The sequence below is a fragment of the uncultured Butyricimonas sp. genome (genome assembly GCF_959596855.1).
Classification (GTDB): domain Bacteria; phylum Bacteroidota; class Bacteroidia; order Bacteroidales; family Marinifilaceae; genus Butyricimonas; species Butyricimonas muris.
In genome coordinates this window covers 1-57,671 of the sequence record NZ_CAUFYA010000020.1, presented here as the reverse complement: position 1 = coordinate 57,671, position 57,671 = coordinate 1, and the positions used below count along the sequence as shown (strand labels likewise).

The following is a 57,671-nucleotide window of genomic DNA, read 5'->3' as shown; positions in this document are numbered from 1 at the left end:
TATTAGCATTATTGTTGATTAGTGAGGTACCCATGTTTTCTTTGAAATTGACTAATTTTTCATGGAAAGAGAATAGTCTTTTGTATTGTTTCGTGAGTACTATTATGATTGGTTTTGCCGTGTGGGGAGTGAAAGCGTTGACTTGGATGATACCTGTTTATGTACTCATATCATGCCATGGTTATAGGAAGAATTATAATTGGATGATATTTTGGGGGATAGTCCTGCTATTACTTTGGGCTATGCGTCAAGAGGCATTGTTTATAATTATTCCGGCTTACCTGATCGTTATTATTGTGCGCTTGACTTCCCGGTCAAATCAATAACGGGATCGTAATCCACGAAATCACAGTCGGGAGAAATCTTTGCCGTTTCCTCCGTTTGAATCAATTTACTTTTCATGGATGCGGGTTGCATATTACTCAAGTTGGTGGCTGTGTCCCCTTGGAATATATCCTGTTGCGAGAGTACCACGATTCCCGCAATCATGGCTGCCGATAGTCCGAATTTGAACAGACGGGTAACTAGGTTTCCGGATTCGGTATTTATGTATTCTCCGTTTGTCTTCTTAACTTTTTTGCCGTTTGCCACGAGGGGCATTGCTTCCATTCCCATGACGTCGGGCAGGAAGTTGTGGTTGGCAGATTCGAAGAGAATATTGAAACGGCGGTCTACACTGAGCGTCCCTATTTTGCCGAAGTTTACTTTTTGCTTTTGGTTCAATCGTACTTTTACCTCTTCGCGGAATAGAGCGAGGCGGCGTTGTGCTTTCTCGTAATCGATCTGTTCCTTGCGGGCGATCCAATTGATCAAAAGTCCGTCATTCTGTTTCAAGTGTTTGTTGAACACGACCTTTTTGGCAGGGGGGATGATCATCCCTGTCTTGTCGTTGATCGTTGCTCCGGTATAGTTGCAGATAAAGCCTCCTAGCCCGGGAACTATCACGCAATCATGCAGATATAACAATTCTTCTATGTGTTCAACGTATTTATTCATACGGCAAAGGTAAGAAAAAACGCAAGGTTGTCAAACTCATTTTAGGCATTTCGGATTATTATTATTTACTTTGTTCTGTCTATTACAGACACACAGATTGTTATAAATTGAGAAAAAATTATTGGTGTATGAAAATTTTTGTGACAGGAGGTACGGGGTATATCGGGTCCCACACGGTGGTGGAACTTCAACAGAGTGGTTATGACGTGATTATAGCCGATAATCTAGTGAATTCAAGTATTGACGTGTTGGACGGGATCGAGAAGATCACGGGTATTCGTCCCGAATTTGAGGAGATTGATCTTACCGATAGGGTGGCAACGAGAGATTTTTTTATTCGCCATTCGGATATCAAGGCGGTGATTCATTTTGCCGCGTTGAAAGCGGTGGGCGAATCCGTGCATAAGCCGTTGGAGTATTATTTCAATAACTTGAATTCATTGATGAACGTGCTCGATGCAATGCGTGAGTTTCAAGTGCCGAATCTGGTATTCTCTTCTTCTTGCACGGTATACGGGCAAGCGGATGTACTTCCCGTGACGGAAAAGACTCCTCGCCACGAGGCCGAATCGCCTTACGGGAACACCAAGGTGATGAGTGAAGATATTATCCGTGACTTGATGAAGGTGGAAACGAAGATGAACGCGTTGGCTTTGCGTTATTTCAACCCGATAGGGGCGCACCCGACTGCCTTAATCGGGGAGTTGCCCAATGGCGTGCCGAATAATCTGATTCCTTACCTGACACAGACCGCTATCGGTATCCGGGAGCAATTGAGTGTGTTCGGTGATGATTATAATACACCCGACGGGTCACCTTTACGTGATTATATTGACGTGGTGGATTTGGCAAAAGCTCATGTGGTGGCTATTCGCCGTTTGCTCGAGGGTAAGAATAAGGCGAATTACGAGTTTTTCAATATCGGGACGGGAAAAGGGCTTTCCGTGTTGGAGATCATCCATGCTTTTGAGCGAGCAACCGGGGTAAAGGTGAATTACAAAATCGTGGGACGTCGTGCCGGTGATATCGAGAAGGTGTGGGCTGATACGACTTTAGCGAATAAAGAGTTGGGATGGAAGGCCGCGACACCGATCGAGGACACGATGAGGAATGCGTGGAAATGGCAGCAATCGTTAAAGCAATAAAAAAGGGGTTTTTAAAACCCCTTTTTTATTGCTTTATTCTACAGTTACCGATTTTGCAAGGTTGCGCGGCATATCCACGTTACAGCCTCTCATCACTGCAATGTGATAGGAGATGAGTTGTAATGGAATCACGTTCAGCAGCGGGGAAAGGAATTCCAGTGTTTCGGGAATTTCGATCACGTGTTCCGCTAGTTTTGTGACTTGCGTGTCGTTATCGTTTACCAGAGCGATCACGTGTCCTTTGCGGGACTGTACCTCCTTGATGTTGGAAACGATTTTATCGTAGTAATTGTCGTTCGTGGCAATGGCGAACACGGGCATATTCTCGTCAATCAAGGCGATGGGACCGTGTTTCATCTCCGCTGCCGGGTATCCTTCGGCATGGATATAGGAAATTTCTTTCAACTTCAGCGCTCCTTCGAGAGCCACGGGGAATTGACAACCTCTTCCCAGATAAATGGCATTCGTGGAGTCCTTGTAGATAGCGGAAATTTCTTTGATTATGTTGTCCTTTTCCAGTATAGCTTTGACTTTATCCGGTAGGTTATAGAGTTCGTTGATATATTTTTTATATATATCGTCTGCCAGTGTCCCCTTACGGTGACCTATTTGCAAAGCCATCATGGCAAGTACCGATATTTGGGCGGTGAACGCTTTCGTGGAGGCGACACCGATTTCCGGTCCCGCGTGGGTGTATACCCCGGCATCCGTTTCGCGTGCGATGCTTGAACCGACTACGTTGCAAATGCCTATAACCGTGGCCCCGTGTGTTTTGGCATACTTGATAGCTGCCAATGTGTCGGCTGTTTCTCCACTTTGGGAGATGGCTATCACGATATCGTTTTCATTCACTATCGGGTTGCGATAACGGAATTCCGAAGCGTATTCCACTTCTACCGGGATACGGGTAAATTCTTCCAGCATGTACTCGCCGACTAGTCCGGCATGCCATGACGTTCCGCAACCGATAATGATAATCCGGTGCGCGTTTACCATCTTCGGGATGATTTCAGAGATACCACCAAGGTAAATCTCGGAGGCATCCACGTTCACCCGTCCCCGGATAGTGTCATAGATAGAATTTACTTGTTCGAAAATCTCCTTCAACATGAAGTGCGGGAAACCGCCTTTTTCTATTTTCTCGATGTCGATATCCACGTGTTGGATGCTTAAAGAAACCGGGGTATTCTTGATCGTTTTCAAGATCATCTCGTCTCTTTTCAGGATAGCGACATCATCGTCGTTCAGGTAAATCACGTTTTTCGTGTATTCCACGATAGGCGTGGCGTCAGATGCCACGAAATACTCGCCTTGTCCCACTCCGATTACCAGAGGACTGCCTTTGCGTGCTACCACGAGTTGATCCGCCTCCGCTTTACACAAAACAACGAGCCCGTAGGCACCGATTACTTTGGTCAGAGCCAGACGAACCGCGTTTTCTGCATTTATCTGACCTTTCAAGTATATGTACTCGATGAGGTTTGCCAATACTTCCGTGTCGGTTTCGCTTTTGAACGCGTATCCTCTTGCCTGTAATTTTTCTTTCAACAGGAAATGATTCTCGATAATACCGTTGTGCACGATAGAGAAAAGACCGTTCATGGAAGTATGCGGGTGAGCGTTTGCGTCATTCGGCTCCCCGTGGGTAGCCCAGCGCGTATGTCCCATCCCGATCGTGGCACTCGTGTCTTCGAGCTCCATGTGTTGTTCGAGGTCGAGCACTCTTCCCTTGCATTTGTAAACTCTGATGTCATCGTTGTGAATCAACGCGATCCCGGCAGAATCGTATCCCCGGTATTCCAGGCGTTTCAGACCATTGATTAAGATCGGACAGGCTTCTTTGGGTCCGATATATCCCACAATACCACACATAATGTTTGTCGTGTTTTATATATTTGTTAATAATAAAACAAGCGGCTAACAACCATTGCCGCTTGTTTCTATGTTTATTCGATTATTTTGTCAAAAAAGTCGGAATATGCATCAATATAGCATTGCTCCCCGGGGTACTCCAAGGTCGGTTTCTTCAATTCGCTGGCGAAAGCACGCAGTTCGTCATCCACGTCCTTGTGATTAAAGATGATGCCATCCGCGTATTGGAATGCCAATTTGTTGATATTCGTGTGTGTCGGATCTTTTATAAGGGCTACGTCTTTGCGCGCAACACCTTCCGTTATAGCTTTCTCCTCGAATTTGCTATCCAATTTCCCCTCGAATCTATCGTTGTAAGTGGAGAACACCACTTTTGTTTTGGAGAATACCGGGTCATCATGGTACTCTTTTTTGAGGTAAAGCGGAATCAACGCGGTAAACCATCCCTGACAATAGATCAAGTCCGGCGCCCATCTTAGTTTGCGTACCGTTTCGAAAACACCCCGTGCGAAAAATATCGAACGTTCGTCGTTATCGGGAAAAAATGTTCCGTCTTCATCGGCGATCGTGTGTTTGCGTTGAAAATAATCTTCGTTGTCAATGAAATACACCTGCATTCTAGCAGATTGTATGGATGCAACCTTGATAATCAAAGGATGGTCAGTGTCATTGATAATCAAATTCATCCCGGATAACCGGATGACCTCGTGCAATTGATTGCGTCTTTCATTGATACAGCCGTAACGCGGCATGAACGTTCTGATTTCTTTACCTTTTTCTTGAATCCCCTGAGGTAAATATCTTCCGATATTAGCCATTTCGGAATCAGGAAGATAAGGTACAATCTCTTGAGATATAAATAAAACTCTTTTTTTAGCCATAACTACTACTTTTCCCAAAAACCTTACAAAGATAGGCAATTCCGATTAGAATTCAAAACTTCGAGGTAATAAACCTCTCTCAAAATAAACCACTTGAAATTCTAAAATGACTCCTTTCAAGGATTTTCATGCAAAATATTTTGCTTTTATCTTAGATTTATATAACATTGCGGAACTCTTTTTAGCCTGTAAATTAGGGGAAGACTTGACTATGGCTTGGCATAATGAATTTGGAAAGTTGGGAGAAGATAAGGTGTATCTTTATCTGTTAGATCTGGGATATACTGTTTTGGAACGTAATTGGCGAATCGGACGTCGGGAATTGGATTTCGTGTGTTTGGACGGAGAGATGCTTGTCGTGGTCGAGGTGAAAACCCGGACGAGCGAAGAGGTGGATATTTTCGAGTTGTTGGATTACAAGAAAAAGCAAAGTCTGCAAGCTGCCGGGGCTGCTTATCTCACGAAAAAGAATATACATCGGGAAATACGTTTCGACCTCGTGGTTGTCACGGGTTCCAATATGCGTATCAAGTACGTGCGTGAAGCTATTGATTTGTTTTAGAAAGAACCGGGTGGCTTCTGTCGTGTGTGTGGTGTGGTAGGAATATGAATGCCACCCGGCATAAGAAAAGTGTCAATAGGGATACTAGAGGTATATCAAAAATTGTGCTAGAAATCGAGAATCATTGGATAAATCTTGATAATTTAGGGAATTAATTCAAAATTTACAAAACCGAAAGGAAAAGCTGACACCTAGGGTTTGTAAGGGTGACAGCGTCCATGAGGTTGCGGAAATGTTTTTTTCACCGACCTCTTCTCTTGTAAAGCTGTCCGGAAATGATTACTTTTGGAGAGTTAAATCTAAAAAAAAGAGAGTATGGCAACAGTAAAAGCAAAATATTTAGGAGGTTTACGCGTGGAATGCACGCATTTACAGAGTGGTACGACGATCATCACGGATGCGCCGACGGATAATAACGGTAAGGGGGAGGCTTTTTCTCCGACCGATTTGTGTTCTACTTCTTTGGCGGCCTGTGCCATGACAATCATGGGAATTTATGCCCAAAATAACGGAATCGACCTGACAGGAACTGACATCGAGATCACCAAGAAGATGGCTGCAGAGCCTCGCCGTATAGCGGAGATTGATGTGATCTTTAATTTCCCGGCGAACGGGTATACCGAGAAAGAGAAAAAGATTCTGGAACGTGTGGCGCATACTTGTCCCGTGCATTTGAGTTTGCATCCCGATGTGAAACAAAACATCGTGTTTAATTGGCAGTAATGGTAACCGGGGCTACCGGGTTATTGGGTAGCCATTTGTTGTGTCATCTGGCTCGTTCGGGCGAGAAAATCATAGCATTAAAAAGAAAAGAGAGTCGTGTCGAGGAGACAATGGCTCTCTTTTCTCGTTATTTCTCATCCCCGGAAGAAGCTGTTTCTCGTGTAACATGGGTAGAGGGTGACGTGTTGGATGGGGAATCCATCTCCCCGTACGGGGAGAAAGTCCACACGGTGTACCACTGCGCGGCGATGGTTTCTTTTAACGGGAGCGACCGGGATACTCTGTTGCAGACGAATATCCGGGGAACAGAGAATATATGTTCCCTTTGCCTACAACATCGCGTGCGGCTCTGTTTCGTGAGTTCTATTGCCGCCTTGGGGGATGCTCCTGACGAGAGTGTCATTATTGACGAGGATACACCCGAAATCCCCGGCTCTGTTCATTCGCTTTATTCGGGTAGTAAGGGAGCGTCCGAGAAGATCGTGTGGGATTACGTGCGGAAAGGGATGGAGGCTGTCATTGTCAACCCGGCGATTATTCTGGGTACCGGACTTCGGGGACGTAGTAGTGCCAAGTTGTTCGAGCAAGCCCGGAAAGGAATGCCTTTTTACACCGATGGGGTGAACGGTTACGTGGATGTGAGGGATGTTTGCGAGGTAATGATTCGTTTGGTAAATATTTCTTCCATCCGGGGAGAACGGTTCGTGCTTTGCGGTGGAAATTATTCTTACAAGGAGTTGTTTGCCGTGATAGCCCGTGCCGCGGGGAAACGACCGCCATATATACGGATGGCGCCTTGGATGACTTCTTTAGCTTGGCGTTTGCTCGCTTTCTTTTCCTTGTTTACAGGAAAGAAACCGGCTTTTACACGTGAAACCGCCCGTTCCTCTCGAAATAAATCCCGTTATTCCAGTGCCAAATTGTTGAAAACGTTACCTGATTTTCGTTTTCATACCTTGGAGGAAACGGCTCGATTCTTTATTCATTTGTGAATATTATTTTTCTCTTGGATACTCCTTTATAGTGAGCGATTTAACTGTTTGATGTTATATTTCCTGTTCTATTTTGTTAATGTTTGACAGAAATAATGTATTTTTGGAGTCAGAGAGTGAGGCAGATGAGAGTTGATTTAACCTTTTAAAATGACGTTCGTGGATATAGTGAATGTAAAGCAACCGAAAGTCTTTGAAAGTGTATTCCATAGGTATTACGCTTCACTTTGTTATTTTGCCAATAAATTTGTGCATGATGAGGAGGCGGCACGGGATATCGTGCAAGAGGTTTTCCTTCGTTTTTGGGAATCCCAAGGCAAGTTTGCGAACGAAACGGCTCTGAAGTCTTATCTGTATCTTTGCGTTCAGAATGCTGCTATCAATTATTTGGATAAGTTACATACCCGTGAGAAAGCCAACCGGAGTATGGAATGGAAAATTCTTGACGAAGAGGATGTTTTCTGTTTTCAAGTAGAAACCGATGTATTCGAGGAGGTTTTTGCAGCGATAGAAGAATTGCCGATTGAATGCCGCCGTATCTTTAAAATGAGTTACGTGGAAATGCTTGATATCAAGACTATTTGTGAGCAACTGGACGTGGCAGAATCGACCGTGAAGACACAGCGGCAGCGTGCCAAAAAATATCTTCGGGAGCGTTTACAGCATCTTTATCCCGTGGTGATTTTCATGTTTTTCTGATCAATTGATGACTGCTGTTTTAGAGTATTCCTATGGTGAACCCAAGGTAATCCTACCATAATCCTACCCCTCCTTCGAAGCAATGCGGAATCTTCGCCGTTGCTCGACTAGCTGGAGATGGTGATGCACTGGCGGATATACGAAACAGCTTCGAAGGAGAGGTAGGATTACCTTGGGATTACCTTGGGTTCACGGTAGGATGTTCCCGTTGTGTAATTTACGCTGCGCAAATTACGCAACGAGAAATTGGATAGATAAATTTAAAAAAATAATTCGTTTTTCTTGTCATCCTTTTTGGACTTTGGCTGTTTTAATAGTAAAGATTAAACGATCGTTTTTTTATATCCTTTTTTTATGTCCATTTTCATTTTTCCTTTTTATTAAACTGATGCATCTTTCTCTCGTCAATGTTTTAAATATTAGATGTTTAAAAGAAAACGATCTCTCCCTCTTTCATAACACAAATCCAAACATCATTAAACGATCGTTAAAAGATATAATCGAAAAGAGGTGGTTCGTTTGATTTTAGCTTATTTTCGGAAGGAGGCGAGTGCTAAAGAAGCGAAAAAGTTGGAGGAATGGGTAAACGAGAGCGAGAAGAATAGAGCCTTGTTTGAACGATTGCAAAATTCTGATTATGTGCAGAATGAAATACGCGGATACCAAAGGTTTAATTCCGTGGAGGATTGGAAAAAACTTAGTCCGCGATTGACTGAATCTCGCGAAAGTGCGTATCGTTTGATATGGAAGTATGCGGCTTCCGTGATTATTTTATTCAGTTTGGGGGTAACTGCATGGTATTTAATGAAGGAGCGGGAGGAACCGGTACAATATGTACAGGAAATAGAATACGGACGTTCGAAAGCAATTTTATTCTTGGAATCGGGGAAAGCGATAGAGTTGGAATCGGGGCGGGATACCCTATATGAAAAGGTGGAGGGGGAGAACTTCGTGAATGACGGAAGAAAGTTGGTCTACACGGAAGTTCCGGCGGAGAAGACTAGCGAATGGCACACGTTACAGGTTCCGAGAGGTGGCGAGTTCGTGTTGAATTTAGCTGACGGGACGGTTGTTACTTTGAATGCCGATTCTAAGATTCGTTATCCGGCACAGTTCTCGGGAAAAGATCGTCAGGTATTGTTGGAAGGAGAGGCCTTTTTCGACGTGGCTGAAGATAGTTTGCGACCGTTTATCGTGAAGACAAACGGGATGGATGTCCGGGTGTTGGGGACGTGTTTTAACATGAAAGCGTACCCGGACGAGAATCAGCAGACGACACTGGTGAGAGGGGCTGTGGAGGTATCATTGAATCAGCAACAAGTGGTGCTGAGTCCGGGTGAACAAGTGACTTGTGTCGAGCATGAATTGAAGGTCGAGCAAGTGGATATTCATCCTTATATAGCTTGGAAAAATGAGCGATTCGTGTTCGAGAACGAACCTTTGGAAGACGTGTTGAAGAAATTGGAACGTTGGTATAATATAGATGTCTTTATCCAGAATGCCGCCTTGCGGGAGATGCGTTTCACGGGTAATCTGCCCAAGTACGAGAAGATAGACAAGGTATTGGAATTGCTGGCATTGACGACACGGGTGAAATTTGAATTGAATAAGCGGGTTTTGATAGTTCAATTGGAATGATGCATAAAAATAGGGTTCTGCTCTAACAGAACCCCACTCTTGAGATAACTGCCATTGGGGAATGGCAAATTATTAACTATTAATCAGTACAAATCTATGGAAAAAATTCGAGATTTTGACATAGGATGGGAGTCTAATGTCATTTGTAAAATGTTAAGAATTATGAGAGTCTTTATTTGCATTTTTGTTCTGGGTTTATCCACGGTTTCGGCGAATACTTTTTCGCAAGTGCGATTGAGTATAGACGTAAAGGATGCTACTCTTAAAGAAATTTTTAAAGAGATCACGAAGATCACGGGTTATGAGTTCGTGTATAGCAACAATGAGGTGGAGCAGGTGGGGAAGGTGACAATGAATGCGAAGGATAAAGATTTGCAGGAAGTCTTGGCGGAATGTTTGAAAGGAACGCAACTCTGGTATATGATCGAGGATCAGATTGTGGTGATTTCTCCGAAATTGGCAGCTGCGGTTGAGACGAAAGACAATAACAAATCCACAGTAGGTTCAGGACGAGTCGTGGATGAGAATAAACATCCATTACCGGGGGTAACGGTATTAATAAAAGGGACTGCAGTGGGTGTTGTCACCGGTGTGGATGGCGTTTTTTTTATCACGATTCCGGATACCACGGCAAATGTAGAGCTGGTATTTTCTTTTATTGGGATGAAAACCAAGACTCTTAATTTTAAAGATCGTCCGAGAAAAGGGGAGTGGGTAATCGTATTGGAAGAAGATATAATGCAGATGGATGAGGTTGTCGTGACCGGGTATACTACCTTATCTCGTAGAGAATCTGCCAGTGCGGTAACCACGATCAAGGCTAAAGATATCTTGGTTTCTGGTGTTGGTTCTATTGATAGAATGTTGCAGGGACGTATCCCGGGCATGATGGTTATGAATACTTCCGGAGAGCCAAGTGCAACACCTAAAATTCGCATTCGCGGAAATGCTACAATCAATGGTAATAAAGCTCCGGTATGGGTTGTTGATGGAGTGATTTTGGAACAGGATGTTCCTTTTACCGCATCCGATATCAACAGTGAAGATGCAGAATACTTGATAGGTAATGCTATAGCCGGTATAAATCCGCAGGATATAGAAACGATTACGGTTTTGAAAGATGCTTCTGCTACAGCGATATATGGGGTGAAGGCTGCCAATGGAGTGATTGTTGTTACAACTAAAAAAGGAGGGAAAGGGGCTCCTGTAATTACTTATAACGGAGATGTTTCTGTTGTGACCCGTCCTTCGTATAGTAATTATAAACGGATGAATTCCCAAGAACGTATGGAATTGTCTAAAGAAATTGTTGAGGCTGGTTATGATTATCCTAGAGTACCTTCGGGAGATTCGTACGAGGGGGCTTTGGAGGAATTGTATAGTAAAAAACTAACACAGGAACAGTTTGACAATAAGATTCGAATTATGCAAAAACGGAATACGGATTGGTTTAAAGAACTTTTCCGTGCGGCGGTAACTCATACGCATAATGTTAATGTTTCCGGCGGGGGAGAAAAAGCTAGTTACTATTTTTCTGCCGGTTATAATAACGAGCAGGGAGGAGCTAAAGGTTCTGTAAAAGAAAGATTTAATACCTTGGCTAAAGTATGGGTTGATGTGAACGAATTTATAAATTTTCAAGCTAAAATAGATTTTAGCACGACGAATAATGAAGGTTATCATACATCAATAAACCCGTTTACTTATGCTTATCAACGTTCAAGGACATTACTTGCTTATAATGAAGATGGTTCTTATCATATGTATGATAAGGGGAAAGGTCTTTATTATAATATACTGAAGGAAATGGATAAAACAGGTAATGAAGCGAGAATGGATGATTTTAACGCTATGTTGGCATTAAATGTGAAATTATTCAAGGGATTGAGTTATGGGGGTGTGTTTTCAATGCATAATAGTAACACGAAACAAAGAAATTGGGCGGAAGAAGAGTCGTACTATATAACCAACATACGCGGATATGAATACAAACAGTATGAGTCGGCGTCGGAACAGTATCAAAAGTCTCAATTGCCTTATGGAGGAATATTGGAACAGAATGATACCCGCAAAGTAGGTTATACTATAAGAAATACTTTAACTTATGCAGAAACATTCGGGAGACACGAGGTAAATGTGATGGGCGGTGTGGAAGCACGGGCAAATAAGTACAAGGGGCATGCGGTAACAGGTTATGGATGGACACCGCAATTTGGAGAAAAGTTTATGCCCGAATATACAGAGAATTTTGTAAAGAATTATGTGACCACGGGTTTAATGAATCCAAGGAATACAAATAATGTTACTCAAATGGCTTCGTTTTTTGGGACAGCTAGTTATGTTTTTGCCAATCGTTATGTGTTGAATGGTAATATCCGTTCGGATGGAGCTAATAAGTTCGGTAGTAATCCTAAATATCGTTGGTTGCCAACTTGGTCTATTGCGGGAAAATGGATAATAACCGGTGAGAATTTCATGAGAAATATCCATTGGATAAATAACCTTTCCTTAAGAGGTTCTTATGGTGTACAGGGGAACATTCATGAGGATGCGACTCCTAATCTGATCGTCAAAGTAGAGAATAGGGATGGAGCGAGTGGTTTGGAACAATATAGTATTCAACGATTTCCTAACCCGGACTTACGTTGGGAAAAAACAAAGACATGGAATGTCGCTTTGGATTTTATGTTGTTGGACGGACGTGTAAAGGGTGGTTTTGACATTTATCGGAAATATACTTCGGATTTAATTATGTCAAAGTCTGTTGCAACTTCCAATGGAAGGTATATGTTATACTTGAACGCGGGAAAAATGCGAAACGCGGGATTTGAAGGGTTTGTGAATCTGGAATTGATTAAGTCGAAAGATATTGATTGGAGATTCGGGGTTAATTTCGGACGTAATGTAAATGAAATTACATTAGCTAATGGAGATATCTATAATAATATAGATGAAATAAAGATGTTGTTAGCCGGAGAGATTGCTGTAGAGGGGGCTCCTGTCGGCTCAATGTATTCCTTCCGTTTTGCCGGTCTCTCACCTGAAAATGGTTACGCGTTATTTTACGCGAAAGATGGAAGAAAAGTACATTATGGAGAACCGGATATGATGGAATTGGTAAATAGCGGTTCTATATTCCCTAAATTGTCCGGAGGTTTTGATACGCAATTTACCTATAAGCGGATGTTCTCACTTTCTTTGGCTTTTTCGTACAACATTGGCAATGTGCAGAGATTGCCACAAGTTTACGAGGACGAGAGAGCGGTTTTTGATCCGTTAAGCAATGTGTCAAGTAAACTAAAGCATCGTTGGAAAAAGTCGGGTGATGAGAAGTATACTTCTATACCAGCACTTTATAATGATGCTAATTCTTCAGATTTGATTACTAATCCGGATTTGAATGCCAGTAGAGAGGGAGCGCTTTCTTATTGGTATCCGACGACGATGTATGATCAAAGTGATGAACGTGTGGCTAAAGGAGATTTTCTTAAGTTGAAAATGGTTGCCTTAAGTTATATGATGCCTGAAAAGTATTTGAGAAAGTTACGTTTGTCCGGCTTGACTTTACGATTGCAAGTTACAAATCTTTTTACTATTGCGGATAAGAAGTGGGAGGGACTGGACCCGGAAAGTCCTGGTGCTAATATACCACTTTTACCTACATATAGTCTTGGAATAAATGTTTCATTTTAACGACCAGAAGTTATGAATAGGATACTTGTATACTGTATATTTTGCATGATTGCATTTTCATATATATCATGTGATGATTACTTGAAAGATGATTCCGGTGATTTACTTATTCCGAAGACTGTTTTGGAATATGTACCGGTATTGTATAAAGAAGGATATCCTCGTACTTTTAATACGGATGTGGCATGGGTTAAATTAATGACGGATGATGTCGAGATGGGATACCTTGAAAAAGATCCGAATAGTTCATGGAATTCAGATGGTTTCGATGTATTGTCCGGGGGCGAGGGACGACAAGCTTATATTTGGCATTATAATATAGAAGAGAAGATTACAGATAATAATTGGGCCCGAAGGTATGAGGATATATTGGGATGTAATGTAATTATCGACGCTTTGCCTGAGATGGAATATAATCCTGAAAGTGAATTGGGTAAATATAATTCTTTAGCTTCTCAAGCGTATGCTTTGCGTGCGTATCATTATTTTTGCCTGGTGAATACTTACGCGTTGCCATGGTCAAAGGATAATCTTGACGAATTAGGCGTGATTATTCGTACCCAACCGCAAATTGATATTGCTCCCCGTGAACGTTCCACTATAAGAGAGGTTTATGAGTTAATTAATGAGGACATCAAAATTGCTCAGGAGTATGCCGCACAGGCTGAAGTATCAATCAATAAACATATGCTTTCTCCGGCAGCAATTCAATTGCTCGCAACTCGAATCGCTTTGTTCCAGGAAGATTGGGAAACTGTAATAAAGATCGGAACTGTTTTTTTGCGGGAAAATTCAACAATCCTTGATTTGAATGGTGTGGATGAAAGCATAATGGGGACAGATGTTGTCGCTGATTTTAAAATTATGGATATTGATGGCAATAAAGAGATCGTGTTTACTTTTGGATCAACAAGTAGCAATTATGATTTCCTTTCTTCCCCGACAACAATGTGGAATTTGGGTTTTCGTGTATCGCATAATGATGACGGCTCTTTACTCAAGGCGTATGAACAAGGTGATGAGGAAGATTTACGTTTACTAGCTTATTTTCAGCAAGATATATTTACTCCGAGTTGGTGGCCTGGAATTATTCCGGATGAATGGAAATATAAATATCATTATCCGATTAAATACAAGAGTAGTTTAAAAGCTTCCGGATGTCGGGAGAATTGGCGGACAGTGGAAGTCGTGTTAAATGTAGCAGAAGCGTATGCCCGTCAAGCCAATGATATTAGTAGTGATGCCATTCAATTAATAAATGAATTACGGGCTAAAAGAATAAAGACCTCCACGTATGTAGAGAAAAGTGTTACAGATTTTGCCAATAAAGAAGAGTTAGTGAAATTTATTTGGGCAGAACGGCGGAGAGAATTATGTTTTGAAGAAACCATGAGATTCTGGGATTTGCGCCGTCAAGGGATGCCTCAGCAAATACATCGGTTTTATGAATCAAAAACATCTTTTGAAACATTCGTGTTACCACAAGGTAGTAAAAACTATGTGTTAGCAATTCCTAACTCCGAGCTGAACGCCAATCGATTGGTAACCTCTAATGTAAGAGAAGATATTAAAGCGCAATGATAATAATTTGAATAAAATATGAAGTTATGAAATATAAATATTTATTATTCTGGTTATTTACTGCAATAGTACTGACTTTTGTAGTGAGCTGTTCGGAGGATGATATTGTACCTAAAGATTTAAGTAATCTCCAGTATGAACTTCCTCGTGGAGAACCCGGTTCTTTGGAGGAAATGATTTACGGTGTGTATGAACGTTACGGGACGTATATTTTATATGATTTTGATGAGTCTGTTATTCGGACACGTTGGACGTTAAAATGGAGTGGATGGTATGCTCCGGTGAAACCGGGAAATGAGGAGCGAGTGAAAAAGATGGTTACTTTTTTGCAAGAGAACCTTTTTAACGGTTATACGGATGATTTCGTTAGGCGTAATCTAGTTTACTATATATTTCTCGTGGACTCCGTGCAACCGCCATTATCATCGAAATACCCGGATATGGCAGTGGATGATCATAGATTTATTATAGCAAACATAGGAGTACAGTTGGATGATTATAATGATGCTCGTTGGACAAGTTTGAGAACAGATTTGATAAGTAATTTCACGCTTGGTTTTTACGAAGCAGCATCAATTAAGCCTACGCAATTTATTGCGTCTCGTACTCCGGGAATGTCTTTGGGGATTCCGTCGAAAAATATGGATCCGCTTGGCGAGTATGACGATTATACATATATGTTTTATTTAGAGGGGTTTGTGAAATGGAAAAATCTCGCTCATGGCAATTCTAATTCGTTGACACCGGATGAAGCACAGGATTTTGCAGATTATATTACATTCTTGACAAATAATACGAAAACAGAGTTGACAAACGTGTTTAATCGATTCGAGAGAATGAAAGAGCGAGCTTTGATATTAGTTCCTTATCTTAATAATATATTGGAATTGAATGTAGTGGCAACACAAAATAAAAATTGTCCGGAAGATCCGATTCCTGAGAACTTTTTTTCTCAGTTTTAAATTGTTTGTCGGGTAGTTCGCTATTCTACCCGACAATCCTTAAATATGAAGTTCAAAAATGTTATTGTATGAAAAATCTATTTATCGTTTGTGTGTTTGTTGTGTTCGGTAGTGGCGTTTTCGGGCAAGGAATAAAGTTTATTGAAGGAGAGAAGTGGGATAATGTGTTGAGAATGGCGCAAGAACAGAACAAGTATATTTTTATGGATTGCTATACGTCATGGTGTGGTCCGTGTAAAGCGTTGGCGAAAGATGTTTTCACGAAGAATGAAGTCGGGAATTTTTTTAACTCGACATTTGTGAATGTGAAATATGATATGGAAAAAGGTGAGGGAAAGGAATTGTATACCCGGTACAAGAAATTTATTATCGGTTTTCCGACACTTTTGTTGATAGATAAGAATGGAAATGTGGTACATCAGATGGCGGGATATCAAGAACCGGAGGTGTTGATTGCCGGGATGAAAGCGGGAATCGAAGGAAAAAGTTTGTTCGTAATGCAAGAGAAATATAATGCAGGAAGTCGGGATTTGGGGTTTCTGAATGAATACGTGAGCGTATTGCAGGGGGCTTTCTTGAAAGATGAGATTCAAAAAGTGGCGGAGGATTATATGAAATCAGTACCTGTGGAGGATTTATTGAAAAAGGAAGTGTGGGATTTTGTCGGGGAGTACGTGAAAGATCCTTATTCGCCACAGTTTAATTTCGTGGTATTTAACTTTGATAAGTATGTTTATCGATTGAAGGTGGATGGTTATCGTTTGGAAAGGCAATTGACGTGGGCGTTGGAGAAGGCGGTGAAGGATATTGTGGAGTTGAAGACTGATGAACAAGGGCATTTGTTGCCATTGACTGATGAACCGGAGAAAGTGAATATGTTGTTGACTCTGCTGAATCGGGGTAATTTCAAACGGGCGGAAGAGATGCGTGCAAAGTTGAAAATTCATACGTTGAAGTTGGAAGAAAAATGGAATGATGTGGTAACTTACCTTTTGGTGTATCGGGATGTTCGGGCATTGGGATATACGGAACGATTTCTGTGTGAAAGCTTTATGTATATAGCTTTGCATGGTAAGGACAAAAAAGTACTGAAACGTTGTTTGCCGATTATGGAAGGGATTCAAGCGAAAGAGGATATGGAAAAAGACGGAAGTAATTATCATGGTACTCTAGCAGAGTTATATCGGGCTTTAGGAAATAAACAAAAAGCTGAAGAACATCAAAAGATTGACGAGCAGAAACAAAAAGAGGCAGAAGAACGGTTTCGGAAAATGTTTGAGAAAAAAGAATAGATGATATGAGAATAAAATTATTTTTAATCCTGTTATTGACAGGATGGGGGTATGTTTTGTGTGCCCAAGAAGAGAAACAGGAAGGAATTGTGTTCATGGAGAATGAACCTTGGAGTGAAGTTTTGCGGCAGGCAAAAGAGCGGAATCGGTTGATTTTCATGGATTGCTATACCGTGTGGTGTGGTCCTTGTAAAGGATTGTCGAAAGATGTATTCCCACAGAAGCAGGTGGGTGATTTCTTTAACGCTCACTTCGTGAATGCGAAGTATGATATGGAGAAAGGGGACGGAAAAATGTTGCGGGAGAAATACAAGGAATACATTATCGGTTTCCCGACTCTGTTGCTAATCGATCAGAATGGTGAGGTAATTCATCAGATGGCGGGATACCAGAAGGCGGAAGATCTGATAGCAGGGATGAAAGCCGGATTGGAAGGGAAGACATTGCCCGCCTTACAAAAGAAGTACGAGGCGGGAGCCCGGGATTTCGAAACGGTACGGGATTACGTGGCGGCATTGAACGGGGCTTTTAAAAAAGAGAGTATTCCTGTGATTGCTTCTGAATTCATGAAGACAATACCGCTCGAAAAGTTAATGGATAAGGAGGTTTGGGGACTCGTGGGAGCGTATATTACTGATCCTTATACGGAGGCTTATCAGTTTGTTTTCAAACAGATTGAGAAGTTTCAATATCGGGTTGGAGTGAATCGTTATGATCTGGAACGCCAATTGGGGAACGGAATGGCAGATGCAGTGAAAGAGATTATTCAAATAACGACGAAAACAACAAATGCGGATACATTGAAGATGATGGCAGATAAAGAAGAGGTTCTGCGGGAAATGTTGGAACAGAACACGGTGAAGCGTTTTCCGACTTATTTGTGCAAACTGGCAATTAACGAGCTGCGTCTGACGGGGAAGGTGGATGTGATGTTTCGTATGATGGTGTTTGCGGACGAGTTGAATATATTAAATTACGAGAATGATTTTCGAGGCGGTACTTATTTGTATATCACGGAGCACGTGAAAGACAAGAAAGTATTGAACGGGATATTGAAGATTATGACTGCTGACCAAGAGAAAGCAAATCAAACGAAAAGTGATCTCGTGAGGAGTAATTATTATGATGTGATAGCGGCAGTTTACACGAAACTCGGGCAAAAGGATAAAGCTGCCGAAGCGAAGAAAAATTATGAACAGTTGGAGGAGAAAAAGATGGTAGAGATGAAAAAGATTTTTGGAGTAAAGGATGAAAAATGATGTTTTATTAAAAGATAGATGGTATGATAAAAAATGTATGTTATTGGTTGTGTGCTGTTCTCTTGTTAGCGGTAGGATGCAGCAAGGAGAAGACTTACACGATTTCCGGGACATGGGAAAATGGTGACGGTAGGGTTGCCTATCTGAAAAAGGAGATTGGTGAGAAACAATTTCAAGTATTGGATTCGGCTGTCGTGAAAGACGGCAAGTTCGAGATGAAGGGGATAATTCCTGAGATTGATATGCGAAAATTGGTGATCGGCAAGGACGAGCAGGATATTTTGTTGGACGAGATCCCGATTCAAGTGACGGCAACTCAAATGACCAATAAACAGGGAGAGAAAGTCGAGTCGTGGAAAGTCGGAATTAAAGGGAGTCGCGAGCAGGAGGTTATACAGAAAGGGAAGAGTCTTTCCATGGGAAAAAGTTTAATGGGTTTGGCCGGTATGTTTGCCATGGTAAACGTGAAGGATGATTCCGTGAAGTTGGACTCCGTGTATAAAGCCACGCAGATGATGAAAAAGGCTATGGACGAGCAAATCAAGAATTTCGTGGATTCCAATAATAATAGTTTGGCGATTACTTATTTGATCGGTGATTTTATTGCCAAGGAATACCCGTTCGAGGATGTGGAACATTATTATAGCAATTTGACCCCGGAGGTGAAAACTTCTTACCCGGGACAGTTGTTGAAAGACCGGATGATGAGTCTTCAATCCATTAACGTGGGTGGTTTTGCCCCGGATATTGATTTGACCGCTCCGGACGGGAAGACAATCAAGCTCTCGTCGTTGAGAGGGAAATATGTGTTGTTGGATTTCTGGGCTTCGTGGTGCGGGCCTTGTCTGGCAGAAGTGCCGAACGTGAAAGCGATTTATGATATGTACAAGGACAAAGGATTCGAGGTGTACGGGGTGTCGCTGGATGACAAGAAAGATGCTTGGGAGAAAGCGATTGACAAGCACGGTCTGAATTGGGTACATGTTTCTTCGTTGAAAGGGTGGGAGTGTCCCGTGGCGAAACGTTATAACGTGACGGGTATTCCGAAAATGTTCCTTTTGGACAAGGAAGGGCGTATCGTAGCCACGGATTTGCGGGGAGAGGCTTTGAAAGAGAAAGTAGCGTCGTTTTTTGAATAGCAAAGGATAGTACACGAAAAAAATAATGGATTCTCTTGTCAACTGATTTTGACTTTTGTGTCTATTAATAAATGAAGTTATATAATAGATGACTAATTTAATAAGTTTAGTATGAGAAAATGGATGTTTGTATTGTTGGCAGTAATGATTGCCATGCCGTTGTCGTCGGATTTGTACGCGGCAAGTAAAAAGAAAAAGAAGAAAGGTGCGACCGCAGCAGCGTTGCCTGCTCCCAAGAAAGTAAGTGCTTATGATAAGTTGCTGAAAGGAAAAAATGTAGTTACGTCGAAGAGTGATTTTATTACCTTGCACAAGGTGGGTAACAAGTTGTATTTCGAGATTCCGTTGAAGTACATGGAACGTGAGATTTTGCTTGCTTCCACGGTGACGAACGTGACCTCTCCGGAGTTTTGCGATATAGGCTACAAGGCAAATAGTCCGTTACATTTGAAATTCACGAAACGGGATAGTTCTATATTCTTGCGTTACGTGAGTTCGTCTGCGACTACCGATAATTTGCAGAAGGCGATGAGTAGCGTGTACGGCGATCCGATCCTGTACTCGTATGACGTGAAGGCGTATAATGCCGACAGTTCGGCCGTGGTGATCGATATGTCGACGCTGTTCACCACGAACGTGAAGGATTTGGGATTTTTCGCTGATGCCATGATGGGCGGTATGGTAAAGATTTCCTCTTCTTTCAAGAAGGAGGCGTCTTATTTGGACGAGATCAAGGCTTTCGATGATAACTTGAGCGTGAAGACGGTGATGTCGTACGGGGTGTCATTGAGCGTGATGGGAATGATGAAGCTGATGGATGATTATCCTTTCACGGCAACGGTTACGCGTTCTATCCTGCTTTTGCCGGAAGACAAGATGCGTCCCCGTATTTCGGATTCCCGCGTGGGTATATTCAATAGTAATAAACTCCGGCTTTCTATCACGAAAGAGGATGCCATCGGAAGTTATTCCGTGGCTCATCGCTGGAGAATAGAACCGAAAGATGTGGAGGCTTACAAGAGAGGCGAACTGGTGGAACCCGTGAAACCGATCGTGTTCTACGTGGATGATGCTTTCCCGGAATTGTGGAAAGAGCCGATTCGTCAAGCCGTGACGACTTGGAATATTGCGTTCGAGAAGATCGGTTTCAAGAACGTGATGGTGGCGAAAGATTTCCCGAAGGATGATCCTGATTTTGACCCGGATAACTTGAAGTATTCTTGTATCCGCTACGTGCCAAATTCCACGGCTAATGCTATGGGACCGTCATGGACAGACCCGACAACGGGAGAGATTATCAATGCCTCGGTGTTGGTTTACGGGAATATCATTCAATTGATTAATAACTGGCGTTTCGTGCAGACGGCACAGCTTGATCCTTCCGTGAGAACGAAAAAGTTGCCGGATGACGTGGTGCAAGCATCATTAATTTACGTGGTGGCTCACGAAGTAGGACACTGTTTGGGATTCATGCATAATATGGCTTCTTCCGCTGCTTTCCCGGTAGATTCTTTACGTTCCGCCACGTTTACTCAAAAATACGGGACTACACCTTCTATCATGGATTATGCCCGTTTCAATTATGTAGCTCAACCGGGTGACAAGGGTGTGAAATTGACTCCCCCGAATTTGGGTGTGTATGACGAGTTTCTAATCAAATGGAATTACCGGTATGTGCCTGATGCACGGGATGAGTGGGATGAACAGGCAATCGTGGAGAAATGGGTGGACGAGAAAGCGGGCGATCCGATCTATCGTTACGGGAGACAGCAAATTCAGGTGCGTTATGATCCGAGTGCTATAGAGGAGGACTTGGGTGACGATCCGGTAAAGGCAAGTGATTACGGGGTGAAGAATCTGAAGTATATTCTTTCAAATTTGAAGGGATGGATCAATGATGATGCGGATTATTCTCATCGTCAGACTTTATACGGTCAGATTATGAATCAATATTACCGTTACTTGCGCAACGTGATGTATAATGTCGGTGGTATTTATTTGACGGAAGTGAAAGAAGGTACCCCGGGCAAACGTTACGAGGCAGTGCCGAAAGCTCGTCAGAAGGCTTCTTTGGCTTGGGTGTTGAAGCAATTCAAGGATTCCGATTGGTTGAATAATACGGAATTGAAGCAACATTTCCCGTTGCACGTGGATGGAAGTGCTATCGTGCGTGATCGAGTGGCGAAAGATTTGAGAGGTTTGACGAGTAACGTGATTCTTTCTTCTCACGTGGCAAATTCACCGTACACGGTCAATGAATTTATGACGGATCTTTACAACGGGACGTGGAATAACCTGTTGCAGGGGAGGTCGTTGACGCAAGGAGATAAGATTTTGCAACAAGCTATGGTGGATATGTTCTGCGAGTCGTTGAGTGACGGTGCCGGTAAGAAATCCGCTTCTCCTTTCGGGTTCGCTTCTTCGGTGGACGAGATTGTTGCCTACGGCTTGGACGAGAGCGGTTTGATTGGTCGTTTCGCAGATCAATTCCGTACAGTGGATGAAGAATACGGGAGAGGTTATGTTGCCTCGCGTATGATCGAGAACCAGTTCGGAACGCCGGGTTACGGTTGGCAAAGAGCCGTGAATGTATCTGCTATTGATGATTCGAAGGCTTATATGCAGGATATGGCAATTAAGTCCCGTAATTTGTTGAAGAGCAAGATCGGTGGAACGTCAGGTAGCGCAAAAGTGCATTATCAATCGCTTTTAATTAAGTTGAATAATGCGTTAAAGGATAAGTTATAGGAATTGTTTTTCTCATTTTAGTTGAAGAAGATGTCCAAAAAGTACTCGTCTGCTGCGTTCTTGCTTTCCAAAGATTCGATCACGTGCTTTAGTACGCTCCCTCATCTTTGTAAATCAGAGCCTTGCATCTGAGTATTTTTTGAACACTTCTAAAGAATACAAATAGAGGCTGCCTTTTCGGATAGCCTCTTTTTTTATGTGTATATTCATTGAAAATGAACCTTTTGCCGCTAAGAACGTATTTTTTACAGAAAAAATATAACTTACATTACCCCCTTTTGGTAGATTTAAGTGTATTAGGAGTATAAAATCACACTATGATGAGTAAAGTAACTGACAAGTCGTTTAAAATATCATTTTCTATCGCCCGTGTAATCAGCGGGGAAGCCACTGTCGCGGAGCGAAGAACGGTAGATGAATGGCTTGCGGTTTCGGAGGAGAACAAGCGGTTGTTTGAACGATTGCAGGATGAGAAAGAATTAGTACGTAAGATTGAATTGTATCGGACGATTGATAAACGTATGGCTTTTAAGGAATTTTTGCGAGAAAAGGAGAGAATGGAAAAAGTTCGCCGACAACGCCGGATAAACAGAATTTTCCGGTATGCAGCCATATTGCTTATTCCTTTGTTGGTTGGGGGTATATATATGCTGCAACAGAGCTTTTCCGGTGATGAGGTTATGCAGGTGGCATCGGCTATTGCCCACGGGGACAAGAGAGCCGTGTTGCGTTTGTCGGATGGTAGCGCGATAGAGTTGGGAAAAGACAACGTGGTATTAAGTGAGCGGAATGGTACGATGATATCCAACCGGAATAGCGGGGAATTGGTGTATCAAGGTACGACCGGGGGAGAGGATGCAAAAGTCATTTATAATACATTGGAAATTCCGGCTAACGGGGAGTTTTTCATGCAGTTGGCGGATGGTTCCAAGGTATGGTTAGGGGCTTGCTCCAAGCTTAAATATCCGGTGGCGTTTAACGGAAAAACGAGAGAGATTTATCTGGAAGGAGAAGCATTCTTCGAGGTGGCGAAGAATCCGGATAAACCGTTTATCGTGAAAACTAAAGGTTTTGCGGTGAGGGCATTAGGAACCTCGTTTAACGTGATGAGTTACATGGATGAAACTTTCGCCCATACCACGTTGAAGACCGGAAAGGTGGAGGTGACAACACGGGAGCAGGAAAAGGTGGTTCTAACCCCGGGACAACAGGCGTATTACTCGGAACATGGAGTAAACGTGAGAGAGGTGGACGTGGAGGTTTATATAGCATGGATGGGGAATACGTTCAAGTTTGACAAAGAGAATATAGATGTGATCCTGCGAAAGATAGCTCGTTGGTATAATGTACATATATTTTATATGAACGAGAATTTGAAGAACTATCATTTTAAAGGAACACTTCCCAAGTACACGGATATACATGATGTGCTTGAATTATTGGAACAGACAACAAATATAAAATTTGAGATAAAGGGAAATACTGTAATAGTGATGCAAGATTTGACAAGATCGAATCACTAGTGTGCCAAAGGTATTTTTCTAGCTTGTCAGGTGTGAGTTTATAAGATTTGCAAAAGTATTGTTATGTGCATCGGGTAAATAATTTGCTCGTTGTGAGGATATTGTATGTATTATTTTAAAATTAATGATGATTATTATGAGACGAACTTTTTTGTTTTTTGTTACTTGTCTTGTTGTGCTTTCCGCGGCAGAACCGCTTAGCGCCGGAACGAGGAAGAAGAAAAAGGTAGAGGAGAAAAAGGTAACCCCTTACGAGAAACTGTTCCAAGGCAAGAAGGTGGAAACAGTGAAAGGGATGGTTACATTGCACAAGATGGACGGGAAGGTCTATTTTGAATTTCCATTAAACTTGATGGGGCGGGATATGTTGTTGGGTTCCACCGTTTCGGAGATTAGTGATAACGGGAATGTATTGGTGGGACAGAAGGTGAAACAACCCTTACATATAAAGTTTACACTTCGCGATAGTACGGTGGAATTGAGGGAAGTGACCAATAGAGCTCGTCGTCAAATATTCACGGATTACGAGGAAGAAGGTGTTCTTGCTGCCTTGGCACAGGGAGTGGGATGTCCGGTGATGCAGGGATTTAAAGTGAAAGCGTATAACGCGGATAGTACTGCCGTTGTGTTTGAGATGACTGATTTTCTGGTGAGCGACAACAAGCGGCTTGATCCTTTTGATCCGAACGGGAAGAAGACTATGTACGGGGCATGCGCCCGTCGGGCTTCTTTTAAAAAGAACCTGTCGTATGTCGATCAGTTGAAATCGTTCGAGGACAATATGTCGATTACCTCTTGTCTGAGTTACACGCAGGATTTGTTGTACATGGGAATCGTGATGATTGCTTATCAAGAACCCGTGCGGATAAAAGTGAACCGTTCTTTTGTTCTTTTGCCGGAAGAACCTGTTATGCATGCCCGTATGGCGGATCCCCGGATTGGTTATTTCACTTCATCTAAAGAGAAATTGACTCGGTACGCGGATGAGGTGCAGATACAGACTTATGCCAATAAATGGGATATTCGTCCGAAAGATGTGGAGGCGTATAAAAGAGGGGAGTTGGTGGAACCGGTGAAACCGATCGTGTTCTACGTGGATGACAAATTCCCGGAAGCATGGAAAAAACCGGTAAGAGAGGGCGTGTTGGAATGGAACAAAGCGTTCGAGAAGATCGGTTTTAAAAACGTGATGGTAGCGAAAGATTTCCCGAAAGATGATCCTGAGTTTGATCCTGCCAACTTAAAATATAACTGTGTTTATTACGCGCCTATCGGTATCGCCAATGCTATGGGGCCTTCTTGGGTAGATCCCCGGAATAGTGAGATTATTCAAGCTTCGGTGTTCATTTATCATGATGTGATCCAATTGGTGAATGATATGCGTTTCGTGCAGACTTCGCAAGTGGATCCCCGTGTACGCACGACAAAATTACCGGAAGATGTGTTGGAAGAGAGTATGCGTTATATTGTGGCGCACGAGGTTGGGCACTGCCTCGGTTTGATGCACAATATGGCTTCGTCGGCTTCAATCCCGGTAGAGAAATATCGTGATAAAGAGTTTATGGAGAAATACGGGACGACGCCTTCCATCATGGACTATGCCCGGTTTAATTATATCGCTCAGCCCGAAGACAAAGGGGTGAAATTAACTCCGCCTCGTTTGGGTGTATATGATTTCTACGCGATAGACTGGGGATATCGTTTCTTCCCGGATGCCAAGAGTACGGAAGAGGAAGTTCCTCACTTGAACAAAATTATCGAGGATAAGATTGGTGACCCGATGTATCGTTACGGGAAACAACAAATTTATTACGGGGTATTTGACCCGACTTCCTTGACGGAAGATTTGGGTGACGATGCAGTGAAAGCCGGGGAATACGGTATCAAGAACTTGAAATATATCATGAGTCATTTGAACGAGTGGCTGGATGGACAGGATGCGGATTATAGTTATCGATTCCATATTTATCAGGCAATAGCTTCTCAATATATGCGTTATTTGTATAACGTGAATATGAATATCGGGGGATTCTATATCAATGAGCATATGGTCGGTGATCCTTACGCCACGTCTGCCATTGTCCCAAAAGAGATGCAGAAACGTTCGGCACAGTTCCTGTTTGAACAATTGAAAGACATGGATTGGATTGATAACATCGACGTGGTGAAGAATTTGCCGCTGGACGGATCGACAGCCCGGTTGATGCTGAAAAATCTTGCCGGTTCGCTATTGAACACGAAACGTTTGTCGCTGGCAGTTTATCGGGATAAAGATGCTTATTCGCCGGAAGAATATCTGACGGATTTATACGAGAGTATCTGGGCTTCCGCGATAAAGGGAACGAATCCCACGGAATGTGAGCGTATCCTGCAAACCGAAGTGTTGAAGAATTTAATTAAAGGGGCAGATCCTCTCACTCCCAGAGGTGAAGTGGATGAATTGCTTGCGGCCGAGATGAATCGGGATGTACATGCTTTGTCACCTCGTGCGGATTTACCCGTGTATCAACAAATGGAATTGTTTGATCATTTGAGAGATATGCCGGTTGTTTCAGGTAATTTCCAAGGCGATATGTTGGATTACTATCATTCATTGAATCAGATGAATGAATTGAACGAGCGTGCCGGGTTTGACTATATTTATTATGTATTCAACACGTCGACGAATAACAATAACTATTTGTATTATCAATTATTGACAAAAGTGAAAGCCGTGATGGAAAAAAGGAAAAACAGTGGCTCGTATGAAACTCGTGCGCACTATACTTATTTGCTTTCTATCGTGGAGGATTTTATGAAGTCAAAATAAATAGGGTGATTAATACTTTAAGTGTTTGAAGATGAGAATAAAAATATACAGGTTATTCATCTGCATCATGGGACTCTTGTTTCTTGTGACCGGAGAGGTTGCCGCGAAAGGGAAAAAGAAACAAGAGGTGAAGGCGGATGCACCTGCTCCCCAGAAGCGTTCCGTGAAGTACGATCGCCTCTTCCGGGAGAAGAAGGTGGAAACTAAAAAGGGATTGCTGACGATTCATAAGATCGGGGCGAAGTTATACTTCGAGTTGCCCATGAATCTTTTGAACCGGGAGTTCCTGCTCGGAACGACGGTGAGCGAGATCAGTAATAACGGGAACGTGTTGGTCGGGCAGAAAGCATCGGAGCCGTTGCATGTGAAATTCAATATTATTGACAGCACGCTGTATATGCAGGAGGTGACGAATGGCACTCGTCCCAACGTGTATGCTGACGAGGTCGGAATGCAACAGGCTGTGGCTAAAAGTACGATTATCCCGTTGATGCAAGCCTTTAAAATTGCCGCTTATAATCGGGACACTACCACGGTGGTTTTCGATGTGACTGAAATGTTTTTGGGTGATAACAAGCGAATGGAGCCTTTCGACCCGTATGGAAAGACTGCGGCATTCGGTTTGTTGACGAGAAAAGCGACATTGAATAAGTCGTTGTCATACTTGGACTCTTTTAAAGCATTCGAAGATAATATCTCGATTTGTTCGGTGTTGACTTATCACGAGGTACTTACCCGTAAGAACACGGGGTATCGGCATGCTGAACAGGTAACCATGAAGGTGAATCGTTCCATGATTTTGTTACCGGAAAAGGAGGATATGATGCGTTGGCGGTTGGCGGATCCCAGAGTTGGGTATTTTGTTTCATCTCGTGTACATATGGGGATGGATGTAGACCGGAGTACTCGAACTTATTTTATGCATCGTTGGAATCTGGAACCTTCGGACATGGAGAAATTCAAGCGGGGAGAACTTGTAGAACCGGTGAAACCGATCGTGTTTTACGTGGATAATACTTTCCCCGCTTCATGGAAGAACGCTATCCATGAAGGCATACGGACATGGAACAAGGCATTCGAGCGTATCGGTTTTAAGAATGCCGTTCAATCGAAGGATTTCCCGAGAGATGATGCGGAATTTGACCCGGATAACCTGAAATACTCTTGCGTGCGTTATGCACCGATTGGGGTTGAAAATGCCATGGGACCCTCTTGGGTAGACCCTCGCACGGGGGAGATTATGAACGCTTCGGTATTTGTATATCATGATATCGTGAAATTGGTGAACGAGATGCGTTTCGTGCAGACGGCACAACTGGACGAGCGTGTACGTACCCCTAAATTGTCAGATGAAGTGATGCACGAGAGCCTGCGTTATATTATTGCTCACGAGGTCGGGCATTGTCTTGGATTGATGCATAATATGGCAGCTTCGGCAGCCTTTCCCGCTGATTCGTTGAGGAGTGCGGCATTTACCCGGAAATACGGGACTACGCCTTCTATCATGGATTATGCCCGTTATAATTATATTGCGCAACCGGGAGATAAAGGAGTCGGTTTGACTCCGCCGGATTTGGGTGTGTATGATTATTACGCTATTGAAGTGGGATATCGTCCGGTACCGGAGGCGAAGAACGCGGAGGAAGAACTTCGTGTGGTACAATCTTGGATTGCGGCTAAATCCGGAGATCCGATGTATCGTTACGGCAAGCAGCAGGTGTACGACGAATATGACCCGAGCGCGTTGACCGAAGATTTAAGCGACGATGCCGTGAAAGCCGGGACTTACGGTATCAAGAATTTGCAATATATCTTGAAAAACATGAATGGTTGGTTGGATGCGGAAGACCGGGATTATACCTACCGGATAGATATGTACCGGGGAATTGCCAATCAGTTCGCCGGATACTTGAAAAATGCTTTGTTGAATGTCGGGGGATATTATTTGAACGAGAGTTTTGTCGGGGACGGGCGTATCGCTTTCAGCGTGTTGCCCAAGGAGAAGCAGAAACGTGCCGCGATATTCGTGATGGAGCAATTGCGCACGTTGGATTGGATTGATGCCCCGGAAGTGACTAAAAACCTGACAGTAGGAACGCCGAAGTCAGAAATTCTGGTGAAAAAGTTTGCCAAGGAACTGGTGAACACGAAACGGGTATCCTTGGGCTACTACCGGGACCCGAGGAGTTATTCTCCGAAAGAATATCTTGATGATATATACGCGCATGTGTGGGCATCGACAATAAAGGGCAGGAATCTCACGAAGGCTGAACGTACTTTACAGTATGAGGTCGTGTGTGCTATATTGAAACGGATACAGATTCCGAATCATCGGTTAGGAGATGGCAAGAAGAGAAGGCAGACTCAAGTGGAAACGCTGGCGAAAGAGATAAATCCCGTGTTGCCGGTACAAGGATTCGGTTTCCAATATTACGTGACGAACCTGTCTAATGATAATCAGGCGCATTTATGGCATGGGCTGTTGATTCGGGTACAGAAATTAATGGAGTCCCGACTGAACGGTGGTTCACGGGAAACCCGGAATCATTACGGCTTCCTTTTGGAAAAGATTGAGGATGTGCGTAACTGGAAATGAACGAGATATTAATTGATAAATAAGAAAATAAAAATATAAACAGATGAAAAGAAGTTTTGTTTTATTCACGGTTCTCCTTGTACTGGTGGCTTTCACGGATATTCACGCTGCCGGTAGAAAGGATAAAAAGAAAAAGGACACGGAGAAGGTGGAGAAATTGAGCAAGTACGACAAACTTTTTAAAGGTAAGAAGGTCGATACCAAGAAAGGTTTTATGACGTTACATTTGGTGAACGGTAAAATCTATTTCGAGTTACCGGTTTCTTTGTTGGGCAGAGAGTTCTTGTTGGGCTCGAAGATCGTGGAGACTTCCGACATGGGGAGCGGTACCGTGGGATTGATGGGAACCCGTCCGAAACATTTTGCTTTTTCGTTGCAGGACAGTACCCTGATGATGTGTGAAATCAGTCGTAATGGTCAACTTCCTTTATATTCGGATTCGAGTGAAGAGGGGGTACAGGAGGCTATCCGTATGAATAGTATTCATCCGCTTATCAATTCATTCCCCGTGTTGGCGTATAATGCCGATAGTACGGCTATCGTGTTTGATATGACGGATTTCCTTGTGGGGCATGATGAGGATATGACTCCTTTCAGTAGCGGGAAACGTACGCAGGAGTACGGTCGTGCCGGGATAGCCCCTGAATTTAAAAAGGATTTGTCATACGTGGTGAGCACAAAGGCTTTCGAGGATAACGTGTCTGTTGTTTCCTGTCTGGGATATTGGTTTGATTTGGTTATGGGCGGACAATATGTGATTTCGAAGAGCGAACCCTTAACGGCTAAAGTGAATCGTACCTTCATGCTGTTGCCGGAGCATCCGACAATGCGTCCCCGTTTGGCAGACCCGAGGGTAGGTATCTCAACTTCTGCTTGTGAGAATATGACAACCAAGGTCGATCGTTCCGTTGAAAGACATTACATGGAGCGTTGGGATATTCAACCCGCGGATGTGGAAGCCTATCGACAAGGGAAATTGACAGAACCGGTGAAACCGATTGTGTTCTATCTGGATCCTAATTTCCCTAAAGCGTGGCGTGCGCATGTGGCGCAAGGTGTTTTGGATTGGAATAAGGCTTTCGAGGCTATCGGTTTCAAAAATGCCATTCAAGTAAAAGATTACCCGACAAATGAGCCCGAGTTCGATCCGGATAATATGAAATATAACACGATTCGCTACGTGCCGACGGGTGTGGTGACGATGATGAAAGACGCCGCTTGGGTAGATCCTCGCAATGGCGAGATTCGTAACGCTTCTCTATTCTTGTTTCATGACTTGTTGAAATGGAATAACATTCAACGTTTCGTGCAGACCTCGCAAGTTGACGAGGGTGCCCGCCACTTGAAATTGTCGGATGAGTTGCAGGGTGAATCTATTCGGGCAGCCGTGCGTCACGAGATTGGACACACGTTGGGATTGATTAATAATATGGCAGGTTCGGCTGCTATCCCGACGGATTCTTTGCGTTCGGCTTCCTATACCCAAAAGTACGGAATTACGGCTTCCGTGATGGATAATATCGGCTTTAATTACGTGGCTCAACCGGAGGATAAAGGGGTAGCTTTAGTACCTCAACTGGGAACGTATGACTATTATGTTATAAAAGTGGCATACCAACCTGTATTTGGCGTGAATACGCCGGAAGAGGAGAATAAGGTGGTTGCCGGGTGGATTGCCGAGAAAGCCGGCGATCCGATGTATCGTTTCGCTCCCGAACAATATCTGTTGACGACCTTCGACCCCAGTGGATTATCGTACGATTTGGGTGACGATGCCATTAAAGCCAGTGCATATGGGCTCAAGAACTTGAAATATATCATGGAGCACATGAACGAATGGATGGATAAGGAAGACCGGGATTATAATTACCGGAATGACATGTATCGCTTTATCGTGGCACAGGTAAAGGGATATTTGTTCAACGTGTACCGAAATATCGGTTCTTTCTACTTGAATGAACCGTTCGTGGGTGATCCGAATCCGACGCTTACAGTCGTGCCGAAAGAGGTGCAACGAGCTTCTTTGAAATTCGTGATCGAGCAGTTGAAAGATTTAAGGTGGTTGGATCAGGAAGAGGTAATCAAAAATCTAAGTTTTAACGGTTCTCAAGCGATGAAAATTTTGAAATCTTATGTCGTGAAGGAAAAAAACGTGATTACCGATTTATATCAGACCAAACGCATATCTTTGACTTATCATCGTGATCCTAACTCATATAGTCCGAAAGAGTATATCGAGGATTTATATGAACTTGTATTCGAACCCACGAAACGGGGAAGGGCATTGACGGATGAGGAGCGAGTGATGCAAGCGGAATTCATTTCAAACGTGCGTAATGATGTCGATATTAACGGTCGGGTAAGATGGTTCGGGCAATATTATGCAACAGAGGCAGATGTAAACGCCGGTTTGGATGAAGAATTGGAAGAAGAAGCCGCGCAAGAACCGGAACATCAAGCTTTCGGACATCGTTGGGTGGTGGAAAACATTGCGGCGGATAACCAGAAACATTTGTGGTACTCCGTGTACGATAAGATAAAAGAGTTGCTTAAAAAGCAACGCTATACGGGTGATGCCCGGACACGAGCTCATTATGATTATTTGTTATTCCTGATGACTCGTTCGTGGAAGGACATGCCTAAGATCTAAATATGTAGTCCGGGTGCCCGGACTACTTGAGTCAGAATTATTACTAACAAAATCCGTAGGATATGAATTTCAGATTTGAGAAAAAAATGAGAGAAAATTTTTTACACTCGGGTATTCTGAAGGGAGTCTTGTTACTCTGCTTCATGTGCGTACTCAAGGTAACTCCTGCCGCAGCGCAGAAGTTATCGTTGACCTTCCAGAATGCAACCATGGAACAGGTGCTGGAGGAGTTGAAAAGTAAAACATCTTATGATGTGCTGTACAATTTTGAAGAAATCGCCAAGATTCCTTCCGTGACGAAAGTATTTAAAGACGCTTCCGTGGAGGAGATTCTGCAGTATTGTTTGAAAAACACGAACTATACTTACAACATCGTGAACAACATCATCGTGATTAAGTTGAAAGAAGCGAATGACAAAAAGGACGTGAAAGTAAAAGAACGCACCGTCCGGGGAGTCGTGATGGATGAGCGGGGCGAACCGCTACCCGGTGCGACAGTCATGCTCAAGGGAACGAAGATGGGGGTCGCAACCGATGCGAACGGAGCATTTAAAGTCACTTTTGTCCCGATGGACAGTACCGTTTTTGTTGTTTCCTTTGTCGGTATGGTCACGAAAGAAGTGGTGGTCAGCAATGATACCAAGAATGATGATAAACCTTTATCTATCCGTTTGGCGGAAGAAAAAATGGAGATGGAAGAGGTGGTGATCACGGGATATGGTAACATCAATAAGAAAAGTTTCACGGGAAATGCGATAAAAGTGGAACGGGATGAGTTGCTGAAAGTATCTAAAAATAATGTTTTAGCAGCCTTACAGACATTCGATCCGTCTTTTCGTATACAAGAAAACACGGAGTGGGGTTCCGATCCGAATGCCGTGCCGGAGTTGTACATTCGCGGTCGTTCCGGTATTGGAGTAAAGGAATTGGATGCAGACGCTTTGTCAAAGTCTAATTTGAAAAATAACCCGAACTTGCCGCTTTTCATCATGGACGGATTCGAGATATCGGTAACCAAATTGTATGATATGGATATTAACCGAATCGAGAATATCACTTTGTTAAAGGATGCAGCTGCAACAGCGATGTATGGTTCCCGTGCTGCCAATGGTGTGGTTGTGATTACCACCGTTGCCCCGACACCCGGAAAGCTTTCCGTTTCATACAGTATGACCGGAACGGTAACTATGCCGGATCTTACTGATTATAACTTGATGAATGCTAAAGAGAAATTGGAAACGGAAGTTGCTGCCGGAATTTATCATGACGATAAACCGTTAAATCAATATACTTTAGACCGGGAGTACAATTGGAAATTGGATAATGTGGTACGTGGAGTGAATACTTATTGGTTGTCTAAACCGTTGCGTACGGCTTTTAATCATAAGCATAGTTTGTATGTAGATGGAGGTACTGATGATATTCGTTTCGGCGTGGATTTAGGGTACAATAATGAGGATGGTGTCATGAAAGATTCTTATCGTGACCGTATTAGCATGGGATTGTATTTGGATTATCGTCTTAAGTCTTTCCAAGTAAAGAATTATGTGTCTTATGGAGTAACTCGTTCGGCAGATTCTCCTTATGGAAAATTTTCAGATTACACGAAACAGTTGCCTTATAGTGAATACAAAAATGGAGATGGGACTTACAAGCGGGAATTGGAGGCATGGCATCTCTCTTTCGATAATGTAAATCCTTTATACGAGGCGAGTTTGAATAGTTTTAATCGTACGGAAAGCCATGAATTGATTAATAATTTGAGTGCTAATTGGTATATTAATGATTATTTGCAATTAAAAGGTCAGTTTACCGTAACCAAGTCAACAAGTAAAGGACGGAATTTTATCGATCCGAATTCTAAAAGAAATGCGGATGAATTGGATCTCGATAATTCGGTATCGGGACAATTGACGGTATCCACTTCCGAGAGTTTGGGATGGGATATGAACGTTATACTGGCTTACAATCGTTCGATAGAGAAACACAACGTGAACTTCTCGTTGGGTATTAATGCGACATCTACTACCGGGGAGAATGTATCTACTGTATATCGCGGTTTCCCTTCCGGCGATTTTAGTTCTGCCGGTTATGCTCAAGATGTTTACGAAAAACCTTCAAACGGGGACGAGAAGAGCCGTTTGTTCGGGTTCTTGGGAATGGTGAATTACAGTTATAATAATATCTATTTGTTCGACGCTTCTGTGCGTGTGGACGGTTCTTCTAAATTCGGAACAGATAATAAAACCGGAGTGTTCTGGTCGTTGGGTGGAGGTATTGCCTTGCATAATTACGATTTTATAAAGAATGCCGGTTTTATCGACGAGTTGAAATTGCGCGGAACTTACGGGGCGACCGGTAAGGTGAATTTCGAGCCGTTTGCTGCTAAAACCGTGTATAATGTGGATGGCGAGGAATGGTACGAAACGGGAATGGGAGCCTCTATGATTGCAATGGGAAATAAGAAACTCGGTTGGGAAACAACGTATTCCACGGATTTAGGGGTGGATTTCGGTTTTTTGAATAGGTTGTTTTACGTGACAGCTTCTTGGTATAACAAGAAAACGGTGGATTTGGTAAATGATGTAACCATCCCGAGTTCAACCGGTTTTACCACGTATAAAGATAACGTGGGAGAGATGCAGAATCGCGGTTTTGAAGTGAGTGTGCGCAGTAATATAATTAATGACCGAGATATGAGCTTTTCTATTTTCGCGAATTTGGCGCACAATGAAAACAAATTATTGAAGATATCCAGTTCATTGAGAGATTACAATGACCGTGTGGATGAAATGTACAAGGAATTGAAGATATATGATAGTGAGTCTGCTAAACCGTATAAAAAATATGAGGAAGGGGCTTCAACCACGGCAATTTCTGTTGTGAAATCACATGGAATTGATCCGGCTACCGGAAACGAGATATTGGAAAAGCGGGATGGAACGTTGACCACGGTATGGGATTCAGCCGACCAGATCAGTTACGGGGATACAGAACCAGATATTCAAGGTTCTTTCGGTTTCAATTTCAGGTATAAACAATTGTCATTGTATGCAACCTTCATGTACGAGTACGGGGGACAACGTTATAATCAGACTTTGGTAGACAAGGTAGAGAATGCCGATGTGTATAATGATAATGTTGATAAACGGGTACTTACCCAAAGATGGAAACAACCGGGTGATAAAGCTAAATTCAAAAAACTGGAAAATGGAAAAGAGTCGATAGTGCGTACCCGTCCAAGCACTCGTTTTGTTGAAGATTACAATTTATTGTCGTTAAATTCTTTGACTATTAGCTACGATCTTCCGCAACAATGGTTGAAGAAAGCGGGATTGGGTATGGTGCGTTTCGAGTTGGGAGCTAATGATTTGGCTCGTTTCTGTACTGTAAAACAAGAGCGGGGATTGAGTTATCCGTACGCGAGAACTGTGAATTTTTCATTGAAAGCGACTTTTTAAAAAATTAGAGATATGAGAAAGATTAAAATACTATATATCATTTTACCTTTGTTGCTTGGAGCTTGTAGCAATTGGCTGGAAGTACAGCCGAGCAATGAAGTGGACGAGGAAACTCTTTTCAATTCCGGGAGTGGATATAGAACAGCTTTGAACGGTATATATAAAGATATGTCTTCCACATCTTTGTGGGGACAGGAATTGACTTGGGGATTTGCTGATGTTCTTGCCCAGTATTACCCTAGTTATAATTTAGGGAGTAGTTCTCATGTTTATAATCGGGCTGTACGATATTTGTACGATGATAAGAATTTGGAATCTTTGATTCAGAATATTTGGTCTGTCGGGTATAACGTGATTGCTAATTGCAATAATTTGGTTCAGAATATCAGTAAGGAGGATACGGTGAAGTTCGAGGAAAAACGTCTCGAACGGGATATGATTCATGGAGAAGCCCTTGCTTGTCGTGGGTTTATGCACTTCGAGTTATTGCGCTATTTTGCTCCCTCGCTGAGTGAGGCCGGAGATAAAGTGTATATGCCTTATTTCGATGAATTTCCTTCTTTGATGGCGTCTTATTTATCCGTGCCGGGCATGATTGAGAAAATCGAGCGGGATTTGCTGGATGCTCGCGATATATTAGCTACGACCGATACGTTGAAAGAGATGCTTTATTTGTTACCAACTACGTGTCGTTATGAAGGACAGCAAGGTCCGTCAGATATGTTCTTTAATTACCGGGGTTTTCGGATGAACTACACGGCTGTGACGGCTGCTTTGGCTCGTTTATATTTTTATGCAAATCGATTAGAGGAAGCTGCGAAAATGGCAACCGAAGTGATCGATTTCGTGGATGATAGAGGGGATAAGATTTTTTCGTTTACTTCCAAAGAGACATTCAGTAATAAGACGAAAATGTATGATGAACTGATTTTTGCGCTTTCGCAACGTAAGTTGACGGAAAACTTTGAAAACTATGATGAATCGGATGATAATGCATGCAACTTGGCTGTGGATTATTGGGATTGGGAAGAATGGAAATCGGAAGATGCCGGGGATAAAAGATTAGCCGAGGACGGTGGATTGGTTCGTGTGGTGGAAGCGTGGGAGTATGTATTTACTCGTAAGTATTATGATGCAACAGGTATGAACGAGATAAATAAACGGATGCTGCCCGTGATACGTTTAAGCGAAATGTATTATATACGGGGAGAATATTACGCGAGTCTGGGAGATTTTGGTAAGGCTGTCGCTGAATTGGAGGTCGTGAGAAATGCGAGAGGGTGTACCCCGGGGCGAATCAGTGCTTCTAGTTTGGATGAATTTCATGACTTGATATTGAATGACGCGAAGAAAGAGTTTTGGGGAGAAGGGCAACTTTTTCATTTTTATAAGAAATATAACGTGAAACCCAATAAGAACACCAATTTCGTGTTACCGTTGCCGCGGAATGAATCAGGTATTTAATGATTAAATATGTAAAAATATGAATAGGTGGTTTATAATCAGTATATTTTTGACGATATTATTGGCGTCATGTGAAAAGGACCAGATTGGTCGTTATGATTTGGAGCATTACGTGTATTTTACCATGTCCGAGGAGCAAGACACTCTTTTGTCATTTGCCAATTATCCCGGGGCGGATACACATGATTTGTATTTTGAAGTGAATTTGATGGGGAATCTGCTCGCTTCTCCACGTGCGTTTAAGTTAGCTGTGATTGATTCGTTAACCACTGCAACCTCAGACTTGTACGAGTTTGATTCGGAACCTTATTTTGGAGCCGGTCAAGATAAGGATACGATAAAGGTTACGGTGAAAAAGAATGCGATGTTGAAAGAAAAAGATGCTACGCTTGTCGTGGCGGTCGTTGCCAATGAGAATTTTGAGCCGGGATTTGTTGGGCAACGATATATCACGATTCATTTTAATGATAAAGATGCAGCACCTCTCTGGTGGGATAGTACTTTTGAAATTTATTTCGGTCCCTGGTCTAGAGTGAAGTTGGATGCTTTGGTCGCGTGTACCGGGAAAAATGACTTTTCGGATGTAGAGGAGCCGGCATTGCGAAAATATGCTATTCAGTTGAAAAAGTATATTAAGGATGAGGGTATTACGGATAATGGAGAAGAGATTATCATTCCGGTGAATTAATTTGACGGTCTAAAGAGTATGAATATGAGAAATATAATATGGTTATTTGCATTGTTGTTCGCGTGCGCTGCATGTTATGATGACAAGGGGAATTATGATTATTCCGAAACAAATGGAATTACGATAGATTTGGGAAATACCCAGTATTTGGCGGTTGCCGGTGAAACGATAAATATTAAACCGGTACTGACTTTTGCGCAAGATAGTAATGAAACCGGACTGGAGTTTGAATGGCGCTTGGGCAATAAAGTGCTTTCCAATGAGCGTAATCTGTCTTATTACGTGGATACGATTTTGAAAGAGGATTGTTATTTACGGGTGTTGGATACGAAAACCGATATTACTTATTTGGCTCGAACTAATTTTGTATTAACAGAAAAGCATAATACCACGGGATGGATGATTTTGTCGGAAAAAGATGGCGAGTCGTATTTGACTTATATAAGAGAGAATATCGATGCTACAGCTCCGAGTGGATATTCTTACGTGGAGTACCCGGATGTTTATCAACAAGAGAATCATCTGAAATTGGGTGGCAAACCGGTAGGATTATTGGAACATTTTTATTATCGTTCATCTTCTTCTAATATTTGGGTACTATTGGATGGGGCTGAATCTGTTGATTTGAGCGGACTTTCATTTAAACGGGATATAACGTTGAAAGAGAGTTTTTTGGATGAACAATTACCTGCCAATTTCACGCCGCTTGAAATGGCTGAAATGAGGTGGATTTCTGCGGTGATTAATAAAAATGACCATAAAGTGTACACTCGCTTGAAGCTTTCTGATAAATCTTTTTTTACGGGGGCTTTTCTAGACAGTCCATTACAATACAATGGTGAAGATCTCTATGTAACGGATTTTGTGATTGCCCCCTTTATGGGACCCGGCTATACGTTGATGGTGGAAGGGAAGAAAGGTCAACAACGTTATCTGGCTTTGATTGATAAGGATAAAAGTAATGCGGGTAAAGTGTTGCCGTTGTCGATTAGCGGTGGATACCCGAATGAATTTTCACATTTGGATAATTTGGGCGATATGGAAGTGGTCTACACGGGATACAGTCGTGTCGAAACAAATAGTAGTGGTAAAAATATGTATCATTCCATATTGAGAAATGCAGAAGGAGCTTATTATTATCAAGAATTTACTATAGAGAAGATGACAGGAACTAGTTCTGTTATTGCAACACCGATAAAGCAAGTACCTTTTAATATTGGCGATATTTTGGATGAAAATACATTGTTTTGTATACCTCCCTATATAGAAAATACTTACATGTTAATTGCTCATGGAGCCGATTTATATATTATCGAACGAGCTAATATTGGTGCTGGAAATATGCAATCTTTTGTGATACTCTACAAACATTTCGATGCCGATATTACGGCTTTGGATGCAGAATCAGCTCGAAGTTATCGTGTCGGTGTAGGGCTTGCTAACGGAAAATTTTATGTATTGGACACAAAAATGGACAAAGGAATGCCGGAAGAAAGTAAACGTGTGATTTATGAATCCGATACAAATGTTGGTAGAATAGTGGATATTCGTTATAAAATGAAGACTGGTAATGCTTGGCAGAGTTAGATTTTAGTGAATGAACAATGTTTGATAACAATAGCGACTTTAATAATTAACAGAAATAGGAGTTTATAGTTATTTTAGAATGGGTTATTTCAGTGATGATTTGATATTTACTGGGATAACCCTTTCCTATTTTTTAAATATATTTTATTTGGATTATATTTAAATACTATGATACAATTCGAGCAACATCATGAAAAGCATGAATGCCGGGTAATCCTTACGGGAAAGAAGATGTTCGGTAAGTTTCTTTTTGCTGCTTTTCTTGTAGGACTTCACGGTTTCGACCGAGAGTTGCAGGCGTTCGGCAATATCGGCATTACTCAGTCCTTCGAGTGATAACAGCATGACTTCCTTGCTTTGTGGCGAGAGGTTGTCCAGTGCGGAGAGGAGTAACGAATAGACATCTTCCTCGATTGTTTTCTGTTCGAAAAATTCATCACTAAGATATAGTTCTTCCTGCAAAAATTCTTGTTTGATTTTCTCGTGACGCAGGTGATTGAGGCATTTGTTGCGAAGGGAGTTGTACAGGTATGATTTAAGATGCAACAGGTTCTCGAATTTTGTTTTTACGTCCAGTAAGGCGATAAAGACTTCTTGAACCAGATCGCGGGCAACATCTTGATTGGAAACATAATGATCGGCAAACAACACGAGAGGCGTATAATATTCATTATACAAGTGTTCGTATGCTTCATTTCTGTTTGACGAAAGCATTTTTAATAGTTCCTTTTCATCCATGTACAATATCTTCAAATCCAGAGTATAATATAATGCAAATATAAAATATTCAACTCAATTTTACACGTGTTCTATCTTAAAAGTATTAAAGAGTTGATGTTACACTTGTTCTATTCCCGGGAGGGGGCTTTTTTTCTCCTGATAATTTATTAAATTCGCGACAAATCTAATTAGACATATATGAGTGATAATTCCCTATTAGAAAAATTAGAGGTATTTTATATCCGATTCCGCGAGATCGGGCAGTTGATTACAGACCCCGAGGTGATTCAGGATATGAATCGTTTCGTGAAACTGAATAAGGAGTATCGGGAGCTGGAGCAGATCGTGGAGGCGGGTGACGAGTTGAAGAGTGCGGTGAAATCTTATGACGAGGCACAAGAGATATTGAACACGGAGAACGACAAGGAGTTGCGGGAGATGGCGGAGATGGAGATCGAAGAACTGGAAGCGAAGATACCGGAACTGGAAACCAAGATTAAAATGTTGTTGGTGCCTGCCGACCCGGAAGATTCGAAAAATGTTATTCTGGAAATCCGTGCCGGAACGGGTGGTGACGAGGCGAGCCTCTTTGCCGGTGATTTGTTTCGTATGTACACGAAGTATTGCGAGTCAAAGCGTTGGAAGATCGAGATCACGAATTACAGTGAGGGTACTTCCGGCGGTTACAAGGAGATCGTGGCGAATATATCGGGCGACGGGGTGTACGGGATCATGAAATACGAATCGGGTGTTCACCGCGTGCAACGGGTTCCGGCAACGGAAACACAGGGACGCGTGCATACCTCGGCGGCTACCGTGGCAGTATTGCCGGAAGCGGAAGAGGTGGACGTGGTGCTGAACCCGGCTGATATACGGAAAGATACCTATTGTTCTTCCGGTCCCGGCGGACAGTCCGTGAACACGACCTATTCGGCTATCCGTTTGACACATATCCCCACGGGTATCGTGGTGACTTGTCAGGACGAGAAGTCGCAGTTGAAAAACTTGGCGAAGGCTATGACCGAGTTACGTTCGCGTATTTACGCTATCGAGCACCAGAAGTATATGGACGAGATCGCCACGAAACGGAAGACGATGGTATCCACGGGTGACCGTTCGGCAAAGATCCGCACGTATAATTACCCGCAAGGACGGGTGACCGATCACCGGATAAACTTGACGTTGTACAATTTGGCGGCAGTGATGGACGGTGAGATCGGCGAGATTATCGAGAAATTGCAGATAGAGGAGAATACGGAGAAGCTGAAAGAGAGCGGATTCTAGGAAGTGAAAAGATAAAAATTAAAAGCTGAAAGTTTTATGACCTATAACGAACTGTTTGAGCAGGTAAAGAAGAAGAAATCTTTTTTGTGTGTCGGTTTGGATTCCGATATCAAGAAGATTCCGCAACATTTGATGGATGCCGAAGATCCGGTGTTCGAGTTCAACAAGGCAATCGTGGATGCCACGGCGGACGTGGCAATTGCTTACAAGCCAAATATCGCTTTTTACGAGAGTCGGGGTGTCGAGGGATGGCTCACGTTGGAAAAGACCGTGAAATACATTAAATCCAAGTACCCGAAGATATTTACGATCGCTGATGCCAAGCGGGGAGATATCGGGAACACTTCCGAGATGTACGCTCGTGCTTTTCTCGAAACATTGGAGTTCGATTCTATCACGGTGGCTCCTTACATGGGGGAGGATTCCGTTACGCCTTTCTTGAAATACGAGGGGAAATGGGTGATATTGTTAGCGTTGACCTCAAACAAAGGTGCTTTTGATTTCCAATTCTTCGAGGAAAACGGTGAGAAGTTGTATGAAAGAGTATTGCATAAATCCCAAGAATGGGGTAACGATCGGAATATGATGTACGTGGTTGGTGCCACGAAAGCGGAGATGCTGTCGGGCATCCGCGACATCGTGCCGAATCACTTCTTGCTGGTGCCGGGTGTCGGTGCTCAAGGGGGTAGTCTTGAAGAAGTGGCAAAATACGGGATGAACGCCCACTGTGGTCTGATCGTGAATTCTTCCCGCGGAATTATCTTCGCGGATAAAACCGAGAACTTTGCTACCCGTGCCCGCGAGGAAGCCGTGAAGTTGCAACAACAAATGGCTGAATTGTTGGCAGCGAGAGGGATTATTTGATCTGATGTTATCATATAAAGAACAAGAGGAGAGGGTGTTTTGACATCCCTCCTTTTTTTGTACCCTATTCAAGATGAAATTCTCAAGAATTCGGCTCGCAATTATTAAATAAAGTCGAGTTAAAGCCGATAGGAGTCGTCTTTGAACCTGTCCGGAAGCCAAGGTATTCCCCGTGTTTTTCTCGAAAAGGGGAGAAATTTTTCCTAAACGTGTTTGTAATCGAGTGATTGGCTGATTTGTCGTAGTACAAAATCCGCCCGTTCCGCGGGTGTCGCTTTTGGGACAAGGGTGAGATCGTAGCCGATGGATTGGTAGGTGGCAGCCATCGTGTGGTAGGTGTCGATGGCTTCTTGATAGGTTTGTTTGCGTTCGGAGTCGGTATGGTATATTTCGGCCCAAGGCGGGAGAATAAATACGCGGGTATTGTAGCGATAGTCGGCGCAGGCTCGCGGGAGTTCGGGAAAGAGCGGTTGATTGGTGAGATGAGCGTAGGCGAGGGTATCGGGGATACCCCGGTCGAAGAAGAGGGTTTCGTCGCGGTACGCATTCTCTCGATAGCTGTCGACGGAACGGGAGAGCATCAGCCGGGTATACGCGGGTATATTGCCCCAAGGAAGAGCATTCCCGTTTTGTGCCGATTGTTCCCGGATGATCTCCCGGGCGACTTCGGGAATGCAGGGAAAACCCCGTTGTTGCAGTTGTTCTAGTAGGGTAGTCTTGCCTACACCGGGACCTCCGGTGATGATGATGAAATTTGGTTTATACATCACGTTTATAAAGTTAGTGCGGTATGGATAAATTCTGCCAGCCCGTTGTTCGTGTCGCTGGTGACATTGTTGAACTTGCCCCGTAGCGGTTCGGGGGCGTTGGCGACAATGAACGGGTGCCCGCAACGTTCGAGAAAGTCGATATCGTTGTAGTCGTTCCCCAGCCCGGCACACTCGTCATAGCGAATATCAAGTTGGTCGAGCAGAATTTGGCAGGAGGAACCTTTGTTCACGTCCCGGGCGAATATTTCCGTCCATATCGCTTGATTGTCGATGGGGGAGGTGGAGCGGATTACCGAGTATCCGGATAGTTTCTCTTGAATCTCCCCGTGGAGTTGCAATTGTTTGGAATCGAGTATCACGAGAAATTGCGTGGCTCCGCCGTGTATGTCCCGTGTACTTTGAATGGAAGTACCTAGTCCGGGATAGTTTTCTATGCGTCGGCGGAAGTCCTCGTGCAAGGGAGAGGTGTTGCGGTACAGGAAGTGGTGATTGTCGGGAATCGGTTGTTGTATGGTGAAATTGATGTCGTATTCCCACAACATGGTGGCGATATCCAGTGTTTCTTCCGGGGAGAGTTCCCGGGTACAGAGAAGGCGTTGGTCGTTCCAACGCATGATGCCTGCGCCCGAGGAGAATACCATGTAATCAATGGGAAGTCCTTCCGGCAAAGCGTTACGAAACGAAAATACGGAACGTCCCGTTGCCAGAACGCGGGTGATTCCTGCGCGTCCGGCTTCTTCCAATGCTTTTTTGTTTTCTTCGCTGAGCGAATTCCAACCGCGCGGGAGCGTGGTTCCGTCCAGATCGATAATGATAGCCCTTATCATATTTTAGATTTAATGATTTATGATTTTAGATTTTTCCCCGCTTGCCGGCGTTCTTTCCCTTCAAGAGAAGTTTCGCTTCTGTCATTTTCAATTTTCAACTTTCAATTTTCAATTGTTACAAGTTCATACTTGTAGTAAGGCAGAGGTTCGTTGAGGTAGTGTAGTACTTTCTCTTGGTTCATGCCGTCCAGCGGGTTGTGGTTGTACCCGAAGGTGGATTTGATGCCCATGTTGATGAAATGGACGGCTCGGTCGAGGGCTTCCGGGAGGCTGTCACCGTTGAGCATGCAGCCCGTGATGACACTGGCGAAAGCGTCGCCCGTTCCGGGATAGGAAGCCGGGACGTAGTCGCACAGCACGCGCCACGTGCGTCCGTCCAGTTTGTTGTATGCGAGAGTGGCGACGTTGCACGTGTTACTTCCGGGGGCGGAAGTGATGATCACGTGTTCGGGACCGAGTTCGCTGAGTTGGTTACACCATTTGACAGCCTCTTCCACGGATATTTCTTCGCGGGGATCGCGTCCCAGCAGGAATGCGGCTTCCGTGAGGTTGGGGGTAATTACTTTGGCCTTCGAGCAGAGTTGTCGCATGCCCTCGATCATATCGGGTGTCATGCTGGAATATAATGTCCCGTGATCTCCCAACACGGGATCGACCAGTATAAAATTATTATTATCTTTGAAATAGTCGAAGAAGTCGCTGACGATTCCCATTTGTTTCACGGAAGCGAGGTAGCCCGTGTAAATCGCGTCGAAATGAAGGTTCAGTTCTTTCCAGTGTTCGATGAATGTTTCCATGTAATCGGTCAGATCGAGGGAACGAAAGTCTTTGTACTCGCTATGGGCGGACAGTATGGCCGTCGGCAACGGGCATACCTGATAACCCATGTGCGTGAGAATGGGGATGGCCACGGTCAAGGATGCCCTTCCATAGCCGGACAGGTCGTGTATTGCGGCAATTTTCTTCATGTCATTTCATTATCTTGAGTCTTCAAAGATAATAAAAAATCAATGAACGGGCATATAGGGGAGGGTAAACCAGAACGTGGAACCTTGTCCGACGGTGGAGTCCACCCCGATTTTGCCGCCTAATTTAGTGATAATGGTTTCACTGATTGCCAGTCCGAGTCCCGTGCCTTGCGAGAAGGTGTTCAATTTGGTGAAACGGTCAAACACTTTCTTCAGTTTTTCGGGTGCGATACCGCAACCGGTGTCCTTCACGTAAAAGCAGAGAGTTTGCGGATCGATTAGTTTGTACCCGGCACGAATACTGCCGTTTGTCGTGAACTTGAGCGCATTCGTGATGAAATTGTGGAGCACTTGTGCTACCCGGTTCCTTTCCGTCCGGATGATACATTCCGGAAGACGTTCTTCAACGAGGAATTTGACGGGAGTATCCGTGTCCATTTTCAACCGGGTACTTTGTTCTATTTCATCGAGCAATATATTTATGTCCACCTCAGTGTACACGAATTCAAGAGTTCCGGCCTCGATTTTCGAAAGGTCGAGGATGTCGTTGATCAGTTGTAACAACAGGTTGTTATTGTTGTTTATTATGTTGAGATATTCTTGTTTTTCCTTTTCATCCGTGGTGTACGCCAGAATCTCGGAGAACCCGACAATGGAGTTGAGCGGGGTACGTATTTCGTGACTCATGTTGGCGAGGAATGCCGACTTTAGACGATTGCTCTCTTCGGCTTGTTCCTTGGCGTCCCGGAGGTTTTGTTCCATGCGTTTTTGTTCGGTAATCACGACGCTTGAACCGATGATGGTTTTCGGTCGGCCGTTCACGTCATACTCGTACACGGCCCCTTGTTTGTTTATCCATTCGTATTCCCGGTCGTTGTACCAATGCACGAGGTATTCCTCGTGAAATTCTTCCCGTTTCCCGGAGAGCAGTTCTTCGAAGACGGAACGCATATGCTCCCGGAAGTCCGGGTGTATGGAATTGATATATTTTTCGACTTTACAATAGTATTTGCCGTCAATAGCTTCTTTGGTGTCCTCGTGGTGGTATATAGAATAGTCGCACGAGAAAGTTTGAGAGGGTACGTCGCAGTCCCACGGTAGCACGTGTGCCAGACTGAGAACAGAGGAAAGGGTGGAGTTCGTGATTTCCAGTTTTTCTTTGGCGTCGCGTAGTGATTCCTCCAGTTTTTTGTGGTCGTTGATCGAACAGGAAGTCCCGATAAGACGGGGAGATTGTTTGTTCGATGCAGGTTTTTCCAGTTGAGCTTGAATTTCGATCCATTGGTATATTCCTTTTTTCCGGTAATCTGCCCGGAAGAGGATGATGAGCTGTTGCACTTCCTGCCGGATAAGGCTTTGAAACCCTGTTTTTACTCGCTCGATGTCTTCCGGGTGAACCGCCTCGAAAAAGGCTTCGAGGGGAATTTCCGTGTCCCATTTTAATGTTTCGCTGTATATGCCCTTTAGTTGCAGGGAATCCATGATAAATTTCTTCGCTTCAATGTCATACATCCAGAGAAGATGCTTGGAGATATGCAGGGCGAGGGACAATTTTTGAGTGATGGACTCTATCTCTTCCCGTTGTGCCTGCAATTCGGTAATGTCAAAGGAACTGCAAACCAGCCAATTGTTGTCTTCATGAGTGAAGATATTCTTGGTGATCATGAGCGTGTGTTCCTTACCGTCAGCCATGATGAATTTCTCGATTCCTTGGTATGAGCCTTTTTCCGCGAATAGTTTCCTGTCAAATTCCTGCAATGTTTTTGCTTGTTCTTTATTCATGAAAATATCTTCGGTCTGCCCGAGGATTTGTCGCGCCGTGGCTCCGAACATTTCTGATTTTTTACTCCAGAATATATAGCGCCCCGTGTTCATGTCTTTGATTGAAGTGGGGATAGCTGTATTTTCCAACACTTGACCGAGGAAAAATTGAAGTTTCTCGGATTCTATGCGATGGAGCGTGTATTCCGTGATGTCACGCAAGAACGCGATTACTTTATTGCCGGGGAGAACTGCCGTGCAGGTTTCGAAATAATAGGGCTGACCTTGCGTGGGCAGGCAAACATCAAAACGCAGAGATGTGTTTGACACGAGCGTCTTCGTTATTTGTTGGCAGAAATAATCCCGTTCCGAGGGTGAAGTTATCAGTTCATGTAACTGTTTGCCGATCATTTCTTCCGCGGGAAGGGGTAATTGCTCCCGGATGGGGTTGATAATATCCATGATATGATGCGTTTCATCGAAGATGAGCATCATGTCCGGGAAAGCTGCTATAATGGCTTTCAGTATATCTTCGGAACCTTGATTTTCAAGGGAAGTAGTACCGTGTAACATATTGTTGATTTTAGTAGGACCTCACTATATAGCTGTTATAACGGAACAAAGTTAATGTTTTTATTCATGTATCGGGTAAATTATCGGTATTTGATGTTGAATTTTAAATTTTAGACATTGGAAACCTCTCCGGCATTGTCTTTTATTTGTGTTATTTTTGTTTTTAGTCGCTAAATTTAATCCTATTTCCGCGGAGTGCCGAAAGCGGTTGTAAATTGCTGGCAAAAAGAGTGTTGCACGTTTTTTTTTGTTTTTGCCCTCTCGTAACCCGCGCCGGCAAAGGGCTGAGCGGGTATTTAGCCTGCTTGTAGCCTGCTGAAACCTTGCTGATAGCTTGCTATAGCAGGCTATCAGCAATATATAAACAATATATATTTAGTTAATAGACATTGTGCTCCCTTTGACGTGTTGCTGTTTCTTTGTTCTGTCATTCTGGATGAAGCGAAGAATGTTATATGAAATTCGCATGAGGGGTGGTCGTTTTTGGGGTGCTTTTCTTTTAAAATGTATTTAATTTGAATTTTGGTATAAAAAATAGGGGGTGTTCGTGTAAAATAATGGATATTTTGTATATTTGCCCCGATAAAAATAGGGTTCGTTCTAAAAATACAAATTTATGGCAAAATTCAGATTCTTAGCTTTGCAGGAAATCACCCGTCGTAAACCCGTGGAACGCGGGGAATTACCCCGGTGTTCTGCTGTTTTTGGCGAAAGCGTGTTTTCGATGGACAAGATGAGGCATTATCTTTCGATCGAGGCTTACAAGAAGTTGGAGAGGGCGATGGTGGAGGGAAGTGTCATTGATCGGGGATTGGCGGATCAAGTGGCTTCGGCGATGAAGGCATGGGCGGTAGAAAGAGGGGTTACTCATTACACGCATTGGTTTCATCCCTTGAATGGCGCGACGGCGGAGAAACACGATTCTTTTATTGATTTGTTGCCGGACGGTGACGTGATCGAGTGCTTTGACGGGCGATTACTGGTGCAGCAGGAACCCGATGCATCCAGTTTCCCGAACGGGGGGATTCGCAACACGTTCGAGGCGCGCGGTTACACGGCGTGGGACCCGGCTTCTCCGGCTTTTATTAATAATCGCACGTTGTGTATCCCGACCGTGTTCGTGGCGTACACGGGGGAGGCGCTTGATTTCAAGACTCCCTTGTTGAAGGCGTTGGCGTTGATTGACCGGGCGGCGGTGGATATTTGCCAGTATTTCGACAAGGACGTGAAGCGGGTTTTAGCCACGTTGGGCTGGGAACAGGAATACTTTTTGGTAGACGAGGCTTTGTACAATGCCCGTCCCGATTTGAAGTTGTGCGGGCGGACGTTGATGGGACATTCCTCGGCGAAGGATCAGCAGTTGGAAGACCAGTATTTCGGCTCTATCCCGGCACGGGTGACTGCCTTTATGGACGAGCTGGAACACGAGTGTCATTGTCTTGGCATCCCGATTAAAACACGTCATAACGAGGTGGCACCGAATCAGTTCGAGTGTGCCCCGATCTTCGAGGAGGCGAATCTGGCGGTGGATCACAACCAGTTGCTGATGTCCACGATGAAGCGGGTGGCACGGCGTCATAATTTCCGCGTGCTTTTGCACGAGAAGCCGTACAAGGGGGTGAACGGTTCCGGGAAGCATAATAATTGGTCGTTGATGACCGACACGGGGGTGAATTTGTTATCCCCGGGCAAGAACCCGAAATCGAATATGCAGTTTTTGGTTTTCTTGGTGTCGACGATCAGGGCGGTATACGAGCATGGCGATTTGTTGAAAGCCTCTATCGTTTCGTTGGGTAATGAAGCCCGCTTGGGTGGGGACGAGGCTCCTCCCGTGATTATGTCTGTTTTCCTCGGAAATTATCTTTCCGGGGTGTTGGACGAGTTGGTGGAGAAAGTGAGCGACCGGAAAATGAGCCCGGACGAGAAGACGGAATTGAAGTTGAACGTGGGCAAGATCCCGGAAATCATGCTGGATAACACGGATCGTAATCGTACTTCTCCTTTCGCCTTTACCGGGAATCGGTTTGAATTTCGGGCGGTGGGGTCTTCTGCCAATTGCGGGGGACCGATGATCGCGCTGAACGCGGCGGTGGCTGAACAGTTGATTCATTTCAAACAAGAAACGGATGCCTTGATAGACAAGGGGGTGAAGAAGGATGAAGCGATATTTCAAGTGCTGCGTAAATATATTATCGAGTCGAAACTCGTGCGTTTCGAGGGGAACGGGTACAGCAAGGAGTGGAAAGAGGAAGCGGAGCGTCGCGGCCTGTCGACGGAGGTCGATTGCGTGCCCGCGCTGAAGGCTTATTGCTCGGGGAAGGCAAAACGATTGCTGGTGGACAGCGGTATCCTGAGTGAACGGGAGTTGAAGGCGCGGTTCGAGATCAAGAACGAGATATACTTGAAGAAGTTGCAGATCGAATCGCGGGTATTGGGTGATTTGGTTTTAAATCACGTGATCCCGACGGCTATTTCGTACCAGAACACGTTGTTGACGAACGTGACTTCTTTGAAGGCCATTTTGCCGGATTACGAGCAGGTGGCTGATGTGCAGATTGACGAGATTCGTACTATTTCCCATCATATCCGGGAGCTCCAGAAGATGGTGTCGGACATGACCGAGGCGCGTAAACAAGCTAACACGATCTCCGACGAGGTGAAACGTGCCGAGGAGTACACGATAAACGTGCGTCCCTACTTGGAAAAAATCCGTTATCACGTGGATAAGTTGGAGTTGCTTGTAGATGATGAGATTTGGCCGTTGCCGAAATACCGGGAATTGCTGTTCTCTCGTTGAGAATGAGTTTATAAGGTTTGTAAAGTTTATAAGGTTCATAAAGTAACTTTACAAACTTTATGAACCTTATAAACTTTATAAACTTATTTCTTCTTTTCCTGTAAATTCAGTACTTTTCCGTCGGGAAGAGTGAGTTTTGCCTCGGTTCCTTTGCCGATGAGGCTTACGTTATCTTTCTCGTAACGGTAACCGGAAGCCATTACTTGTTGCGGTAACTCGTAAGTTTGATCGTCGAGGGTAACCACGGCAAGTTCTTCGTTCGGGTAAAAGGTTACATTTACTTGGTAGAGCATTTTAGTTTTGCCGTCACCTCCTTGAAATACGGCGTTGATGACGCTATTCGGGGTTTCCGTGTAAAGGGTTTGCGCCCGTTGCTCGATAATCCATTGTCCGTTTACTTGGCGTACGTTGTAAGTGTCGTCATCTTCCACGTTCCACGCGTATCCGCCATTCGGGAGGCCGCGTCTGTCAAGGACGGGGTGATTCTCCACGTTCGGGAGGAATACTTCCACTTGTGCGGAGTCAGCCGAGAACACGATAAAAGCGGAAGTTGCGGCTTCCGGATCATTCACCGGATTCATGCGAACGCCCGATTCAAACAAACGGATGCAGTCTTTTTTCACTTCAGACCAAGTGAAGCCGGCAGCAGCGTTGCATCCGTGATTGTCGTTGGCCACGCCTACTTTGGGATCGGCTTTCGTGAATACCAGAGTCATTTTTTTATCCTTGTCGGTGAACTTCAGTTCTCCGTTTTCCACGGAATAAGAGGTCATGGCGGCGAGAGCCTTCACGAATTGATCCTCGAACTTCAAGTCGGGGCAGGCCATCATGGTCATACCTCCCGGTTCCAGTTTGATGGTGTTGCCCTCGGTAGAATACCTCCCGAAGAAACGGTTACACCCGGCGAAACCGTACATGGTATTGGTGTCCGTGAGGATGATGGTTGGAACTCTTTGAGAAAGGGCTACTTTCTCGTTGTTGCTTGTCATTTCTTTCAGTTGCCACTCGTTGGCGGTCAACGCCGCCTTGTTGCCCGTGTTGCTTTTGCATCCCGCGAAGGCGAGAACCGTGGCGATCATCATTAAAATTGTTGTTCTTCTCATGTGTGTGTTATTTTTACGCGAATATACGTAGAGAAAATATAAAAGTTTAGGGATAACGGGAAAAGATTTACCGGATACCAATGCTATTGAAACATTGGTATCCGGTTAAGTGATTCTTTGTTTTGCACTTTCACACCCCGGGTATGATGGTTATCACATTTTAAGCAATTCTTCGATATGCGTGCGGTCGTTCCATAATTGGGGTATTTTATTTTGTCCGCCGAGTTTGCCTTTTTCTTTTAGCCAGTCGATGAAAAGGTTCGGACGGGCGACGTGAAGAATAAGGCGTTGGAGTGACAGGAGGCGCTTGGCCTCGTAGTCGGAGTTCACGCGTTGGAGTTCTTTGTCAAGCATGTCGGCGAAAGTTTCCGGGTCGGAGGGAGGGGTTCCGAATTCGATGATCCACTCGTGGGCACCTTTTTTGTTCTCGTTCATGAAGACCGGGGCTGCGGTGAAATGGAGTACGGTGGCTCCGGTTTGTTCGCAAGCCCGGTTTAAAGCCGCGATAGCGTTGTCGATGATTAATTCTTCCCCGAAAGCGTTGATAAACAGTTTTGTGCGTCCGGTAATCTTGAACTTGTAGGGACGGGTGGAGGTGAACTGAACGGTGTCGCCGATCATGTAGCGCCACAGTCCGCCGTTGGTGGAAATGACGATGGCGTAGTTGACTCCGGTTTCTACTTCTTCCAGCAGGAGCGCTTTCGGGCGGGATTTGCCCAGTTCGCTCATGGGTACGAACTCGTAATACACGCCGTAGTCGAGCATGAGTAGCATCGACGGGTCGGAGGGATCGTCTTGTAGTCCGAAAAAGCCCTCTGAGGCGTTGTATGTTTCGATATATTTCATCTTCGGGTCGGGCAACAGGCGTTTGTACTGTTCCCGGTAGGGGGTGAAATTGATACCGCCGTGTATGAATAGTTCGAGGTTAGGCCATACCTCGTGGAGGTTGTCTTTGCCCGTGCGTTCGAGAATACGGTTGATGAGCGTGAGAAACCACGAGGGTACGCCCGCCAGACTGCGCACGTCTTCCTTGATGGTGGTTTCGCATATTTTTTCTATTTTCTCTTCCCAGTCGCCCATGAGCATGATGGATTGGTCGGGTGTCTTCATCATGTTTGCCCAGAAAGGCGTGTTCGAGATCAGGATGGCGGAGAGATCTCCGTAGCGACAGTTGTTGTTTGTTTTGGAAATCTCACTGCTACCGCCGAGAGCGAGAGTCTTCCCGTTGAATGCTTGAGCGTCGGGATAGAGGTTGTTGAAGATGGCTATCACGTCTTTGCCGCCCCGGAAGTGACATTCTTCCAGTGAAGTTTTACTCACGGGTATGAATTTACTTTTGGCGGCGGTCGTCCCGGACGATTTGGCAAACCACGTGATGGGTTCCGGCCACAAGAGGTTTTGTTCCCCGTTCATCAGACGCTCGGAATAGGGAGCCAGTTCCTCGTAATGGATGATGGGTAACCGTTCCCGGTATTGTTCGGCAGTGAGGATGGAGGCAAAATCGTACTTCTGCCCGTATTCGGTGGTCGCGGCAGCGCGGAGTAATTCATCCAGCGTGTCACGTTGTACCTGCACGGGATTCGTTTTGAAGTACTCTATTTGCGTCAGTCGCTTGGACGAGAACATGGATATGATGGAGTTGATGATTGGCATATTGTAGATTTTAGATTTCTTGATTTATGATTTTGGATTAGATAATACCTTCCAGTTGATGAATGCTGTTTTTAATCGTAAATCGTAATTCATAAATCTTAAATATTAAAGTCTAGAGTTAGCTGGGGAGCAAGCAGGGTGAAGCTGCGACGATGGAACGGGGTGATACCGTGTGTTGCGATGCCTTCCCGGTGTTTCTTGGTGGGGTAGCCCTTGTTACTTGCCCAGTCGTACACGGGGTAGCGTTCGTGCAATTGTTGCATGTACTCGTCCCGGTGAGTCTTCGCAAGTATCGAGGCGGCAGCGATTGCCATGTATTTGCCGTCACCTTTGATTATGCAATGATGTTCGATGCCCCCGTAAGGTTTGAAACGGTTGCCGTCCACGAGAATGTGCTGGGGGGTGACGCTCAATTGAGCCAATGCCCGGTGCATTCCCTCGATAGACGCGTTGAGGATGTTTATTTTGTCTATTTCCTCGTTGTCCACGGCGGCGACTGCCCACGCGAGAGCTTCCCGCTCGATGATTATTCTTAATTCGTTCCGTTTTTTTTCGGAGAGTTGTTTCGAGTCATTGAGCATTTCGTTGGAAAAGTTTTCCGGCAGAATGACTGCCGCGGCGAAGACGGGACCCGCCAGACAACCTCTTCCAGCCTCGTCACAACCGGCTTCTATTTTGTCCGAATAGTATTTTAATGTCAGCATACAGTAATCTAAAAGTTTAAGGCTACAAGTAGCGTTCGGGCAAATATACAAATAAAGTTCATAAGTCGGTTTATAAAGTTGAGCTTTCGGCTCCTAAAGTTTATAAAGTTCATAAAGTAACGGGCATCCTTCGGATAAGGTTTGCTGGCAGCTATGCTGCCGTGGACAAAGCGCCCGCTAGGGTCCATAAACCTTATGAACTTTATAGACTTTACAAACTTTTAACAAACAGGGCGAAAAGCGTTTTGACGCATTCGCCCTGTTGCAAATGACAATTTGCAAACTTTTCCTATATTCGCGGGTAAATAAGGTTAAATCAGGAAAGATGTTCACGAAAGAGGAAGCGAAAGAGATTCGGGTGAAATTCTGGGAGGGCTTTAAGCGTTATTGCAAGCGGAAGCATATTTACCGGAAGTGGGTACTGACGGGGGTGAAAATCCCGTCGGTGCAACTGAAGTTTTATGTCGATCGGGAAAAGGCTTTGGTGTTGTTTCAGATTGACCACAGGAACGAGTTGCGTCGGTTCGAGGTGTACGAGTGTATGTTGTCATATCAAACTCTGTTTCGGGCGGAATGCGGCGAAGAGTTGAAATGGGAAGAGGAGTACACCGGAATCGAGGGACAGAAGGTGAGTGCTATTTATTTCGAGTTGCCGGGGGTGAATCTTTACCGGACGGAAGATCATGAACGGATATACGCTTTCTTCGCGGAGAAGATGCCCTTGCTGGAAGATCTTTATTACGAGTACCGGGATTTGATTAACGAGAGGTTGAAGGATTCGAGATTTTAGATTTACGATTGAAGGATTTAAGAAATAATATGACAATGAAAATCAACAAGAGTGGGGCGGTGCTTTCCCGTATAGTACAGTTGGGCGAGACGCTGAAAGAGCTTTCCCGGAAGAACGGGAAGGAGTATTTACCGTTGAACAGGGGTGTGAATCAAGTGGTAAATATCGACTTGACGGAAGTCGTGAAAGGTATTGATTTCAATTCGCCGGAAATACAGGTGTACCCGCATGGTGCCGGGCGACCGGAGTTGCGGGCGGCGATAAACGATGAGTTTTTCATGGGGAAGTCTTCCCCGGATAATATATTGATTACGGCGGGCGGAATGCATGCGCTCGATCTGGTGGCGCAGACGGTAAATATCGGACGGTTGTATCTGCCGACTTATTACTGGGGGTGTTATTTCAAGATGTTGAAGATTCGCGGTATCGAGAGTGTGGGGTATGATAATCAGTCCGATTTGACGGGAATGATTGACGAGTTACGGGGAAATGCCGTGTTGATCAGTGATCCGAGTAATCCGCTTGGCGATAAGCACGACGACGGGGAGCAATTGGCTATTATCAGCGCGTTGAACGATGCAGGGGTGGTTGTGTTTCACGATTGCCCGTACCGCCGCCTGTACATGGATGCTACCGATGATTATTATACGAGGTTGATAAACATGGAGAACGTGATTATCACGGAGAGTTTCAGCAAGTCCGTGGGGTTGAGCGGGCAGCGGTTAGGTTTCGTGCATACTTGCAACAAGGAGTTGCACGACGAATTGGAAGTGCGCGTGATGTATAACACGAACGGGATTAACGGTTTCGCTCAGGAGCTGGTGTTACGTTTGTTGACAACACCGGAGGGACGTGCTGCTGTGACGGCTTTCAAGGAACGTACGACACGTGATATCGCTTTGAATATCGATTATTTGCGGGAGCGGGGTTTTCTTGCCGAAGAATTTTATCATGGAACGAGCCCGCGGGGTATTTTCGTTATCGTGAATCGTGGTGAACAGGAGTTAATGGATCATTACATCGGGGCGGTGGGACTTGATTTCTTCACGAAGACAAAACAGGAGTACGCAAAAGGCTTTGCCCGGATTTGCGTGTCCGTGCCGCACGAGAAGCTCGTGAAATATTTCAATGCAATTCAATGATTCGATGGAGGTGTGTCAAAACACACCTCTAGTTTATAAAGTCCATAAGGTCGAGCCTTCGGCTCCTAAAGTCTATAAAGTCAGTAATTTGATAATGCTTTGATGGTCAGTGTTATAATATACCAGATACTTGTGTATTTGACCTTACGACATTATGGACTTTTAGACCTTATGGACGAGAGGGTGTGTTTCGACACGCCCTCATCCCTGAATCGTCAATCATAAATCACTAAATCAATTCAGTCTTCTTTCGTCAGCGTGAACTCCTTGTCGGCAAAGAGTTCCGCGAGTCCCGATATTTGTTTCAAGCGTAGAAGTTCATCTTTATCCATACCGATGTTACGGAGAATCCAGCTGTCGGACATGCCGGCTTTCGTGAGTTCTGTCACGATTTCGGTCATCAGTTCTATGCTGTGGGTGCCGCGGGCGCGATTGTGGCGGATGGTCGATGCCATACGGTTGGAAATATCCTTGTCGATAACCACGACGGGGAGCATGCCGTGTTCACGCTCGTAGATGCGTTGCGAGGTTTTCATGACCTTGTAGCGATGGTAGCCGTCCACCAGCTCGTAGATGTCTTTTTCCGGGATGTAATAGCATACAACGGGCATAGTATAGCCATCTTCCCAGATGGAGAGTTCCAACAGGCTCATTTCCGGCGGGGCAACCACGTTCGGGTTGTACGAGTTGGCGACTACTTTGTCGATAGGCACGGATAGTACCTTATATACGGGACTTTTAAAATTTTCCATAGCTCTCCATTAATGCTTTATATTTATTCATGACGCGTTTGCGACGGTCGTTCTCGGTTTTGTTCATGGCGAATCCCATGTACTTGCAGGCGTGGTCGTTCTTCAAGATACAGATGCACATCCTTTTGAACGTGGGAAGTTCTTTGAACTCGGGGATATTCACGTCATCTTGATATTCCATGCGCACGGGTTTCTTGTCGGTCTTGTAATTCGTGCTTTCAGCAACCGTGATGGGGATACCCATTCGACGTAATTTGGCGATGGTTTCTTCTGCAAGGCATCCTCCCTTCTTGCGCCAGAATTCCATGCTCGTGGAGAGTTTGTTCAAGTAATTCTGGCGGGTTTCTTCCGGCAGGGTACAGAGCAGGAATTTCATGTATTCAGCCCATGTCATGCCTTCGGGGAGGGTGATGGATTGCCATCCCATGGCGGTGGTGCCGCCGTATATGCCGGTGAAATTCACCCCGTTCACGCGGCTGACCATTTTACCCCACGTGTCGGGATCGATTGCCCGGTAGAGTTTCAAGCTGGGTAACGCCTGCGAGATGAACGGGCTTGCCACGCGCTGGCGTTCGAGCGGAACCCCGGCTTGGTAGTATAAGTCGTAAAGGTGGTTGTAGTCCCAGCCGTGCTTGCCGTTCGCCGTCCATATATCCGTGGTTTGCCAGTCGAATATGGGGTAAGCATTGTAAATGCCTTTGCTAATCCGGTGAGTCCATTTCAAGTGCTTGTAACTGTGGTAATTTCTGGCTCCATGTATTGCCTGCCAGCGATGGTAGCTTTCCTGCGTGCGGATACCGATCAGACAGCAAACGCGCTCGACTCCTTTTTGTCGATATATCCATTCCGCGAATTTGTTCTGGTAGTCATAGTCCCACATGTCTTCCGTGTAGAAATCAAAGTCTTCTTTCCGGTAACAGTCTTGTGGCATTTCCCTCACCCAAAGGTGTCGTAAATCATCTTCCCACGGGCGCCAGAAACGCTGGTGCATGGAGGTACAGGTGGATACCTTGAAGGGAATACATACCCGGTAAACTTCCAGTAAATCGGGATTGTCAGCCAAAGCCCGGTCCACGTAACGAATGGTTTCTTGGTATTGTACCTCGTAGTCCATGTGAAACACCCCGAGTTTTCGCTTCAACCTGTGTTGACGGATATAATCGATACACAGGTTTAATAGAACTCCGCTATCCTTCCCACCGGAGAAGGAAACGTAGACATAATCGAAGTCGGAGAATATCCGCTCCAATCGTGCCTGTACAGCGTCATATACACTTCTGGCTTTTCTCATTTCGGTTCGTGTATCATCTTTACATACAGTTTCCATTCTTTCTTGACGGTAAAGCCACACGCGCGGAATGTATCCGCGTGGGGAGTGTGGGAAATCACGTACAAGGGTTTTTCCCCGGAAAATTCGTCGATCGCTTTCCGGGCAAACATGGATAACAGCGTGGTATTTTCACCGGACACGTAATAGTTGTCGATGCATACGCACGAGTCTTTCACTTCGACGGGCATAAAGCCGCGTACTTTTTCCTCTTCCAATGCCACGAACCACACGTGGTGGTTGGAGGTTTTGAAAGGATAATTGTTGTTCTGGCGGAGCACGGGAGGGCTCATCACCAGTGGAGCCACGAGTTGATACAACCGGGTTGACGTTCCATGTAATTTTTCTATATTCATTGCCGAACTCTTTCTGGCAAATTTAATAAAGATTGGCAATGATTCAAAATGATGGTAAAAAAACCTTTCAATGAAATATTTACCGGGTATTTGGCGAGTGCCGGAGAGGTCTGGAGGTGTGCAGTATTCTTTTTTGAAAGTGAGTTTGACTTCTTTTAGGCTGTGCGGCTATGTGTTCGTTTGTTTTCAATGTGAAATAATCGTGTCCGTTTCCGGTGTAAATTTGTTCATTTTGATAGGGTGTGAAATACCCCGTATTTTTATATCCATGCTCCATAATATTCGTAGAAATAAAATTCACCGACAGTGAATGATGCCTG

The 57,671-nt window shown here is 44.2% G+C and carries 41 protein-coding genes (1 of these 41 running past the window's edge); 27 read left to right on the top strand and 14 right to left on the bottom strand.

Annotation, left to right across the window (positions count from 1 at the left end; genetic code table 11):
* Window positions 1–326: the end of a CDP-diacylglycerol--serine O-phosphatidyltransferase gene (pssA, locus tag Q5866_RS10385; RefSeq protein WP_303180095.1), read on the top strand. 520 nt of this gene lie to the left of the window's left edge; 326 of the gene's 846 nt are visible here — the last part of the coding sequence; its start codon lies beyond the left edge, outside the window; the stop codon is at window positions 324–326.
* Here the strand turns inward: pssA and Q5866_RS10380 are convergent.
* On the bottom strand, window positions 292–996 hold the full coding sequence (locus Q5866_RS10380; protein ID WP_303180094.1) for a hypothetical protein: 705 nt from the start codon (window positions 994–996) through the stop codon (window positions 292–294). The genes pssA and Q5866_RS10380 overlap by 35 nt on opposite strands.
* Window positions 997–1,124: 128 nt before the next feature.
* On the opposite strand from Q5866_RS10380, the gene galE reads away from it, so the two are divergent.
* Window positions 1,125–2,141: a UDP-glucose 4-epimerase GalE gene (gene galE, locus Q5866_RS10375; protein WP_303180092.1), complete on the top strand. Its 1,017-nt coding sequence runs from the start codon at window positions 1,125–1,127 to the stop codon at window positions 2,139–2,141.
* 33 nt (window positions 2,142–2,174) lie between these two features.
* On the opposite strand, the gene glmS is transcribed toward galE, so the two are convergent.
* Together glmS and Q5866_RS10365 are read right to left on the bottom strand one after the other, a co-directional pair.
* Window positions 2,175–4,013: a glutamine--fructose-6-phosphate transaminase (isomerizing) gene (glmS, locus tag Q5866_RS10370; protein ID WP_303180090.1), complete on the bottom strand. Its 1,839-nt coding sequence runs from the start codon at window positions 4,011–4,013 to the stop codon at window positions 2,175–2,177.
* Window positions 4,014–4,087: 74 nt separating this feature from the next.
* Window positions 4,088–4,894 (bottom strand): glycogen/starch synthase, encoded by an 807-nt coding sequence (locus Q5866_RS10365; RefSeq protein WP_303180088.1) that lies wholly within the window; start codon window positions 4,892–4,894, stop codon window positions 4,088–4,090.
* Between the two features lie 211 nt (window positions 4,895–5,105).
* Here Q5866_RS10365 and Q5866_RS10360 point away from each other — a divergent pair, with 211 nt between their 5' ends.
* The 20 genes from Q5866_RS10360 to Q5866_RS10265 all read left to right on the top strand — a co-directional run bounded on the left by Q5866_RS10360 (window position 5,106) and on the right by Q5866_RS10265 (window position 38,960).
* The gene (locus Q5866_RS10360; protein ID WP_303180086.1) at window positions 5,106–5,456 is read left to right on the top strand and encodes a YraN family protein; all 351 of its coding nucleotides are present in this window, start codon (window positions 5,106–5,108) and stop codon (window positions 5,454–5,456) included.
* Between the two features lie 315 nt (window positions 5,457–5,771).
* On the top strand, window positions 5,772–6,179 hold the full coding sequence (locus Q5866_RS10355; protein ID WP_099289916.1) for an OsmC family protein: 408 nt from the start codon (window positions 5,772–5,774) through the stop codon (window positions 6,177–6,179).
* Window positions 6,179–7,171: an NAD-dependent epimerase/dehydratase family protein gene (locus Q5866_RS10350; RefSeq protein ID WP_303180133.1), complete on the top strand. Its 993-nt coding sequence runs from the start codon at window positions 6,179–6,181 to the stop codon at window positions 7,169–7,171. Before Q5866_RS10355 ends, Q5866_RS10350 begins: the two co-directional genes overlap by 1 nt.
* Before the next feature lie 159 nt (window positions 7,172–7,330).
* Entirely contained in the window at window positions 7,331–7,870 is a 540-nt protein-coding gene (locus Q5866_RS10345) for an RNA polymerase sigma-70 factor (protein WP_186977395.1), read from the top strand.
* Window positions 7,871–8,380: 510 nt separating this feature from the next.
* Window positions 8,381–9,508 carry a FecR family protein gene (locus Q5866_RS10340; RefSeq protein ID WP_186977393.1) on the top strand — a complete coding sequence of 376 codons (1,128 nt, stop codon included), beginning with the start codon at window positions 8,381–8,383 and terminating at the stop codon, window positions 9,506–9,508.
* 162 nt (window positions 9,509–9,670) lie between these two features.
* Window positions 9,671–13,201 carry a SusC/RagA family TonB-linked outer membrane protein gene (locus Q5866_RS10335; protein ID WP_186977390.1) on the top strand — a complete coding sequence of 1,177 codons (3,531 nt, stop codon included), beginning with the start codon at window positions 9,671–9,673 and terminating at the stop codon, window positions 13,199–13,201.
* A 12-nt stretch (window positions 13,202–13,213) separates the two neighbouring features.
* Window positions 13,214–14,782: a RagB/SusD family nutrient uptake outer membrane protein gene (locus tag Q5866_RS10330; protein ID WP_186977388.1), complete on the top strand. Its 1,569-nt coding sequence runs from the start codon at window positions 13,214–13,216 to the stop codon at window positions 14,780–14,782.
* A gap of 26 nt (window positions 14,783–14,808) precedes the next feature.
* The gene (locus tag Q5866_RS10325; protein ID WP_186977386.1) at window positions 14,809–15,744 is read left to right on the top strand and encodes a hypothetical protein; all 936 of its coding nucleotides are present in this window, start codon (window positions 14,809–14,811) and stop codon (window positions 15,742–15,744) included.
* A gap of 68 nt (window positions 15,745–15,812) precedes the next feature.
* Entirely contained in the window at window positions 15,813–17,036 is a 1,224-nt protein-coding gene (locus tag Q5866_RS10320) for a thioredoxin fold domain-containing protein (RefSeq protein WP_186977384.1), read from the top strand.
* A 5-nt stretch (window positions 17,037–17,041) separates the two neighbouring features.
* The gene (locus tag Q5866_RS10315; protein WP_303180082.1) at window positions 17,042–18,295 is read left to right on the top strand and encodes a thioredoxin fold domain-containing protein; all 1,254 of its coding nucleotides are present in this window, start codon (window positions 17,042–17,044) and stop codon (window positions 18,293–18,295) included.
* 23 nt (window positions 18,296–18,318) lie between these two features.
* Complete coding sequence (locus Q5866_RS10310) at window positions 18,319–19,434, top strand: TlpA disulfide reductase family protein (RefSeq protein ID WP_186977380.1); 1,116 nt, start codon at window positions 18,319–18,321, stop codon at window positions 19,432–19,434.
* 111 nt (window positions 19,435–19,545) lie between these two features.
* Window positions 19,546–22,182, top strand: a complete 2,637-nt coding sequence (locus Q5866_RS10305; RefSeq protein ID WP_303180079.1) for a zinc-dependent metalloprotease — start codon at window positions 19,546–19,548, stop codon at window positions 22,180–22,182.
* A gap of 317 nt (window positions 22,183–22,499) precedes the next feature.
* Entirely contained in the window at window positions 22,500–23,705 is a 1,206-nt protein-coding gene (locus tag Q5866_RS10300; RefSeq protein ID WP_227217174.1) for a FecR family protein, read from the top strand.
* Between the two features lie 136 nt (window positions 23,706–23,841).
* A complete protein-coding gene (locus tag Q5866_RS10295) occupies window positions 23,842–26,514 on the top strand; it encodes a zinc-dependent metalloprotease (RefSeq protein WP_303180076.1) in 2,673 nt (890 codons plus the stop codon).
* 31 nt (window positions 26,515–26,545) lie between these two features.
* Window positions 26,546–29,110, top strand: coding sequence for a zinc-dependent metalloprotease (locus Q5866_RS10290; protein WP_303180074.1), 2,565 nt, complete (start codon window positions 26,546–26,548; stop codon window positions 29,108–29,110).
* A 43-nt stretch (window positions 29,111–29,153) separates the two neighbouring features.
* Entirely contained in the window at window positions 29,154–31,760 is a 2,607-nt protein-coding gene (locus Q5866_RS10285) for a zinc-dependent metalloprotease (protein WP_303180072.1), read from the top strand.
* Window positions 31,761–31,822: 62 nt separating this feature from the next.
* Window positions 31,823–35,221 (top strand): SusC/RagA family TonB-linked outer membrane protein, encoded by a 3,399-nt coding sequence (locus Q5866_RS10280; RefSeq protein WP_303180071.1) that lies wholly within the window; start codon window positions 31,823–31,825, stop codon window positions 35,219–35,221.
* Between the two features lie 12 nt (window positions 35,222–35,233).
* A complete protein-coding gene (locus Q5866_RS10275; RefSeq protein ID WP_186977365.1) occupies window positions 35,234–36,685 on the top strand; it encodes a RagB/SusD family nutrient uptake outer membrane protein in 1,452 nt (483 codons plus the stop codon).
* Window positions 36,686–36,704: 19 nt separating this feature from the next.
* Complete coding sequence (locus tag Q5866_RS10270; protein WP_186977363.1) at window positions 36,705–37,373, top strand: DUF4843 domain-containing protein; 669 nt, start codon at window positions 36,705–36,707, stop codon at window positions 37,371–37,373.
* Between the two features lie 24 nt (window positions 37,374–37,397).
* Complete coding sequence (locus tag Q5866_RS10265; RefSeq protein ID WP_186977361.1) at window positions 37,398–38,960, top strand: PKD-like family lipoprotein; 1,563 nt, start codon at window positions 37,398–37,400, stop codon at window positions 38,958–38,960.
* Window positions 38,961–39,119: 159 nt separating this feature from the next.
* On the opposite strand, the gene Q5866_RS10260 is transcribed toward Q5866_RS10265, so the two are convergent.
* Window positions 39,120–39,698, bottom strand: coding sequence for a sigma-70 family RNA polymerase sigma factor (locus Q5866_RS10260; RefSeq protein WP_186977359.1), 579 nt, complete (start codon window positions 39,696–39,698; stop codon window positions 39,120–39,122).
* A gap of 180 nt (window positions 39,699–39,878) precedes the next feature.
* Between Q5866_RS10260 and prfA the strand changes: the two genes are divergently transcribed.
* Together prfA and pyrF are read left to right on the top strand one after the other, a co-directional pair.
* Window positions 39,879–40,964 carry a peptide chain release factor 1 gene (gene prfA, locus Q5866_RS10255; protein ID WP_186977357.1) on the top strand — a complete coding sequence of 362 codons (1,086 nt, stop codon included), beginning with the start codon at window positions 39,879–39,881 and terminating at the stop codon, window positions 40,962–40,964.
* A gap of 36 nt (window positions 40,965–41,000) precedes the next feature.
* The gene (gene pyrF / locus Q5866_RS10250) at window positions 41,001–41,828 is read left to right on the top strand and encodes an orotidine-5'-phosphate decarboxylase (protein WP_303180069.1); all 828 of its coding nucleotides are present in this window, start codon (window positions 41,001–41,003) and stop codon (window positions 41,826–41,828) included.
* A 203-nt stretch (window positions 41,829–42,031) separates the two neighbouring features.
* Here the strand turns inward: pyrF and Q5866_RS10245 are convergent, their stop codons facing one another.
* The 4 genes from Q5866_RS10245 to Q5866_RS10230 all read right to left on the bottom strand — a co-directional run bounded on the left by Q5866_RS10245 (window position 42,032) and on the right by Q5866_RS10230 (window position 46,727).
* A complete protein-coding gene (locus tag Q5866_RS10245; RefSeq protein WP_303180132.1) occupies window positions 42,032–42,595 on the bottom strand; it encodes an AAA family ATPase in 564 nt (187 codons plus the stop codon).
* A gap of 5 nt (window positions 42,596–42,600) precedes the next feature.
* Window positions 42,601–43,425, bottom strand: a complete 825-nt coding sequence (locus Q5866_RS10240) for an HAD family hydrolase (protein WP_303180067.1) — start codon at window positions 43,423–43,425, stop codon at window positions 42,601–42,603.
* A 101-nt stretch (window positions 43,426–43,526) separates the two neighbouring features.
* Complete coding sequence (locus Q5866_RS10235) at window positions 43,527–44,393, bottom strand: pyridoxamine kinase (protein ID WP_186977351.1); 867 nt, start codon at window positions 44,391–44,393, stop codon at window positions 43,527–43,529.
* A 39-nt stretch (window positions 44,394–44,432) separates the two neighbouring features.
* Entirely contained in the window at window positions 44,433–46,727 is a 2,295-nt protein-coding gene (locus Q5866_RS10230) for an ATP-binding protein (protein ID WP_303180065.1), read from the bottom strand.
* Between the two features lie 616 nt (window positions 46,728–47,343).
* Between Q5866_RS10230 and Q5866_RS10225 the strand changes: the two genes are divergently transcribed.
* Entirely contained in the window at window positions 47,344–49,524 is a 2,181-nt protein-coding gene (locus tag Q5866_RS10225; RefSeq protein WP_099289933.1) for a glutamine synthetase III, read from the top strand.
* An 83-nt stretch (window positions 49,525–49,607) separates the two neighbouring features.
* Here the strand turns inward: Q5866_RS10225 and Q5866_RS10220 are convergent, their stop codons facing one another.
* From Q5866_RS10220 to Q5866_RS10210, 3 genes are all read right to left on the bottom strand, one after another.
* Window positions 49,608–50,627 carry an META domain-containing protein gene (locus Q5866_RS10220; RefSeq protein ID WP_255469568.1) on the bottom strand — a complete coding sequence of 340 codons (1,020 nt, stop codon included), beginning with the start codon at window positions 50,625–50,627 and terminating at the stop codon, window positions 49,608–49,610.
* Window positions 50,628–50,780: 153 nt separating this feature from the next.
* Window positions 50,781–52,280, bottom strand: a complete 1,500-nt coding sequence (locus Q5866_RS10215; protein WP_303180063.1) for a GH3 auxin-responsive promoter family protein — start codon at window positions 52,278–52,280, stop codon at window positions 50,781–50,783.
* 98 nt (window positions 52,281–52,378) lie between these two features.
* A complete protein-coding gene (locus tag Q5866_RS10210; RefSeq protein WP_303180061.1) occupies window positions 52,379–52,984 on the bottom strand; it encodes a ribonuclease HII in 606 nt (201 codons plus the stop codon).
* A 325-nt stretch (window positions 52,985–53,309) separates the two neighbouring features.
* On the opposite strand from Q5866_RS10210, the gene Q5866_RS10205 reads away from it, so the two are divergent.
* Both Q5866_RS10205 and Q5866_RS10200 read left to right on the top strand, forming a co-directional pair.
* The gene (locus Q5866_RS10205) at window positions 53,310–53,774 is read left to right on the top strand and encodes a DUF4268 domain-containing protein (RefSeq protein WP_303180059.1); all 465 of its coding nucleotides are present in this window, start codon (window positions 53,310–53,312) and stop codon (window positions 53,772–53,774) included.
* A gap of 35 nt (window positions 53,775–53,809) precedes the next feature.
* Window positions 53,810–54,916, top strand: a complete 1,107-nt coding sequence (locus Q5866_RS10200; protein WP_303180058.1) for a pyridoxal phosphate-dependent aminotransferase — start codon at window positions 53,810–53,812, stop codon at window positions 54,914–54,916.
* Window positions 54,917–55,155: 239 nt separating this feature from the next.
* On the opposite strand, the gene Q5866_RS10195 is transcribed toward Q5866_RS10200, so the two are convergent.
* Genes Q5866_RS10195 through Q5866_RS10185 form a run of 3 tightly spaced genes read right to left on the bottom strand, consistent with a single transcriptional unit; the run spans window position 55,156 to window position 57,351 of the window.
* On the bottom strand, window positions 55,156–55,668 hold the full coding sequence (locus Q5866_RS10195) for a ParB/RepB/Spo0J family partition protein (RefSeq protein WP_303180057.1): 513 nt from the start codon (window positions 55,666–55,668) through the stop codon (window positions 55,156–55,158).
* Complete coding sequence (locus Q5866_RS10190; RefSeq protein ID WP_303180056.1) at window positions 55,655–56,959, bottom strand: DUF3440 domain-containing protein; 1,305 nt, start codon at window positions 56,957–56,959, stop codon at window positions 55,655–55,657. The genes Q5866_RS10195 and Q5866_RS10190 overlap by 14 nt, the downstream gene beginning before the upstream one ends.
* Window positions 56,956–57,351 (bottom strand): hypothetical protein, encoded by a 396-nt coding sequence (locus Q5866_RS10185; RefSeq protein ID WP_303180055.1) that lies wholly within the window; start codon window positions 57,349–57,351, stop codon window positions 56,956–56,958. Before Q5866_RS10185 ends, Q5866_RS10190 begins: the two co-directional genes overlap by 4 nt.
* Window positions 57,352–57,671 lie beyond the last annotated feature (320 nt).

Excerpts from the sequence above, each read along its gene's own strand:
- Q5866_RS10380 (WP_303180094.1), bottom strand. The coding sequence starts at position 996 with ATGAATAAATACGTTGAACACATAGAAGAATTGTTATATCTGCATGAT.
- galE (WP_303180092.1), top strand. The coding sequence starts at position 1,125 with ATGAAAATTTTTGTGACAGGAGGTACGGGGTATATCGGGTCCCACACG.
- glmS (WP_303180090.1), bottom strand. The coding sequence starts at position 4,013 with ATGTGTGGTATTGTGGGATATATCGGACCCAAAGAAGCCTGTCCGATC.
- Q5866_RS10365 (WP_303180088.1), bottom strand. The coding sequence starts at position 4,894 with ATGGCTAAAAAAAGAGTTTTATTTATATCTCAAGAGATTGTACCTTAT.
- Q5866_RS10360 (WP_303180086.1), top strand. The coding sequence starts at position 5,106 with ATGGCTTGGCATAATGAATTTGGAAAGTTGGGAGAAGATAAGGTGTAT.
- Q5866_RS10355 (WP_099289916.1), top strand. The coding sequence starts at position 5,772 with ATGGCAACAGTAAAAGCAAAATATTTAGGAGGTTTACGCGTGGAATGC.
- Q5866_RS10350 (WP_303180133.1), top strand. The coding sequence starts at position 6,179 with ATGGTAACCGGGGCTACCGGGTTATTGGGTAGCCATTTGTTGTGTCAT.
- Q5866_RS10335 (WP_186977390.1), top strand. The coding sequence starts at position 9,671 with ATGAGAGTCTTTATTTGCATTTTTGTTCTGGGTTTATCCACGGTTTCG.
- Q5866_RS10330 (WP_186977388.1), top strand. The coding sequence starts at position 13,214 with ATGAATAGGATACTTGTATACTGTATATTTTGCATGATTGCATTTTCA.
- Q5866_RS10325 (WP_186977386.1), top strand. The coding sequence starts at position 14,809 with ATGAAATATAAATATTTATTATTCTGGTTATTTACTGCAATAGTACTG.
- Q5866_RS10320 (WP_186977384.1), top strand. The coding sequence starts at position 15,813 with ATGAAAAATCTATTTATCGTTTGTGTGTTTGTTGTGTTCGGTAGTGGC.
- Q5866_RS10315 (WP_303180082.1), top strand. The coding sequence starts at position 17,042 with ATGAGAATAAAATTATTTTTAATCCTGTTATTGACAGGATGGGGGTAT.
- Q5866_RS10310 (WP_186977380.1), top strand. The coding sequence starts at position 18,319 with ATGATAAAAAATGTATGTTATTGGTTGTGTGCTGTTCTCTTGTTAGCG.
- Q5866_RS10305 (WP_303180079.1), top strand. The coding sequence starts at position 19,546 with ATGAGAAAATGGATGTTTGTATTGTTGGCAGTAATGATTGCCATGCCG.
- Q5866_RS10300 (WP_227217174.1), top strand. The coding sequence starts at position 22,500 with ATGATGAGTAAAGTAACTGACAAGTCGTTTAAAATATCATTTTCTATC.
- Q5866_RS10295 (WP_303180076.1), top strand. The coding sequence starts at position 23,842 with ATGAGACGAACTTTTTTGTTTTTTGTTACTTGTCTTGTTGTGCTTTCC.
- Q5866_RS10290 (WP_303180074.1), top strand. The coding sequence starts at position 26,546 with ATGAGAATAAAAATATACAGGTTATTCATCTGCATCATGGGACTCTTG.
- Q5866_RS10285 (WP_303180072.1), top strand. The coding sequence starts at position 29,154 with ATGAAAAGAAGTTTTGTTTTATTCACGGTTCTCCTTGTACTGGTGGCT.
- Q5866_RS10280 (WP_303180071.1), top strand. The coding sequence starts at position 31,823 with ATGAATTTCAGATTTGAGAAAAAAATGAGAGAAAATTTTTTACACTCG.
- Q5866_RS10275 (WP_186977365.1), top strand. The coding sequence starts at position 35,234 with ATGAGAAAGATTAAAATACTATATATCATTTTACCTTTGTTGCTTGGA.
- Q5866_RS10270 (WP_186977363.1), top strand. The coding sequence starts at position 36,705 with ATGAATAGGTGGTTTATAATCAGTATATTTTTGACGATATTATTGGCG.
- Q5866_RS10265 (WP_186977361.1), top strand. The coding sequence starts at position 37,398 with ATGAGAAATATAATATGGTTATTTGCATTGTTGTTCGCGTGCGCTGCA.
- Q5866_RS10260 (WP_186977359.1), bottom strand. The coding sequence starts at position 39,698 with ATGGATGAAAAGGAACTATTAAAAATGCTTTCGTCAAACAGAAATGAA.
- prfA (WP_186977357.1), top strand. The coding sequence starts at position 39,879 with ATGAGTGATAATTCCCTATTAGAAAAATTAGAGGTATTTTATATCCGA.
- pyrF (WP_303180069.1), top strand. The coding sequence starts at position 41,001 with ATGACCTATAACGAACTGTTTGAGCAGGTAAAGAAGAAGAAATCTTTT.
- Q5866_RS10245 (WP_303180132.1), bottom strand. The coding sequence starts at position 42,595 with ATGTATAAACCAAATTTCATCATCATCACCGGAGGTCCCGGTGTAGGC.
- Q5866_RS10240 (WP_303180067.1), bottom strand. The coding sequence starts at position 43,425 with ATGATAAGGGCTATCATTATCGATCTGGACGGAACCACGCTCCCGCGC.
- Q5866_RS10235 (WP_186977351.1), bottom strand. The coding sequence starts at position 44,393 with ATGAAGAAAATTGCCGCAATACACGACCTGTCCGGCTATGGAAGGGCA.
- Q5866_RS10230 (WP_303180065.1), bottom strand. The coding sequence starts at position 46,727 with ATGTTACACGGTACTACTTCCCTTGAAAATCAAGGTTCCGAAGATATA.
- Q5866_RS10225 (WP_099289933.1), top strand. The coding sequence starts at position 47,344 with ATGGCAAAATTCAGATTCTTAGCTTTGCAGGAAATCACCCGTCGTAAA.
- Q5866_RS10220 (WP_255469568.1), bottom strand. The coding sequence starts at position 50,627 with ATGAGAAGAACAACAATTTTAATGATGATCGCCACGGTTCTCGCCTTC.
- Q5866_RS10215 (WP_303180063.1), bottom strand. The coding sequence starts at position 52,280 with ATGCCAATCATCAACTCCATCATATCCATGTTCTCGTCCAAGCGACTG.
- Q5866_RS10210 (WP_303180061.1), bottom strand. The coding sequence starts at position 52,984 with ATGCTGACATTAAAATACTATTCGGACAAAATAGAAGCCGGTTGTGAC.
- Q5866_RS10205 (WP_303180059.1), top strand. The coding sequence starts at position 53,310 with ATGTTCACGAAAGAGGAAGCGAAAGAGATTCGGGTGAAATTCTGGGAG.
- Q5866_RS10200 (WP_303180058.1), top strand. The coding sequence starts at position 53,810 with ATGAAAATCAACAAGAGTGGGGCGGTGCTTTCCCGTATAGTACAGTTG.
- Q5866_RS10195 (WP_303180057.1), bottom strand. The coding sequence starts at position 55,668 with ATGGAAAATTTTAAAAGTCCCGTATATAAGGTACTATCCGTGCCTATC.
- Q5866_RS10190 (WP_303180056.1), bottom strand. The coding sequence starts at position 56,959 with ATGAGAAAAGCCAGAAGTGTATATGACGCTGTACAGGCACGATTGGAG.
- Q5866_RS10185 (WP_303180055.1), bottom strand. The coding sequence starts at position 57,351 with ATGAATATAGAAAAATTACATGGAACGTCAACCCGGTTGTATCAACTC.